Annotated in this window: 52 protein-coding genes (1 of these 52 only partly in view); 25 read left to right on the forward strand and 27 right to left on the reverse strand. The window is 71.7% G+C overall.

Annotated features, from left to right (window positions below; genetic code table 11):
* Nucleotides 1-293: 293 nt before the first annotated feature.
* On the forward strand, nt 294-977 hold the full coding sequence (locus AB0B63_RS17695; RefSeq protein ID WP_208568622.1) for a GPP34 family phosphoprotein: 684 nt from the start codon (nt 294-296) through the stop codon (nt 975-977).
* Between the two features lie 187 nt (nt 978-1,164).
* Here AB0B63_RS17695 and AB0B63_RS17700 read toward each other — a convergent pair whose 3' ends face one another.
* The 4 genes from AB0B63_RS17700 to AB0B63_RS17715 all read right to left on the reverse strand — a co-directional run bounded on the left by AB0B63_RS17700 (nt 1,165) and on the right by AB0B63_RS17715 (nt 6,867).
* Entirely contained in the window at nt 1,165-1,368 is a 204-nt protein-coding gene (locus tag AB0B63_RS17700) for a DUF397 domain-containing protein (RefSeq protein WP_357019683.1), read from the reverse strand.
* A complete protein-coding gene (locus AB0B63_RS17705; RefSeq protein WP_357019686.1) occupies nt 1,361-2,245 on the reverse strand; it encodes a helix-turn-helix transcriptional regulator in 885 nt (294 codons plus the stop codon). Before AB0B63_RS17705 ends, AB0B63_RS17700 begins: the two co-directional genes overlap by 8 nt.
* Before the next feature lie 617 nt (nt 2,246-2,862).
* Complete coding sequence (locus tag AB0B63_RS17710) at nt 2,863-4,581, reverse strand: phospho-sugar mutase (RefSeq protein WP_357019689.1); 1,719 nt, start codon at nt 4,579-4,581, stop codon at nt 2,863-2,865.
* Between the two features lie 114 nt (nt 4,582-4,695).
* On the reverse strand, nt 4,696-6,867 hold the full coding sequence (locus tag AB0B63_RS17715; protein WP_357019964.1) for a protein kinase: 2,172 nt from the start codon (nt 6,865-6,867) through the stop codon (nt 4,696-4,698).
* 230 nt (nt 6,868-7,097) lie between these two features.
* Between AB0B63_RS17715 and AB0B63_RS17720 the strand changes: the two genes are divergently transcribed.
* Both AB0B63_RS17720 and AB0B63_RS17725 read left to right on the forward strand, forming a co-directional pair.
* Complete coding sequence (locus AB0B63_RS17720) at nt 7,098-8,681, forward strand: methylmalonyl-CoA mutase family protein (RefSeq protein ID WP_208568618.1); 1,584 nt, start codon at nt 7,098-7,100, stop codon at nt 8,679-8,681.
* Between the two features lie 695 nt (nt 8,682-9,376).
* Nucleotides 9,377-10,639, forward strand: coding sequence for an amidohydrolase (locus AB0B63_RS17725; protein WP_208568617.1), 1,263 nt, complete (start codon nt 9,377-9,379; stop codon nt 10,637-10,639).
* Here AB0B63_RS17725 and AB0B63_RS17730 read toward each other — a convergent pair.
* Nucleotides 10,596-11,612 (reverse strand): DUF4349 domain-containing protein, encoded by a 1,017-nt coding sequence (locus tag AB0B63_RS17730; RefSeq protein WP_208568616.1) that lies wholly within the window; start codon nt 11,610-11,612, stop codon nt 10,596-10,598. The two genes, AB0B63_RS17725 and AB0B63_RS17730, sit on opposite strands and share 44 nt — an antisense overlap.
* 122 nt (nt 11,613-11,734) lie before the next feature.
* Here AB0B63_RS17730 and AB0B63_RS17735 point away from each other — a divergent pair, with 122 nt between their 5' ends.
* The 4 genes from AB0B63_RS17735 to AB0B63_RS17750 all read left to right on the forward strand — a co-directional run bounded on the left by AB0B63_RS17735 (nt 11,735) and on the right by AB0B63_RS17750 (nt 15,376).
* The gene (locus AB0B63_RS17735; protein WP_208568615.1) at nt 11,735-12,364 is read left to right on the forward strand and encodes an MBL fold metallo-hydrolase; all 630 of its coding nucleotides are present in this window, start codon (nt 11,735-11,737) and stop codon (nt 12,362-12,364) included.
* Between the two features lie 3 nt (nt 12,365-12,367).
* Entirely contained in the window at nt 12,368-13,414 is a 1,047-nt protein-coding gene (locus AB0B63_RS17740) for a hypothetical protein (RefSeq protein WP_357019695.1), read from the forward strand.
* 31 nt (nt 13,415-13,445) lie between these two features.
* On the forward strand, nt 13,446-14,195 hold the full coding sequence (locus AB0B63_RS17745) for a hypothetical protein (RefSeq protein ID WP_357019968.1): 750 nt from the start codon (nt 13,446-13,448) through the stop codon (nt 14,193-14,195).
* A 224-nt stretch (nt 14,196-14,419) separates the two neighbouring features.
* Nucleotides 14,420-15,376, forward strand: a complete 957-nt coding sequence (locus AB0B63_RS17750; protein ID WP_208568613.1) for a GNAT family N-acetyltransferase — start codon at nt 14,420-14,422, stop codon at nt 15,374-15,376.
* Nucleotides 15,377-15,551: 175 nt separating this feature from the next.
* On the opposite strand, the gene AB0B63_RS17755 is transcribed toward AB0B63_RS17750, so the two are convergent.
* Complete coding sequence (locus tag AB0B63_RS17755; protein ID WP_208568612.1) at nt 15,552-16,007, reverse strand: gamma-glutamylcyclotransferase; 456 nt, start codon at nt 16,005-16,007, stop codon at nt 15,552-15,554.
* A gap of 106 nt (nt 16,008-16,113) precedes the next feature.
* Here AB0B63_RS17755 and AB0B63_RS17760 point away from each other — a divergent pair, with 106 nt between their 5' ends.
* Nucleotides 16,114-17,517: an NAD(P)H-quinone dehydrogenase gene (locus AB0B63_RS17760; protein ID WP_219467012.1), complete on the forward strand. Its 1,404-nt coding sequence runs from the start codon at nt 16,114-16,116 to the stop codon at nt 17,515-17,517.
* Between the two features lie 120 nt (nt 17,518-17,637).
* On the opposite strand, the gene AB0B63_RS17765 is transcribed toward AB0B63_RS17760, so the two are convergent.
* The 3 genes from AB0B63_RS17765 to AB0B63_RS17775 form a co-directional block, all read right to left on the reverse strand.
* Nucleotides 17,638-17,970, reverse strand: coding sequence for a helix-turn-helix transcriptional regulator (locus AB0B63_RS17765; protein WP_357019700.1), 333 nt, complete (start codon nt 17,968-17,970; stop codon nt 17,638-17,640).
* Nucleotides 17,967-18,287, reverse strand: coding sequence for a type II toxin-antitoxin system RelE/ParE family toxin (locus AB0B63_RS17770; RefSeq protein WP_357019971.1), 321 nt, complete (start codon nt 18,285-18,287; stop codon nt 17,967-17,969). The genes AB0B63_RS17765 and AB0B63_RS17770 overlap by 4 nt, the downstream gene beginning before the upstream one ends.
* Before the next feature lie 68 nt (nt 18,288-18,355).
* Nucleotides 18,356-18,991: a DedA family protein gene (locus tag AB0B63_RS17775; RefSeq protein ID WP_357019704.1), complete on the reverse strand. Its 636-nt coding sequence runs from the start codon at nt 18,989-18,991 to the stop codon at nt 18,356-18,358.
* An 828-nt stretch (nt 18,992-19,819) separates the two neighbouring features.
* Here AB0B63_RS17775 and AB0B63_RS17780 point away from each other — a divergent pair.
* Both AB0B63_RS17780 and thrS read left to right on the forward strand, forming a co-directional pair.
* A complete protein-coding gene (locus AB0B63_RS17780; protein WP_208568609.1) occupies nt 19,820-20,098 on the forward strand; it encodes an excalibur calcium-binding domain-containing protein in 279 nt (92 codons plus the stop codon).
* Nucleotides 20,099-20,401: 303 nt separating this feature from the next.
* Nucleotides 20,402-21,604, forward strand: coding sequence for a threonine--tRNA ligase (gene thrS, locus AB0B63_RS17785; RefSeq protein ID WP_357019707.1), 1,203 nt, complete (start codon nt 20,402-20,404; stop codon nt 21,602-21,604).
* A gap of 51 nt (nt 21,605-21,655) precedes the next feature.
* Here the strand turns inward: thrS and AB0B63_RS17790 are convergent, their stop codons facing one another.
* Genes AB0B63_RS17790 through AB0B63_RS17805 form a run of 4 tightly spaced genes read right to left on the reverse strand, consistent with a single transcriptional unit; the run spans nt 21,656 to nt 26,415 of the window.
* Complete coding sequence (locus AB0B63_RS17790) at nt 21,656-23,689, reverse strand: ABC transporter ATP-binding protein (protein ID WP_357019711.1); 2,034 nt, start codon at nt 23,687-23,689, stop codon at nt 21,656-21,658.
* Nucleotides 23,686-25,419: an ABC transporter ATP-binding protein gene (locus AB0B63_RS17795; RefSeq protein WP_357019714.1), complete on the reverse strand. Its 1,734-nt coding sequence runs from the start codon at nt 25,417-25,419 to the stop codon at nt 23,686-23,688. Before AB0B63_RS17795 ends, AB0B63_RS17790 begins: the two co-directional genes overlap by 4 nt.
* A complete protein-coding gene (locus tag AB0B63_RS17800; RefSeq protein ID WP_357019974.1) occupies nt 25,413-25,937 on the reverse strand; it encodes a MarR family winged helix-turn-helix transcriptional regulator in 525 nt (174 codons plus the stop codon). The genes AB0B63_RS17795 and AB0B63_RS17800 overlap by 7 nt, the downstream gene beginning before the upstream one ends.
* 31 nt (nt 25,938-25,968) lie before the next feature.
* Nucleotides 25,969-26,415, reverse strand: a complete 447-nt coding sequence (locus AB0B63_RS17805) for a DoxX family membrane protein (protein ID WP_208568605.1) — start codon at nt 26,413-26,415, stop codon at nt 25,969-25,971.
* An 84-nt stretch (nt 26,416-26,499) separates the two neighbouring features.
* Here AB0B63_RS17805 and AB0B63_RS17810 point away from each other — a divergent pair, with 84 nt between their 5' ends.
* Complete coding sequence (locus AB0B63_RS17810) at nt 26,500-27,069, forward strand: TetR/AcrR family transcriptional regulator (protein ID WP_357019718.1); 570 nt, start codon at nt 26,500-26,502, stop codon at nt 27,067-27,069.
* A 332-nt stretch (nt 27,070-27,401) separates the two neighbouring features.
* Here the strand turns inward: AB0B63_RS17810 and AB0B63_RS17815 are convergent, their stop codons facing one another.
* Both AB0B63_RS17815 and AB0B63_RS17820 read right to left on the reverse strand, forming a co-directional pair.
* Entirely contained in the window at nt 27,402-28,841 is a 1,440-nt protein-coding gene (locus AB0B63_RS17815) for a GuaB1 family IMP dehydrogenase-related protein (RefSeq protein ID WP_208568603.1), read from the reverse strand.
* Nucleotides 28,842-28,999: 158 nt separating this feature from the next.
* Nucleotides 29,000-30,751: a biotin carboxylase N-terminal domain-containing protein gene (locus AB0B63_RS17820; RefSeq protein WP_357019722.1), complete on the reverse strand. Its 1,752-nt coding sequence runs from the start codon at nt 30,749-30,751 to the stop codon at nt 29,000-29,002.
* A 132-nt stretch (nt 30,752-30,883) separates the two neighbouring features.
* Here AB0B63_RS17820 and AB0B63_RS17825 point away from each other — a divergent pair, with 132 nt between their 5' ends.
* The 3 genes from AB0B63_RS17825 (at nt 30,884) to AB0B63_RS17835 (ending at nt 33,448) form a co-directional block, all read left to right on the forward strand.
* Complete coding sequence (locus tag AB0B63_RS17825; protein WP_357019725.1) at nt 30,884-31,600, forward strand: PadR family transcriptional regulator; 717 nt, start codon at nt 30,884-30,886, stop codon at nt 31,598-31,600.
* Nucleotides 31,601-31,715: 115 nt separating this feature from the next.
* Complete coding sequence (locus tag AB0B63_RS17830) at nt 31,716-32,675, forward strand: ATP-binding cassette domain-containing protein (protein WP_208568601.1); 960 nt, start codon at nt 31,716-31,718, stop codon at nt 32,673-32,675.
* 17 nt (nt 32,676-32,692) lie between these two features.
* Nucleotides 32,693-33,448 carry an ABC transporter permease gene (locus AB0B63_RS17835; RefSeq protein ID WP_208568600.1) on the forward strand — a complete coding sequence of 252 codons (756 nt, stop codon included), beginning with the start codon at nt 32,693-32,695 and terminating at the stop codon, nt 33,446-33,448.
* A 199-nt stretch (nt 33,449-33,647) separates the two neighbouring features.
* Here AB0B63_RS17835 and AB0B63_RS17840 read toward each other — a convergent pair whose 3' ends face one another.
* From AB0B63_RS17840 to AB0B63_RS17860, 5 genes are all read right to left on the reverse strand, one after another.
* Nucleotides 33,648-34,301, reverse strand: coding sequence for an O-methyltransferase (locus tag AB0B63_RS17840; protein ID WP_357019730.1), 654 nt, complete (start codon nt 34,299-34,301; stop codon nt 33,648-33,650).
* Between the two features lie 9 nt (nt 34,302-34,310).
* Nucleotides 34,311-34,967 carry a Maf family protein gene (locus AB0B63_RS17845; RefSeq protein ID WP_357019733.1) on the reverse strand — a complete coding sequence of 219 codons (657 nt, stop codon included), beginning with the start codon at nt 34,965-34,967 and terminating at the stop codon, nt 34,311-34,313.
* Nucleotides 34,968-34,976: 9 nt separating this feature from the next.
* On the reverse strand, nt 34,977-36,083 hold the full coding sequence (mycP, locus tag AB0B63_RS17850; protein ID WP_357019736.1) for a type VII secretion-associated serine protease mycosin: 1,107 nt from the start codon (nt 36,081-36,083) through the stop codon (nt 34,977-34,979).
* Nucleotides 36,084-37,497: 1,414 nt separating this feature from the next.
* Nucleotides 37,498-37,965: a hypothetical protein gene (locus AB0B63_RS17855; RefSeq protein ID WP_208568596.1), complete on the reverse strand. Its 468-nt coding sequence runs from the start codon at nt 37,963-37,965 to the stop codon at nt 37,498-37,500.
* 196 nt (nt 37,966-38,161) lie between these two features.
* Entirely contained in the window at nt 38,162-38,374 is a 213-nt protein-coding gene (locus AB0B63_RS17860) for an acyl-CoA carboxylase subunit epsilon (RefSeq protein ID WP_357019740.1), read from the reverse strand.
* Between the two features lie 91 nt (nt 38,375-38,465).
* Here AB0B63_RS17860 and AB0B63_RS17865 point away from each other — a divergent pair, with 91 nt between their 5' ends.
* Nucleotides 38,466-40,676: a protein kinase gene (locus AB0B63_RS17865; protein WP_357019744.1), complete on the forward strand. Its 2,211-nt coding sequence runs from the start codon at nt 38,466-38,468 to the stop codon at nt 40,674-40,676.
* Nucleotides 40,677-40,767: 91 nt separating this feature from the next.
* The gene (locus tag AB0B63_RS17870; protein WP_088643959.1) at nt 40,768-41,001 is read left to right on the forward strand and encodes a hypothetical protein; all 234 of its coding nucleotides are present in this window, start codon (nt 40,768-40,770) and stop codon (nt 40,999-41,001) included.
* A 99-nt stretch (nt 41,002-41,100) separates the two neighbouring features.
* Here AB0B63_RS17870 and AB0B63_RS17875 read toward each other — a convergent pair whose 3' ends face one another.
* Nucleotides 41,101-41,853 carry a GH25 family lysozyme gene (locus AB0B63_RS17875; RefSeq protein ID WP_357019747.1) on the reverse strand — a complete coding sequence of 251 codons (753 nt, stop codon included), beginning with the start codon at nt 41,851-41,853 and terminating at the stop codon, nt 41,101-41,103.
* Nucleotides 41,854-42,011: 158 nt separating this feature from the next.
* Complete coding sequence (locus AB0B63_RS17880) at nt 42,012-42,557, reverse strand: Uma2 family endonuclease (RefSeq protein WP_357019750.1); 546 nt, start codon at nt 42,555-42,557, stop codon at nt 42,012-42,014.
* 100 nt (nt 42,558-42,657) lie between these two features.
* Here AB0B63_RS17880 and AB0B63_RS17885 point away from each other — a divergent pair, with 100 nt between their 5' ends.
* The 4 genes from AB0B63_RS17885 to AB0B63_RS17900 all read left to right on the forward strand — a co-directional run bounded on the left by AB0B63_RS17885 (nt 42,658) and on the right by AB0B63_RS17900 (nt 46,008).
* The gene (locus tag AB0B63_RS17885; protein WP_357019753.1) at nt 42,658-43,401 is read left to right on the forward strand and encodes a M50 family metallopeptidase; all 744 of its coding nucleotides are present in this window, start codon (nt 42,658-42,660) and stop codon (nt 43,399-43,401) included.
* A 138-nt stretch (nt 43,402-43,539) separates the two neighbouring features.
* A complete protein-coding gene (locus tag AB0B63_RS17890; RefSeq protein ID WP_357019756.1) occupies nt 43,540-44,532 on the forward strand; it encodes a 2-dehydropantoate 2-reductase N-terminal domain-containing protein in 993 nt (330 codons plus the stop codon).
* A gap of 70 nt (nt 44,533-44,602) precedes the next feature.
* On the forward strand, nt 44,603-45,094 hold the full coding sequence (locus AB0B63_RS17895) for a SigE family RNA polymerase sigma factor (RefSeq protein WP_208568590.1): 492 nt from the start codon (nt 44,603-44,605) through the stop codon (nt 45,092-45,094).
* Nucleotides 45,094-46,008: a hypothetical protein gene (locus tag AB0B63_RS17900; protein WP_357019759.1), complete on the forward strand. Its 915-nt coding sequence runs from the start codon at nt 45,094-45,096 to the stop codon at nt 46,006-46,008. The genes AB0B63_RS17895 and AB0B63_RS17900 overlap by 1 nt, the downstream gene beginning before the upstream one ends.
* 180 nt (nt 46,009-46,188) lie before the next feature.
* Here the strand turns inward: AB0B63_RS17900 and AB0B63_RS17905 are convergent, their stop codons facing one another.
* Nucleotides 46,189-47,769 carry an acyl-CoA carboxylase subunit beta gene (locus AB0B63_RS17905; RefSeq protein WP_219467094.1) on the reverse strand — a complete coding sequence of 527 codons (1,581 nt, stop codon included), beginning with the start codon at nt 47,767-47,769 and terminating at the stop codon, nt 46,189-46,191.
* A gap of 111 nt (nt 47,770-47,880) precedes the next feature.
* On the opposite strand from AB0B63_RS17905, the gene AB0B63_RS17910 reads away from it, so the two are divergent.
* Nucleotides 47,881-48,756 carry a biotin--[acetyl-CoA-carboxylase] ligase gene (locus AB0B63_RS17910; RefSeq protein ID WP_208568587.1) on the forward strand — a complete coding sequence of 292 codons (876 nt, stop codon included), beginning with the start codon at nt 47,881-47,883 and terminating at the stop codon, nt 48,754-48,756.
* Nucleotides 48,757-48,873: 117 nt separating this feature from the next.
* Nucleotides 48,874-49,446: a PH domain-containing protein gene (locus AB0B63_RS17915; protein WP_208568586.1), complete on the forward strand. Its 573-nt coding sequence runs from the start codon at nt 48,874-48,876 to the stop codon at nt 49,444-49,446.
* Nucleotides 49,447-49,518: 72 nt separating this feature from the next.
* Here the strand turns inward: AB0B63_RS17915 and AB0B63_RS17920 are convergent, their stop codons facing one another.
* Both AB0B63_RS17920 and AB0B63_RS17925 read right to left on the reverse strand, forming a co-directional pair.
* The gene (locus AB0B63_RS17920; RefSeq protein WP_208568585.1) at nt 49,519-50,280 is read right to left on the reverse strand and encodes a GtrA family protein; all 762 of its coding nucleotides are present in this window, start codon (nt 50,278-50,280) and stop codon (nt 49,519-49,521) included.
* Between the two features lie 62 nt (nt 50,281-50,342).
* Nucleotides 50,343-50,882 (reverse strand): GtrA family protein, encoded by a 540-nt coding sequence (locus tag AB0B63_RS17925; RefSeq protein ID WP_208568665.1) that lies wholly within the window; start codon nt 50,880-50,882, stop codon nt 50,343-50,345.
* Nucleotides 50,883-51,251: 369 nt separating this feature from the next.
* Here AB0B63_RS17925 and AB0B63_RS17930 point away from each other — a divergent pair, with 369 nt between their 5' ends.
* The 3 genes from AB0B63_RS17930 (at nt 51,252) to AB0B63_RS17940 (ending at nt 54,922) form a co-directional block, all read left to right on the forward strand.
* Nucleotides 51,252-53,093, forward strand: coding sequence for a phosphoenolpyruvate carboxykinase (GTP) (locus AB0B63_RS17930; RefSeq protein ID WP_357019765.1), 1,842 nt, complete (start codon nt 51,252-51,254; stop codon nt 53,091-53,093).
* A gap of 78 nt (nt 53,094-53,171) precedes the next feature.
* Nucleotides 53,172-54,038 (forward strand): hypothetical protein, encoded by an 867-nt coding sequence (locus AB0B63_RS17935; protein WP_357019768.1) that lies wholly within the window; start codon nt 53,172-53,174, stop codon nt 54,036-54,038.
* A gap of 113 nt (nt 54,039-54,151) precedes the next feature.
* On the forward strand, nt 54,152-54,922 hold the full coding sequence (locus tag AB0B63_RS17940) for an isoprenyl transferase (protein ID WP_208568582.1): 771 nt from the start codon (nt 54,152-54,154) through the stop codon (nt 54,920-54,922).
* Between the two features lie 66 nt (nt 54,923-54,988).
* On the opposite strand, the gene otsB is transcribed toward AB0B63_RS17940, so the two are convergent.
* Entirely contained in the window at nt 54,989-55,813 is an 825-nt protein-coding gene (gene otsB, locus AB0B63_RS17945) for a trehalose-phosphatase (RefSeq protein ID WP_208568581.1), read from the reverse strand.
* Between the two features lie 89 nt (nt 55,814-55,902).
* Nucleotides 55,903-55,962, reverse strand: the 3' end of a protein-coding gene (locus AB0B63_RS17950) for a hypothetical protein (RefSeq protein ID WP_208568580.1). The gene runs 294 nt beyond the window's last position; 60 of the gene's 354 nt are visible here — the last part of the coding sequence; its start codon lies beyond the right edge, outside the window; it ends in the stop codon at nt 55,903-55,905.

A 55,962-nucleotide genomic window follows, 5' to 3' on the forward strand; every position in this document is an offset into this window, starting at 1 on the left:
GGCGGCATGCCTCGCCCCGGCTTGCGGCGGCATGCCTCGCCCCGGCTTGCGGCGGCATGCCTCGCCCCGGCTTGCGGCGGCATGCCTCGCCCCGGCTTGCGGCGGCATGCCTCGCCCCGGCTTGCGGCGGCTGCCTCGCTCAGCTTGCGGCCGGCATGCTCCGTTTCCGGCCCGCCCAGCTCCGGTGTCTCCGGGCTGAGCTGGCGGGTGGTCGGGTCGGTCGCGGGGGTTGCCTTCCCACCCAGAGCGAGTCGGTGAGCGCGGGGTGCGTTCAGGCGCTACCGTCTCGGGCCATGACTGGTGTTGCGCTGGCCGAGGAGTTGCTGCTCCTCGCGTATGACGATGAATCCGGCAAGGCGACCATGCCCCGGATCAGCCTCGACCTGGGGATGGCCGCCGCCGTCCTGGTCGAGCTGGCCCTTGCCGGCCGGATCGCGTACGTCGACGGGAACCTGGTGGTGACCGACCCGACGCCGGTCGGCGAACCGATCCTGGACGGGGTGCTGGGCCGGATGGCCGCCGACACCCCGCACAGCCCGTCCTCCTGGGTGCAGCGGCTGCGGCACGGCCTGCGTGACCGCATCCTCGGCGACCTGGTCGACCGGGGCGTGGTGCGTGACGTCGAGGAGACCGAGCTGGACTTCATCGTGGTGCACCGCTACCCGACCACCGACCCGTCCGTGGAGCAGGACAGCCGGCGTCGGCTGGCCGAGGCGCTGGCCGGCGAGCAGTTGCCCGACGAGCGGACGGCGGCGCTGGCCACGCTGGTTGCGGTGCTGCGGATGGAACCGGCGCTCGGCCTGACCGGCAGCGCGGCGCAGGACGCCCGGCGGCGGCTGGAGGAGATCGCGGGCGGGGCCGGTTTCTCCGGCACGATCAGCCTGGAGGAGTCGGTGGTCCGCCCCTCGGTGGCCCTGGTCGTCACCGCCCTCGGCCAGGCCGTCGACCACGCACTCGGCAAGCGCGCCGTGAGCTGACCGCCACCACACGCGACCCCGCTGGTTGCGCGGGAGCCTCGCAGTTTCCTGGTTGTAGTGGCATCCATCCCGCTCGGATGCCACTACAACCAGGAGACTGAGTCGATCATGCTGTGCGGAGTGTGTGCCCAGGGCCGGCAGACGGCCAGGGTGGTGGCGGTCTCGGTGCGCGGGGCGGTGAGTGCCGTCAGTGGGTGAGCCGGTGCGCCTTGAGGTCGGTGACGAAGGCGGACCAGGCGGCGGGTGGGACGGTGAGGGCGGGGCCGGTCGGGTCCTTGCTGTCCCGGATGCCGATGATCCCGGGGAGGTTGTCGGCCACCTCGACGCACTCGCCGCCGTTGGTACCGCTGCGGGTGCTGGTGCGCCAGCGGGCGTCGGTCAGGTCAGGCATGGCACTCTCCCCGGATCGCATCAATCAGCTCGGTCGATTGTCCCGGGTCGAGGGCGAGGGAATCTAGCCCCTTCCAGACCCGCTCGTAGGCGGCGATCTCTGCCGGCTGGTCGAGGTAGAGCGCCCCGGTGAGCCCTTCGACGTAGACGGTCGGCGGCTCGCTCGGGCTGCCCAGCGCCGAGGGCGGGAAGTCGAGCAGCACGAAGGTGCCGGCCTCGGCGGCCAGTGGCGGCCCGGCGGCCAGCGGCAGCACCCGGATCGTGATGTTGTGCCGCTCACCGACGGCCACCAGGTGCCGGAGCTGGTCGGCCATCACCGACCGGCCGGGCACCGGGCGGCGCAGCACCGCCTCGCTGAGGATCACCGTCAGCGAGGGGGCCGGCGGCAGTCGCCGGGCCAGCAACCCCTGCCGCTGGATTCGGAGGCTGACGATCTTCCCTCGCTCCTCCTCGCCCAGCTCGGGCCGGTTGTGCTGGAAGAGCGCGGTGGCATAGCCGGGGGTCTGCAACAGCCCCGGCACCAGCTCGGCGTTGTAGTAGCGAATGCTGCTGGCGACGTTCTCCAGGCCGACGTAGAGCGAGAACCAGGACGGCACCGCGCTGCCGTGCGCGTGCCACCACCCCTCGGCCCGGCTCACCTCGGCCAGCCCCAGCAGCACGCTCGCCTGGTCCGGAGTGGCCCGGTACAGCTCGCAGAGCATCCGGACGTCCGGCGTCTTGGCCGACGTCAGACCCCGCTCGATGCGCCAGAGCTTCTGTCGTGAGCAGTCCAGCTCCCCGGCCGCCGCCTCGATGCTGAGCCTGGCGTCCTCCCGTAATTGGGTGAGTAACCTGCCGAGCTGCCGTCGGGGCACCGTCGAACTGTTTGTTTCACGCACCGTGCAACACCTTTCCGTCCTGAATGAAACAACGGGCCGCCGCCGATGCAACAGCGGGGAGGACGCATTTCGGTGGCGTCGGATAAATGGTGAGAGTGATGTGTTGATGCTAATCACGCGAGCGCTTTGTGAGCAAGGTGTGACACCAGGTGAGATTCGTGGCGACGGGGGGTCCGGGGGTGGATCGATCCCGCGAACGTGGGTGATCGGTCCCGGTCGACCGCCCGCCCCCGAGGCGATCGGTATGACCTGCTGGTGCTGGTGCTGGTGCTGGTGCTGGTGGGTGGCCGGGCCCTGTTGCCGGTCGGGCGTGGCGGCCAGGTGGCTGCCCGAACCGTCCCGCCGACCGCCTCTCCCACCCACCTGTCGAGCCCTTACCGCCAATTCGCCCGCCCGGATGCGGGCTGCGGGCGAGGCGCGCAATTTCCATGTTGTAGTGGCCTCCGAGGGGGACGGATGCCACTACAACATGGAAATTGAGTTGATCATGCAGTGCGGCGCGTGGGCGGGCAATGCGGCGCGGTGCGTGGGCGGCCAATGCGGCGCGGCGCGTGGCGGGCAATGCGGTGCGGTGCGGTGCGTGGCGGGGAATGCGGTGCGGTGCGTGGTGGGCGGGGTCAGATGCCGAGGGCGGTGGCGATCTCGGTGCGCAGCGTGGTGAGCGCCGCCGCCGCCCGGGTGCGGGCCGCCGGCACGTCCCCGTCCGCGACCGGCTCCACCACCTCCAGGTACGCCTTGAGCTTCGGCTCGGTGCCCGAGGGGCGGATCACCACCCGGGCGGCGGCGGTACGCAGGATCACCACGTCGGCGGCGGGCAGCAGGTCCTGCGCCTCGGTGACCGGTGCACCGAGCAGCGTGGTCGGGGTGGCCGCCCGGACCCGGGCCATCGCGTCGGCGATGATCCGCAGGTCGTCCACCCGGACCGACAACTGGTCGGTGTGGTGTACGCCGAACTCGGCGGCCAGCTCGTCCAGCCGGTCGGTCAGGGTGCGCCCTTGCGCCTTCAACCCGGCGGCCAGTTCGGCGACGGTCAGCGCGGCGGTGATGCCGTCCTTGTCGCGTACGTGCTCGGGGGCCACGCAGTAGCCGAGCGCCTCCTCGTAGCCGTACGCCAGCGGTGGCGTCCCACCCCCGGCCCGGACGATCCACTTGAACCCGGTCAACGTCTCGTCGTACGCCCGGCCCCGGGCCGCGCACATCGCCCGGAGCAGGGACGACGACACGATCGTGGTGGCGTACAGGCCGTCGACGCCGCGCCGCATCAGGTGGTCGGCGAGTAGTACCCCCACCTCGTCCCCGCGCAACATCCGCCACCCCGTCCCGGTGCCCGAGGACACCGGCTCGGCACCCGACGGGCCCGCCACGGCACCCGACGGCTCGCGGACCACCACCGCGCAGCGGTCGGCGTCCGGGTCGTTGGCGATCGCCAGGTCGGCTTCGGTGGCCCGGGCGAGGGCCACCAGTCGGTCCACCGCGCCGGGTTCCTCCGGGTTGGGGAAGCTGACGGTGGGGAAGGCCGGATCCGGTTCCGCCTGGTCGGGCACCACCCCCGGGGTCGGGAAACCCGCCCGCGCGAAGGTCGCCGTCAGCACCGCCGCCCCCACCCCGTGCAATGGCGTGTACGCCACCCGCAGGTCACGCGGCCCGCCCGCGTCGATCACCGCCACGGCCCGTTCCACGTACGCGGCGACCAGATCGTCGCCGAGCACCTGGCCGGGCGGCCCCAACGGCACCTGCGCCAGCGGGCCGACCGCCCGGATGGCCGCCTCGATACCGGCGTCGGCGGGCGGCACGATCTGCGCCCCCGCGCCGAGCGCCCCACCGAGCTGGGCACCCAGGTAGACCTTGTAGCCGTTGTCCTGCGGTGGGTTGTGGCTGGCCGTCACCATCACCCCGGCCACCCCGCCGAGCCTGCGCACCGCGTACGCCAGCACGGGGGTGGGCAGCGGCCGGGGCAGCAGCAGCGCCGGCCGGCCCGCGCCGGTGGCGACCTGGGCGGTGCGCTCGGCGAACTCCCGGGAACCGTGCCGGGCGTCGTACCCGATGACCAGCGGACCCTCGCCGCCCTCGGCGGCGAGCCAGCCGACCAGCCCGGCCGCCGCCCGGGTGACCACCGCGAGGTTCATGCCGTTCGGCCCGGCGCGCAGCGGGCCGCGCAGCCCGGCCGTGCCGAAGGTCAGCGGGCCGGCGAACCGGTCGGCCAGCTCCGGCGCGCTGGCCGGCAGCCGGTCGAGCACGGCCCGCAGCTCATCCCGGCTGGCCGGGTCGGGGTCGTCGTCGAGCCAGCGTCGAGCCTGGTCGCGCATCCGGTCGAGGTCAGTGCTTTCCGCCACCATGCCCCTTGATAGCACGGCGGCGGATCACCGGGTCCGGTCGACCCGGATCACCTTGCCGGGCGGTCCGGTCCGGCCCGCCCCACGAGCCGGTTCAGTCGGCTCTCGCGAGCCGGCTCAGCTGGAGCCGGTGAGCTGGAACGACTTGACCATCTCGTCGAAGATCGGCTTGCTCTCGGCGAACTTGGCGTCGTTGGCGGTGAGGTAGAACGAGTAGACCTTCCCCTCGTGCACCACCCCACGCCACACCCCGTGCCGCTTGTCGCCGCCGTCGCCGCAGGTGTACTCGAACTCGGCGGCCGACTTGCCGGCGAGGTTCTTCTCGCCCATCGCCAGCTGCTCGTAGGGCCTGGCGCAGGAACTCGTCCGGTTTTGTAGACCGTTCTCCGCCACCTCGGCCCAACGGGTCGAGGAGCCGCCGAACTTCTCGGTGAGGATGCGGACCTTGCGCCCTTTGTCCTGCGGGTCGACGTAGTCGATGTAGACCCCGCCGGTCGCCTTCTGCCAGCCCTTCGGCACGTTCACCCGGATGCCCCGGGCGCTGTGCTCCTGCATCGGCGGCAGCTCACCGCCACCGGCAGCCGGTGCGCTCGGGCCGGCCTGCGGGGGTGGGGTCGGCTCCGGGTCGCCGCCGCTGAACAGCGCCACCGCTCCGATCAGCAACACCACGGCCAGGCCGCCGGCCGCCGCGAGCTGGAGCTTGCGCGGCCAGCCCTTGACCGTGCCGACGAGTCGACCGCCGGCACCCTTCGCCCGGCCGAGCGCGCCACCGTCGGCCCCGCCCGGCGGCGCGGGTGGCGACGTCCACGACTGGCCGGTGCCGGGGATGGACCACTGTCCGCCGTACACCGCCTGGGTCTGCTCGGAGTTACCGCCACCGCCGTAGATGGCCTGGGTCGGCTCCGCCGCCCCGTAGCCGGACCGGCTGGTCTCGGTGCCCGCGCCGATCCGCTGGGTGGCGTCCGGGTGCCCACCGATGCGCTGGGTGGCGTCGGTGGTGCCGCCACCGATGCGCTGGGTGGCCTCCGGGGCGGCGCTCGGGGTGATCCGCTGGGTGGCCTCCGGCCGGCCGTACGTCCCGGCGGTCGGGCGGGTCGGCAGCGGGTCCACGGTGGGCCCGCCCGATGCCGGCATCGCATCGGTCGGGGTGTGCAGCGGGCCGGCGAACGCGTCGGCGCTGGTGTCGTCGAGGGCGGCGGCCGAGGTCGCCACCGGCTCGGGGCGTTCACCCCGGCGCAGCTTCGCCAGCCGGTCGGTCAGCGACTCACCGGCGGCCAGCATCGCCCGGCCACCGATCTGCCCGCTCGGCTTCGACTCGGCCGGCGGCGCGGTTACGGCCGGCGGCCCCGACGGGCGCTGCACCGGCACCACCGAGTACGGGTCGGTGATCGAGTTGACCGCCGTCGCCGTGCTGGTCAGCGGGCCGGCGAGCAGTTCGCGCAGCATCGCCCGCGCGGTGTGCACGTCGAGCCGGCGGGCCGGGTCCTTCTCCAGCAGGCCCATCAGCACCCGGGTCAGCGGGCCGCTGCGCTGCGGGGTGGCCGGCGGGTCCTCGACGACCGCGTGCATGGTCTCGATCGGGTCGCCCTTGTCGAAGGGGGGCCGCCCCTCGACCGCCGTGTAGAGGGTCACACCGAGGGAGAACAGGTCGCTGGGTGGGCCGAAGTCCTGCCCCATGGCGCGCTCGGGGGAGATGAAGTGCGGCGAGCCGAGCACCATCCCGGGGGTGGTGAGCTGGACGTCGGTGGGCATCCGGGCCACCCCGAAGTCGGTCAGCACACAGCGGCCGTCGGTGCAGATCAGCACGTTCGCCGGCTTGACGTCACGGTGCAGCACCCCGTTGGCGTGCGCCACCTCCAGCGCGCCGAGCAGCGCGATGCCGATCTTGGCGACCGCGCGTCCGGCCACCGGGCCGTCCTCGATCACCATGTCGGCGAGGCTGCGGGCGTCCAGCAGCTCCATCACGATCCACGGCCGGCCACCCTCGGTGACCACGTCGTAGACCTGGACCACGGCCGGGTGCTGGATCGCGGCGGCGGCGCGCGCCTCGCGCAGGGTGCGTTCGTACATCGCGTCCCGGTCGCTGGGGGCCAGCCCGGGCGGCAGGACGACCTCCTTGACCGCCACGTCGCGCCGCAGCAGGGTGTCTGTCGCGCGCCAGACCGTGCCCATGCCGCCGTTGCCCACCGAGGAGCGCAACTCGTACCGGCCGCCGATGATGGTGCCGGGTGCTGCGCGTCCGTTGGGAGGACTCACTGGTCCGCCGCTCCACGTCGGGATCTGAGTCACAGGAAAAGCCACCGGGAAAGTCGAGGGGGCTGGGACACAACGTCTCTATCTTGCTGGTTCCGACGCCCGATGCGAAACCCGACGCGGCGGACCTTTGTCCTATCCGACGCTACCGACCGCCATGCCGAACGGTGTGTACCTGGCCGTTCACCTGCCGTCGACCGATGCCGAACCGAGATGTGCGCCATCCCTCACCCCACCGATGCCGCCGGGCGTCCTACCATCCCTGGATGAGTGAAGCGCGGGCGAGCGAGTCGGGGTTCCCCATCAAGGGCGTCTACACGGCTGCGGACCTCCCCCCGGAGCTGGACTCCCGCCTCGGCGAACCGGGCCAGTACCCGTACGCCCGGGGGGTCTACCCGACGATGTACACCTCCCGGCCGTGGACGATGCGCCAGTACGCCGGCTTCGGCACCGCCACCGAGTCCAACGCGCGCTACCACCAGCTGCTGAAGGCCGGCACGATGGGCCTGTCGGTCGCCTTCGACCTGCCCACCCAGATGGGGTACGACTCCGACGACGCCATCGCCAGCGGCGAGGTGGGCAAGGTCGGGGTGGCGATCGACTCCATCGAGGACATGCGGCTGCTCTTCGCCGGCATCCCGCTGGACAAGGTCTCCACCTCGATGACCATCAACGCGCCCGGCTCGGTGCTGCTGCTGCTCTACCAGCTCGTCGCCGAGGAGAACGGCCTGTCCGGCTCGGCGCTCAACGGGACCATCCAGAACGACATCCTCAAGGAGTACATCGCCCGGGGGACGTACATCTTCCCGCCGAAGCCGTCGCTGCGGCTGGTCGCCGACACCTTCGCGTACTGCCGCAAGGAGGTGCCGAAGTGGAACACCATCTCCATCTCCGGCTACCACATGGCGGAGGCGGGCGCGACGCCCGCGCAGGAGATCGCGTTCACCCTGGCCAACGGGGTCGAGTACGTCCGGGCGGCGCTGGCCGCCGGGCTGGCGGTCGACGACTTCGCCCCCCGGTTGTCGTTCTTCTTCGTGGCCCGCACCACCCTGCTGGAGGAGGTCGCGAAGTTCCGCGCCGCCCGGCGGATCTGGGCCCGGCTGCTGCGTGACGACTTCGGCGCGAAGGACCCGAAGTCGATGATGCTGCGGTTCCACACCCAGACGGCGGGGGTGCAGCTGACCGCCCAGCAGCCCGAGGTGAACCTGGTCCGGGTGGCGGTGCAGGGGCTCGCCGCGGTGCTCGGCGGCACCCAGTCGCTGCACACCAACAGCTTCGACGAGGCGATCGCGCTGCCCACCGAGAAGGCCGCCCGGCTGGCGCTGCGTACCCAGCAGGTGCTGGCGTACGAGACGGACCTGACCGCCACCGTCGACCCGTTCGCCGGGTCGTACGTGGTGGAGGCGATGACCGCCGAGATCGAGGCGGCGGTCAACGACCTGATGGACCGGGTCTTCGACCACGGTTCGGCGGTGGACGCGATCGAGGCCGGGTTCCAGAAGCGGGAGATCGAGCAGTCGGCCTACCGGTTCGCCCAGCAGATCGACGCGGGGGAGCGGGTGGTGGTCGGGTTGAACCGCTTCCAGATCGACACCGAGGAGCCGTACGAGCCGCTGCGGGTGGACCCGACGATCGAGGCGACCCAGTCGGAGCGGCTGGCCCGGCTGCGGGCCGAGCGGGACGCCGGGGCGGTCGAGCGGGCGCTGGCCGAGCTGCGGGCCGCCGCCGAGGGTGACGAGAACGTGCTCTACCCGATGAAGGAGGCGCTGCGGGCCCGGGCCACGGTGGGTGAGGTCTGCGGGCTGCTGCGCCAGGTCTGGGGGACGTACCGCCCGAGCGACCGTTTCTGACCCCGGTCCGACCGCTGCGGTCCCGGCCGGTGTGCCGCCCGCGACCCGGCCGGTGTGCCGCCCGCGACCCGGCGGGCGGGCCGGGCCCCACGTTGATCCGCACGGCGACCTCCGCCGGCAGTCCGCTGCCGGCAGGGGTCGCCGTCGTCGTCCGGTCGGGGCCGCTAGGGGTCGCCAGGCCGACGCGCCCGGGGCTACCGTCGGTGACAGCCTGCGGTGGTGTGCCAGGTCGGCCCGGCAGGCGGCGGGGCGGCTCGGGTGGCCGGGGCGTGCGGCGCGGGGTTCGTGGGTAAACCCGGACGGGTGGACGGGACGGACAGCATGTCCGCGCGGGCCCGGAGACGCCGTGTCACCGTCGGGCACCGGCTGCTCACCCGGCGGCGTCGGCTAATTGTCGGACTGTCGGCCGCCCGGGGCGACCAATGCGACAATTCGGGTACGACGGCCCCGGATCGACGCCGATTTCGCGACCGCCCAATCGGTTACGCGTTGTAGGAGGTGGGGGGCAGATGACGGCGTCCGACCGCGATCTACCTGCTGTCCCGCAGATATTCGACCCCTCCCACCAGGGCTTACGTGACGCTGTGCGCTCCGATCACTACCGTAACGAGGTTGCGCAGCGTCACCGTCGGAGGTCTAGGCTGTCTGCTGTCCTCCCCGATGATCCATCCATTTCTAGTGATCGAGAATTCGACGTGACGAGTGCGTTGACGCTGCCGAACGGCAGCCAGCTGGCGTCGTCCTGGGCGGAGGCGCCGTCCGGGTCCCAGCCCCTGCCCCACGATCTGGATCACCTGCTCGCGCTGCGGGTACCCGGCCTGATCGCCACCCGCCGCCACCTCCACTCCCACCCGGAACTCTCCGGTGAGGAGTTCGAGACGGCGGCGCTGATCGCCCGGGAACTCACCCTCGCCGGGCTGCATCCCCGACTGCTGCCCAAGGGCAACGGGGTGATCTGCGACATCGACGGGCGGCCCGACGGCCCGGTCGTGGCGCTCCGCGCCGACATCGACGCCCTGCCGCTGACCGACGTCAAGGACGTCTCCTACCGGTCCACCGTGGACGGGGTGTGCCACGCCTGCGGCCATGACGTGCACACGGCCGTGCTGCTCGGCGTCGGCATGCTGCTGGCCCAGCTCGCCGACGCCGGCCAGCTCGACGGCCGGGTCCGGATGATCTTCCAGCCGGCCGAGGAGATCCTGCCCTGCGGCTCCCTGGAGGTCATCGAGGCCGGCGGCCTGGACGACGTGGTGCAGATCTTCGCCCTGCACTGTGACCCCAACCAGCCGGTGGGCCGGGTGGGGCTGCGGGTCGGTCCGATCACCGCGGCGGCCGACAACGTCACCGTCAAGCTCACCGGGCCGGGCGGGCACACCGCCCGCCCCCACCTGACCGTCGACCTGGTCGACGCGCTCGGCCGGCTGGTCACCGAGGTCCCGGCCCTGGTCACCCGCCGGGTGCCGGCCAACAGCGGGCTGCTGCTGGTGTTCGGCCACGCCTCGGCCGGCACCCGGTACAACGTCATCCCGTCCGAGGCGTGTGCGGCCGGCACCCTGCGGGTGATGGACCGCGACACCTGGGAACGGGCCCCGGAGATCGTCGCTCAGGTCGTCCGGGACGTCCTCGCGCCCACCGGCGCCACCGTCGACCTGGAATACCTGCGCGGCCGGCCACCCGTCAGCAACGACGCCCGCGCCATCGGCATCCTCACCGCCGCCACCGCCGCCGCGCTCGGCCCGGAGGGGATCGCGGAGACCCCGCAGAGCATGGGCGGCGAGGACTTCTCCTGGTATCTCGAACACGTCCCCGGTGCGCTGGCCCGGCTCGGCGTGGGCCGCGCCGGGGGCCCCACCATGGACCTGCACCGGGCGTCCTTCGACGTCGACGAGCGGGCCATCCCGGTCGGCGTGCGCGTCATGGTGCAGACCGCGTTGCGGGCACTGGCGGCGGCCCGGTAGGAGCCGGCGGGTGACCCCCGCCGCCCGGTCCACCAGGCATCGGTGCGCGTCCCCCGCCGACCGGACCCGTCGGCGGCGGGGGCTGCCGCCGCCGGCCCCGCCGCCGCAGCACCACCACGAGCGCCGTCACGGGCACCCCGATGATCAGCAGCCAGGGCAGCAGCGCCCCGAGCACGGTGAGCAGTACGCCCATCGAGGCGAGGAAGACGGTCCAGCCGCCGCGCAGGCCCACCATGAACCCGGTCCGGTCCGCCGGTTCGTCGTCGGCCGTCGAGGCGTCCCGGCCGACGAAGGTCACCGTGATCGTGGAGAGCGCGGTCAGGTCGGCCAGCCGACGCTTCTTCGCCTCCAGCGAGGCCAGGTCCGCCTCCCGGCGGGTCACCTCGTTCTCCAACGAGACCAGCTCCGCCACCGTGTCGGCCCGGGCCAGCAGCCGGCGGGCGCTGTCCACCCGGGCCCGCTGGGTGACGATCCGGGCGTCCAGGTCGACGGTCTCCTCGGTGACGTCCTGGGTACGGATCTCCCGGCGCTGCTGCCGACCGTAGGTGGCCAACTCGTCGACGAGCGCGGTGAACTTCGCCGCCGGCACCCGCAGTTGCAGCTCCGCCTGGGCGGACGCGTCGACACTGCGACGCTGGTCGCCGCCGACGAACCCGCCGGTGGCGGTGACCGCGTCCACGGCCCGCCGGGCGGCAGCCTCCACGTCGTCGACCTGCACCCGCATCGTTCCGGTGTAGATGATCGCGCGCTGGTCGACCCGCAGGTCGGCCGCGCCCGTACCGGCCTGTCCCTTCGCCGCGTCGCGGTCCGGCGCCGCGCCGCCCGGCGCCCCCTGCGCCGGCGCCTTCTCCTGCGGCGCGGAACCGGCCGAACTGCCGTCGCGGTCGTCCGCCCCGCACCCGGCCAGCAGCAGCGCCGCCAACCCGATCGCCGCCAGGGCCCGCGCCCCACCGGCCGCTGTCCTCAGTGTCATCCCCGCTCCCGTCGTCGTCCGTCCCCCCGGTTCCGGGGCGATAGCTCGGACGCGGCGCACGGCCGCCCCGGTTCCGGCAGACTGCGCTGAGGACATCACGATTCGATAAGCGAGGAGTCACGATGCGACTCACCAAGTTCTCGCACTCCTGTCTGCGCATCGAACGCGACGGGGCGGTGCTGGTCGTCGATCCGGGTGTGTTCAGCGAGGCGGCGGCGCTGGACGGGGCGGACGCGGTGCTGGTCACCCACGAACACCCCGACCACCTCGACACGGCCGCGCTCGCCCGCCGGCTGGACCGGGAACCCGTCCCGGTGTACGGCCCGGCGGCGCTCGGTGCCGTCCTCGGCGACGCCGCGGCGGCCCTGACCCCGGTCACCCCGGGTGACACGTTCACCGCCGCCGGCATCCCGGTGAGCGCCGTCGGTGGCCGGCACGCCGTGATCCACCCCGACATCCCGGTGGTGGACAACATCGGTTACCTGATCGACGGCACGGTCTACCACCCCGGCGATGCGCTGTACGTCCCCGAGGGGGTCGAGGTGGACACGCTCTTCGCCCCGATCCACGCACCCTGGTCGAAGTTCTCCGAGGTGGTCGACTTCATCCGGGCGGTCGCCCCGCGCCGGGCGTACGCCCTGCACGACGCGCTGCTCAACGACAACGGGTACGGCGTGCTCGACCGGCAGTACACCGCGCTGTCCCGCACCGAATACCAGCGGCTGGAGCCGGGCAGCCGGATCGACGCCTGAGCCGTGGCCGTCGACGAGTCCACGCTGGCCCGGCAGCTCTACCGCACCCCGCCCGACCGGTTCGTGGCCGCCCGCGACGCCGCCGTCGCCGAAGCCCGCCGGGTCGGGGACGTCGCCACCGCCCGGCGGATCGCCGGATGGAAGCGGCCCACGGTGGCGGCCTGGCTGGTGAACCTGCTCGCCCTGGACCGGCCCGAGCTGGTCGCCGACCTCGGGCCGTTGGCCGAGGCGCTGCGCACCGCCCAACGCGATCTCGAGGGGGCCCGGCTGCGGGAGTTGTCCGCCCAGCGGCGGGAACTGGTCGCCGCGCTGGTCACCGAGGTACGCCGGATCGTCGCCGACATTCCCGACGCACCGCCGGCCACCCGACTACCACTGGCCGAGGTCGAGGCCACCCTGCACGCCGCGCTCGCCGACACCGGGGTGGCCGGGCAGGTCCGGTCCGGACGGCTGCTGCGGGCGGTGCACCACTCCGGGTTCGGCGAGGTGCCCCGCCCCCAGCTGCGGCTGGTCACCGGCGGCGTCGCCGAGGAGGCGACCGGTGGCAGGGCGGCGGCTGGTGGTGGCGCGCGGGCGGCCGGGGGTGGGACGACGGCCGGTGGTGCCGGGGCGGCGGCCGGTGGTGCCGGGGCGGCGGCTGGCCGCGTACCGGCGCGGGAGGCGGACCAGGGCGGTGCGCGACGGGCCCGTGACGAGCGGGTGGCGGCGCGGGCCGCCCAGGCCGAACGGGCCAGGCGTCGCCGCGCGTTGGACCGGGAGTTGGCGGCGGCGCGGGCCGCCCAGCGGCAGGCGGAGCAGGACCTGGACGGTGCGGCGACGGCCGAGCGGGCGGGTGTCGACGCGCTCGACCGGATCGAGGGGGAACTGGCCGAACTGGAACGCCGCCGGGCCGCCGCCGAACAGGAGCTGAGCCGGGCCAAACTGGCCCGTCGGGCGGCTGAGCGGGCACTCACCGCTGCCCGCCGCCGCACCGGGGAGGTCGAGGGGGTGATCGAGGCGGCGGACGCCGAGGAGGCGGACCCCACGGCGGACGCTGAGGGGGCAGACTGAACACGATGAATGCGTGCATCGGGCGGTCGGGATGACGCCGGAACAGGTCGCCGCCGGCAGCAAACCCGCCGTGCTGGAGCTGGGGGAGCTGTTCAGCCGCTGCCCGGGGACCCTGCGGCGGGCCAGGACGATGGGCATTCCCGGCTGGGCGTTCTATGTCACCGGGCGAGCCGGCGCGTTGGGTGACATCCGCGCCGAGACGGTGGCGGCGGCGCTGGGGTTCCTCGCCCCGGAGGCCGTCGCCGACGGGTGGGACACCGCCGTGCGGGTGGTCCGACCGTTGGAGGTGGCCACCGCGAACCTGACCGAGTGCTGCCGGTGGGGTGCCCAGCACCTCGACGACCTGCCCGACACACCCCGGCTGACGGCCCTGCTGGAACGGGTGGTGGCCGCCGCCGACGCGACCGGCATGCCGCTCTTCGCGGCCTGGCGGGCCATGCCGCTGCCCGAGCACACCGAGGGGGCCCGCGCTGCCGTGGCACTGCTGCTGCTGCGGGAACACTTCGTCGGGGCCTACCTGCTGGCGGTGCGGGCAGCCGGGATGACACCGCTGGAGGCCGTACTGGCCGGGCCGGAGGGGGAGGCCGGGGCGGCGGCGTGCGGGTGGTCCCCGCCGTACCCGCCGGTCGGGCCGTTGGTGCGGCGTCGGCTCTGGGCCGAGGCGGTGACCGATCGGTTGTCCTCGGCCGGGTTCCGGGCGCTCCCCCCGGCCGAGGGCCGGGAGCTGATCGAGTTGCTCACCGACGTGCGGGCCCGGCTCCGCGCCGAAGCGGACGGCTGACCGACTCCCGGCCGGCCCGGCCCGGTGCGCCCGGCCCCGGCCCGGTGCGGCCGGTCCCAGTCGGCCCGGCCCGGGTGCGGTGCGGCCGGTCCCAGTCGGCCCGGCCCGTGCGGTGCGGTGCGGTGCGGTGTGGTGTGGCCGGTGCGGGCGGCAGTTCGGTGCGGCCGGTCGGCGACCCGAAAAATCAGCGGCGGGGCGGCGGGCTGGCTGCCAGGATCTGCGGCGTGACGCTCCCCGCCGGCTGGACCGCCCGCCGCCCCACCCTGGACGACGTGCCCGCGCTGCTCGCCGTGGTGCACGCCGCCGACACGTTCGCCATCGGCCACCCCGACTTCGACGCCGACGACGTCCGGGCCGCGCTGACCGCGCCGTTCTTCGACCCGCAGCACGACTCCTGGGTCCTGACCGATCCTGATCAGCAGGTGGTCGGCTGGACACTTGTCGACAACCCGACCGGGGTGGGCCGCGAATACCTGGACGTCTTCGTCGATCCGGAGCGCGCGACGGAGCAGCGGGCCGTACTGCTCGACCGGATGCTGCGCCGGATCGCCGAACGTGCCACCGAGCGGGGCCGGCCCGCGCTGACCGTCCGCGCCGCCGCCTGCCCGCCGGAGACCCGCTGGGCCGGTGAGCTGACCGCCGCCGGTTTCACCCGGGCCAAGCGGTACCTGCGGATGAGCCGGTCACTGGCCGACCTGCCCGCCGAACCGCCACCCCCACCCGGGGTGACCGTCCGGCCGCTGCGCCCCGACGACGAGGCCGACCTACGGCTGTTCCACCGGATCCACGACACGGCGTTCCGGGACACCCCGGACTACGAGCCGATCGGCTTCGAGGGCTGGCGGGACCGGCTCACCGACGGCGGGCGGGTCTGGGACGAGTGGTTCCTCGCCGAGGTCGACGGCGAGCCGGCGGGCGCGCTCAACTCGTCCGACCAGGCGCTGGAACAGGACATGGGCTGGGTGCGCACGCTGTCGGTGCTGCCCGCGTACCGGCGGCGCGGGGTGGGGGCGGCGCTGCTGCGGCGGGCGTTCGCCGTCTACGCGGCCAAGGGCCGGGGTCACGCCGGGCTGGGGTTCGACCTGGCCAACCCCACGACGCCGGTCACCCTCTACCGCGCGGTGGGGCTACGCGAGACCCGCTGGATCGATCTGTACGAGCGGAGCGTGCCCGCCACCTGACCGGCCCGGCACGCGCCGGCCGCCCTGGTGTGTGCCGGCTGTCCCGGTCGGCCCGGCACGCGCCGGCCGCCCTGGTGCGTGCCGGTCGGCCCGGTGTGTGCCGGAGCTGACGCCCGACGGGGTCGCCGTCGGGCGTCAGCGACGCCGGTAGCACACTGGACGGGTGCGACACGCGTTACGCCGAGGCGGTGCCGGTGGGGCGGGACCGCAGCTCGGAGACGTAGTCGTCGGGTGCGCCCGCCTTCTCGGCGGCGTTGGCGATCTCCGACAGGTACCAGGCGGTCGGCAGGCCGCCCTCGTAGCCGTCGAAGACGTACACCCAGGCGGTCACGTCACCGTCCAGCGTCAAGACCCGCACGGTGAGCTTGCGGTACGTGCCGGCGGTGACGCCCTCCAACTCGTCGAGCTGGGCGGCGTCGTACGGGTCGATGTCGTAGAGCGCCACGAAGACCCGGTCGCCCGGGGACTCGACCACGGTGCTGACGGACCCCTCCCAGCCGATCACGTCCTCGCCCGCGAAGGTCAGCCGCCACCCCTCCAGCCAGCCGACGCCCACCATCGGCGAATGCGGACAGTAGGCACGCATCCGGGCAGGGTCCAGGTTTGAGCCGTAGGCCGCGTAGTGACGCACGGCGATGACGATAGCCCGGCAGACGGGTGGGGGAGAATACGACGGTGCGTGTCGCACGGGTTCGGGAGAAGAAAGTCACTGTGAACACCGAGAGAGGGCGAGGGCTGTGAGCCACATCGTGATCATCGGCGGGGGGCCGGCCGGCTACGAGGCGGCCCTGGTCGCCGCCCAGCTGGACGCCGACGTCACCGTGGTGGAGGCCGACGGCGCCGGAGGTGCCTGCGTACTCTCCGACTGTGTCCCGTCGAAGACCTTCATCGCCAGCTCGGAGGTGGTGACCGGCTACCGGGACACCGAGGCGTTCGGCATCCACTCCGACGGCCTGGAGGCGGTCACGGTCGACGCCCGGGCCGTGCACGAGCGGGTGAAGCGGCTCGCCCTGGCCCAGTCCGCCGACATCCACGCCAAGCTGATCAAGGCCGGGGTGACCTTCGTCGCGGGCACCGCCCGACTCGGCGAGGACACCCTGGGTCACACCCACCGGGTCGTCGTCACCCCGACCGACGGTGGCGAGGAATACTCGATCGCCGCGTCCACCGTGCTGGTCGCGACCGGTGCCACCCCGCGTCAGCTGCCCACCGCGTTGCCCGACGGGGAGCGCATCCTCACCTGGCGGCAGGTGTACGACCTGCCCGAGTTGCCCAGCCACCTGATCGTGGTGGGGTCCGGCGTCACCGGTGCCGAGTTCGCCAGCGCCTACCAGGCGATGGGGGTCGAGGTGACGTTGGTCTCCAGCCGGGACCGGGTGATGCCGCACGAGGACGCCGACGCGGCGATGGCCATCGAGCAGGTCTTCCGCAGCCGGGGCATGAGCATCCTCAACAACTCCCGGGCGGACGCGGTCCGGCGTACCGACGACGGGGTGGAGGTGGTCCTCTCCGACGGGCGGGTGGTGACGGGCTCGCACGCCCTGATCGCCGTCGGCTCGATCCCGAACACCGCCGGCCTCGGCCTGGCCGAGTACGGCGTCGAGCTGGCCAAGGGCGGTTACGTCACGGTCGACCGGGTGTCGCGTACCAACGTCCCCGGTATCTACGCCGCCGGCGACTGCACCGGCGTGCTGCCGCTGGCCAGCGTGGCCGCCATGCAGGGCCGGATCGCGATGTGGCACGCCCTCGGCGAGGCGGTCCGGCCGCTGCGGCTGCGGACCGTCGCCGCGAACGTCTTCACCGACCCGGAGCTGGCCACCGTGGGTGTCTCGCAGGATGAGGCGGACGCCGGCCGGACCCTGGCCCGTCAGGTGATGCTGCCGTTGACCGGCAACGCCCGGGCGAAGATGGACGACCTGGCCGACGGCTTCGTCAAGCTGTTCTGCCGTCCGTCGACCGGTCAGGTGATCGGCGGCGTGGTGGTCGCCCCCAAGGCCAGCGAGCTGATCCTGCCGATCACCATGGCGATCGAGAACAACCTCACCGTCAACGAGCTGGCGCAGACCATCACCATCTATCCGAGCCTGTCCGGTTCGATCACCGAGGCCGCCCGCCAACTCATGCTGCACGAACTCGAATGACCCGATGACCTCGGCGGGCGTCGGTCGAGCAGCTGACCGACGCCCGACCGTGCGACGTCAGCCGCAGTGGAGGCTGACGTGCGGTGCCGGTCGACCGACAAGCCGACCGGCGGTGGCATCTCAGGCCACGTTGAGTTGGATGTTCCCGATGCGGACGACCACGTCCACCTGACCGCCAAGTCCGGTGACGTACGCGCGAAGGGTCTCCAGGCTGGTGTGTTCGCCGGTCTCGATCTGGCTGATCCTGGCCTGGGACAGGCCGGATGCCTCGGCGAGTTGCTGCTGGGTCATGCCGAGCTGCCGGCGGATCTCGGCCAGTTGCGCGCCGCTCACCGAGGCGAGCATCTTTTCGCGGAACCGGCTGCGCCGGGCGATCCGCTCGGGGTTCTCCCAGGAGGGGTCCAGCTCGCGGGCCTTGGCTTTGACCTCACGCCAGTCGGATCCGTTGCTCATCGTTGCGCTTCCTTCAGTGCGATCAGATGCTCCCCGAACCTGGCGTCGGCGAGCGGGACGGCCCTCTGGTACCAACTCTGCCACTGTCCCGACTTGTCACCAGCGACCAGAAAGACCGCCTCGCGTTGCGGATCGAAGGCGAAGATCAGCCTGATCTCCGTGGTGCCGCTCGACCCCGGGCGCAGTTCCTTCATGTGGTGGAACGAACTGCCCTTGAGGCGGTCCACCAACGGACGTCCCAGTGCCGGGCCATGCTCGGCAAGAAGATCGATGGCTTCGCTGACCAGATCTGCGCTTGGGGGGTCGGCGCGACACAGCTTGAGAAACCACGCCTCCACCTCAGGATGCAGTTTGATGTCCCACACCCCGTCAATATAAGCAAACCTTATGCCGGTGGGGATGTGGACGCGCTCAGGTCGGTGCGGGTGTCCCGGCTGGCGGCGCGGGCGCTGAGCAGGGTCATCGTCCAGCCGGCCGCCCCGAACCCGACCGCCGCCGCGGCCGCGATCAGCCCCAACCGCCAGGCCGATCCGGTGAGCGCGGTGCCGCCGAGGTGGCCGACCATGGCCCCGTAACTGGCCCAGCCGACGGCGGCCAGCGCCTCGTAGCAGAGGAACAGCCGGTAGGGGTAGCGGCTGCGGCCGGCGGAGAAGCAGGCCGCCATCCGGCCGCCGGGCACGAACCGGCAGAGCAGGATGGTCAGCGGTCCGGGGCGGCGCAGCCCCCGGGTGACCCGACCGGCGACCCGGCGGGCCCGACCGGGTGCGATGTGCCGGGCCGGTCGCCGGTGCGGGGCGCTGCGGCCGAGCAGGTAGCAGGCGAGGTCGCCGACGAAGACGCCGAGCGCCCCGACGCCGATGGTCAACGGCAGGCTCAGCCCACCCACCACGGTGAGCGCACCGCCGGTGATCATGACGGCCTGGGTGGGGATGACCGGCACGAAGGCGTCCGCGACGAGCAGGCCCATCAGCAGCAGGTACGCCAGCAGGGGTGATGCGACGTCAGTGAGTAGCTCGGGCACGACTGCCACCTCGCCGGTCAGGGTCGATTCCAGGCACCGAGCCTCCCGGTGGCTTCACCCGCACCGGCACCCGGACCGGCAGGTGGTGACCACGGACACCACCGGGGCCTGCTGGGGAGACCGCGCGACTGCGCGCCGTGTGCCGCCGGTAGCAGCGTGATGGGCCGCCTGCCGTCTGCCGCTCGCGGTCCGCCGTTCGCCGCTCGCCGCCCGGAGGGGGTCGGCGGATCGTCGGTCGTCGGCGTACCGTTGGGTACGCGGCCCCCCACCCGTCGGGTCCCCCGTTCCTGACGAGCGGGCCGCCGTGGGTCGCCGGCAGGTCCCGTGCCGGCGACCCTCCTAATCTCCACCCCGGTGAACCCGGACAGCCGCGTGCTGACCAGCGGGAACGCCTCACCGGTGAGCGTCGGATCCGGTCCGGTCCCCCGCTCTGCGCCGGCCACGGATGATGATCGTTGATCATGACGGCTGTCGATTCTGACGATGGCAACTGAGCCAACCGTATCGCCGTCACCGGCCCGGACCCGGTGATTGACCCCAGCCGCGCGGCGACGACCCGGCGGGTCGGACCGGTGCCGCCGGCCCGACCCCGGCTGCGCCGGTCACCCGCACCCCGGTCGAGCCGGGCACCCTCCCCCTTCCCGGCGGTCGGCCGCGCGGGTCGTACGACGTCTCACGGCCGTCACAGCGGCGTCGCGCCGCTACCGGCCGACCGGTGATCATCGTTCGGACACACCGGCTGTCGGCCCGGGGACACGACGCCCCACCCGCCGGTGTCGCCCGGATAGCGTTCCGGGCTCAACCGACATTCCTTTCGGAGGCTCGTAGATGGTTTCCATCCTGGTGCGGGGCGCGCTCGCCGTGACCCTGGCGCTCGGCAGCACCCTCGTCGTCGTGACCGGCCCGGCCGAGGCGGCGGCGACGAAGTACAAGAACTGCACCGAACTGAACAAGAAGTACAAGCACGGGGTGGGCAAGAAGGGCGCGAAGGACAAGGTCCGGGGCAGCACCAAGCCGGTCACGAACTTCACCGTGTCGGATTCGGTCTACGCGAAGAACACCCACCTGGACCGGGACAAGGACAAGGTCGCCTGCGAGAAGCGCTGACCGCGCCGCAGCGGACCGCAGCGCCGGACCGCAGCGCCGGACCGCGCCGCGCGGCGCGCCGTGCCGGACCGCGCGGGGCCGGGGGACCGCGCCGGAGGCCGGTCGGCCGTAAAGCGTTCGCCCCGGACGTCGCCGGGGTCGTACGGTGACGGTATGCGCAGTGCTGTGGTGACCACGACGCCGGGAGATCCCGGCGTGCCGCACTGACGTTCACCGTCGACGAGGCCCCGGGCGATCCGCCCGGGGCCTCGTGGCGTCGCGGGCACGGTCGCCTCCGGGTCGTACCCGATCAAGGAGCGCGACATGATCGACCACCGTAGGCTCGGCCGGGAGCTGGACCTGTTCGTCTCCGATCCGCTCGCGGGGGCCGGGCTGCCGGCCGGCGCGGCGGCCCGGCACGCCGTCGAGGAGTACGTCCGCGAGCTGGAACGCCGGGCCGGCTACCAGCACGTCTACTCGCCACCGCTGGGCCGGCGCGAGTTGTTCGCGCTGTCCGGGCACCTCGGCCACTTCGCCGACGAGATGTTCCCACCGATGCGGATGGGTGACGACGAGTTGCTGCTCCGGCCGGCGCTCTGCCCGCACCACGCGCTGGTCTACCGGGCCCGGGGCCGCTCCTACCGGGAGTTGCCGCTGCGCGTCGGCGAGCTGGGTGGGATGTACCGGGCGGAACGGTCCGGGGTGCTCGGCGGGCTGGCCCGGGTGCGGGCGATCTCGCTCAACGACGCGCACAACTTCTGCACCCTGGAGCAGGTCGGCGACGAGGTGCGGGAGATCCTGCGGCTGATCCGCCAGGCGCACGCGGCGCTCGGCGTCCGCCCGGCCGGGTTCCGGTTGTCGCTGCGCGGGCCGGGCGCGAAGTACGTCGGGGACGACGCGTCCTGGGCACGCGCCGAAGAGCTGCTCCGGGCCGCCCTCGACGGGGTGGACCACGTGGAGGTGCCCGGTGAGGCCGCCTTCTACGGCCCGAAGATCGACATCCAGATCGTCGACGCGGCCGGCCGGGAGTCGACCATCTCCACCGTGCAGATCGACTTCGACAAGCCGGAGAAGTTCGACCTGTCGTACACCGATGCGGCGGGTGCCCGGCGACGACCGGTGCTGGTGCACCGCAGCCTGGTCGGGAGCATGGAGCGGCTGTTCGCCTATCTGATCGAGGCGCACGAGGGCGCCTTCCCGCCCTGGTACGCCCCGGTGCAGCTGTTGCTCCTGCCGGTCGACGCCGGGCAGGCCGACGCGGTGGACCGGGTGGCCCGCCGGGCGGTCGACGCCGGGCTGCGGGTCGAGGTGGACGCGGGCGGTTCGCTGGGTGCCCGGGTCCGTGACGCGGCCCGCCGCCGGGTGCCGTACGTCGGGGTGGTCGGGGCCCGCGAGGCCGCCGCCGACGCGGTGGCCCTGCGGCTGCGCGACGGTCGCAGCCTCGACCCGATGCCGGCGGCGGACGCGGTGCGGCTGATCGGCGCGGTGGTGGCGGCCCGCTCGGCGCAGTTCCTCCCGGCCGGCTGACGGTGCGGGGGCCGGGGGATCGTCCCCCCGGCCCCCGCACCGGTCTGTCACTCAGCCCCGGGCCGGTGCCGGTGCCGCCGCTGCCGGCGCAACCTCGTCGTCGACCACCGCCGCGGCGAACTGCGCCTGGTAGAGCCGGTGGTACGCCCCCCGCGCGGCGAGCAGTTGCTGGTGGGTGCCCTGCTCGACGATCCGCCCGTCCTCCATCATCAGGATCAGGTGGGCATCGCGGATCGTGGACAGCCGGTGCGCGATGACGAAGCTGGTCCGGTCGGAGCGCAGCGCCGCCATCGCCCGTTGCAGCAGCACCTCGGTACGGGTGTCCACCGAGCTGGTCGCCTCGTCCAGGATCAGCAGCGACGGCTCCGCCAGGAACGCCCGCGCGATGGTGATGAGCTGCTTCTCCCCGGCACTGACGTTGCTGCCCTCCTCGTCGATGACGGTGTCGTACCCGTCGGGGAGGCTACGGACGAACCGGTCCACGAAGGTGGCCCGCGCGGCGGCGAGGATCTCCTCCTCGGTGGCGTCCGGCCGGCCGTAGGCGATGTTGTCCCGGATGGTGCCGCCGAACAGCCAGGTGTCCTGGAGCACCATGCCGATCCGGCCGCGCAGGTCGTCGCGGCGCAGCGTGGTGATGTCCACCCCGTCGAGGGTGATCCGCCCGGCGTCCAGTTCGTAGAAGCGCATCACCAGGTTGACCAGGGTGGTCTTGCCGGCGCCGGTGGGGCCGACGATGGCGACGGTGTGGCCGGGCTCGGCGACCAGCGACAGGTCGTCGATCAGCGGCTTGTCCGGGTCGTACCGGAAGGAGATGTTCTCGAACTCGACCCGGCCGTGCGGTTCGACGACCCGGGCCGGCGTGGCCGGGTCGGGGCTCTGCTCGTCGGCGTCGAGGACGGCGAACACCCGTTCGGCGGAGGCCACCCCGGACTGGAGCAGGTTCGCCATCGAGGCGAGCTGGGTGAGCGGCTGGGTGAACTGCCGCGAGTACTGGATGAACGCCTGCACGTCACCGAGGCTCATCGACCCCGACGCCACCCGCAGCCCGCCGACCACGGCGATCGCCACGTAGCTGAGGTTCCCGACGAACATCATCGCCGGCATGATGATCCCGGAGATGAACTGGGCGCCGAAGCTGGCCCGGAACAACTCCTCGTTCTTGGCGTGGAAGGTGGCCTCCACCTCCGGGGAGCGACCGAAGACCTTGACCAGTTCGTGGCCGGTGAACGCCTCCTCGATCTGACCGTTCAGCTCGCCGGTGTGGGTCCACTGGGCGATGAACTTCTGCTGCGACCGCTTGGCGATCTGCTGCGTCACGATCACCGACAGCGGCACCGCGACCAGCGCGACCAGCGCCAGCAGCGGCGAGATCCAGAACATCATCGCCAGTACGCCGACCACGGTCAGCAGCGAGGTGAGCAGTTGGCTCAGCGTCTGCGACAGGGTCTGCGAGATGTTGTCGATGTCGTTGGTGACCCGGCTGAGCAGCTCGCCGCGCGGCTGCCGGTCGAAGTAGGGCAGCGGCAGCCGGTTGAGTTTCTCCTCCACCTCGGCACGCAACCGCAGCACGGTGGCCTGCACCACCCCGTTGAGCAGCCAGCCCTGCCACCACATCAGCAGGCTGGCGGCGACATAGAGGCCGAGGGCGAACAGCAGCGTCCGGCCGAGGGCGTCGAAGTCGATGCCGGCCCCGGGGACCACGTCCATCCGGGCGACCATGTCGGCGAGGTTGTCGTTGCCGGAGGCCCGCATCCCGGACACCGCCTGGTCGACGGTGGTGCCCGCAGGCAACTGCCGGCCGATCACCCCGGCGAAGATGATGTCGGTGGCGTGGCCGAGGATCTTCGGCCCGATCACGCTGAACCCGACGCTGGTCACCGCCAGGGCGATGATGCCGGTCAGCGGCACGCGGTGCGGTCGCAGCCGGCCGAGCAGCCGGCGGGCCGACGGCCCGAAGTTCATCGACTTCTCCGCCGGCATGCCGGCGCTCATCCACGGCGGCCCGCCGGTGCGCCGGCCGGCCGCCGGCAGCCGCTTCGGCGTGGTCTCCTCCGGGGCCTTCTTCTGCTCGGGTACGGCGGTCATGCCGGCACCCCCGTCGTCTGCTGGGACGCCACGATCTCGGCGTACGTCGGACAGTCGTCGAGCAGTTCGTCGTGTCGGCCCATCCCGACCACGCCTCCGTCCTCCAGCACGATGATCTGGTCGGCGTCGATGATCGTGGAGACCCGCTGGGCGACGATCACCACTGCGGCGTCGGCGGTGACCGGGCGCAGCGCGGCCCGCAACCGGGCGTCGGTGCCCAGGTCGAGCGCCGAGAACGAGTCGTCGAACAGGTAGATCTCCGGCTTACGGACCAGCGCCCGCGCGATGGCGAGGCGTTGCCGCTGCCCACCGGAGACGTTCGTCCCGCCCTGCGTGATCGGGGCGTCCAGCCCGCCGGTCATCTGGGCCACGAAGTCCCGGGCCTGGGCGATCTCCAACGCCGTCCACAGCTCCTCGTCGGTGGCGTCCGGGTTGCCGTAGCGCAGGTTGCTGGCCACGGTGCCGGTGAACAGGTAGGGCTTCTGCGGCACCAGGCCGATCCGCCGCCACAGCTCCTCGGGGGCCAGTTCGCGGACGTCGACCCCGTCGACCAGCACCGTGCCGGCGGTCGGGTCGACCAGCCGGGGGATCAGGGTCAGCAGGGTGGTCTTGCCGGCGCCGGTCGAGCCGATCACGGCGGTGGTCCGCCCCGGGGTGGCCCGGAACGAGATGTCGTGCAGCACCGGCGCGCTGGCCCCCGGGTACTGGAAGGCCACGCCGCGCAGCTCCAGCTCACCGTGGCCGTCGACCCGGGTGACCGGCTCGGCCGGTGGCACCACAGTGGACTCGGTGTCCAGCACCTCGGTGACGCGTTCGGCGCAGACCGCCGCGCGCGGCACCATCATCAGCATGAAGGTGGCCATCATGACGGCCATCAGGATCTGCATCAGGTACGCCAGGAAGGCGGTCAGCGCGCCGATCTGGATCTGCCCGGAGTCGACCCGCTGGGCACCGAACCACAGCACGGCGACGCTGGAGACGTTGAGCACCAGCATCACCACCGGGAAGATCAGCGCCATCAGTCGACCGACCCGCAGGGCGGTGGCGGTCAGGTCGGCGTTGGCCACCCCGAACCGCTGCGTCTCGTACGGCTCGCGGACGAACGCCCGGACCACCCGGATGCCGGTGATCTGCTCGCGGAGCACCCGGTTGACCGTGTCGATGCGGGTCTGCATGAGCCGGAACCCGGGCACCATCTGGCGGATGACCAGGCCCAGTGCGATGGCGAGCACCGGCACGCTGACCAGCATCAGCCAGGACAGGCCGATGTCCTCCCGCAGCGCCATCACCACCCCGCCGACGCTCATGATCGGCGCGGCGACCAGCATGGTGCAGCTCATCAGCACGAGCATCTGCACCTGTTGCACGTCGTTGGTGTTGCGGGTGATCAGCGAGGGTGCGCCGAAGCGGGCCACCTCGCGGGCGGAGAACCGGTTGACCTGCCTGAAGATCGCCGAGCGGACGTCCCGGCCGAAGGCCATCGCGGTCCGTGCGCCGAAGTAGACCGCCGTCACCGCGCAGGCGATCTGGAGCAGGCTGACCAGCAGCATCCAACCGCCGGTACGGATGATGTAGTCGGTGTCGCCCCGGGCCACCCCCAGGTCGATGATGTCGGCGTTGAGGCTCGGCAGGTAGAGCGAGGCCATCGTGCCGACGAACTGGAGCAGCACCACCGCGCCCAGCGGCCGGTGGTAGGGCCGCAGGTAGCGGCGCAGCAGACTGATCAGCACGGATGGCTCCCGGGCCTCGGGTCGTCGGTCGTGTCCTGGTGCTGTGTTGTCAACCTCTTGTCCTCCCCGTCGGACATGGTCGTGATGACCTCGATCAGAAAATCCCGGATCACCGCGCGCCGGGCCGGGTCGGCGTCGACGGAGGTGAGCGGGGTGTCGGTGCGCATCCGGTCGACCAGGGAGCGGATGTGTTCCCGCCCCTTGTCGGTCAGCGCCAGTCGGACGGTCCGCCGGTCGGCGTCGTCGCGGCGGCGCTCGACGAAACCGTCCCGTTCGAGGGTGTCGACGATCCCGGTGAGGGTGGCGGGCCGGACGAAACAGCGGTCGGCAACGTCCCGGTGGGTGGCGTCGTCGAGGTGGTTCAGGGTGAACAGCACCCTCATCCCGGCCGGGGTCAGGCCGTGGTGTTCGGCCAGATAGCGACCCCAGTGCTGGTCGACGAGGTGGCCGGCGACCGACAGCAGCCGCCCGAGCGGCACGGTGCGGAGCACGTCGGGATAGGCAGCCAGTGGTTCCATCTGCACGCTGAGTATGTTAGCCCCCGGACCGTCAGGGGCCAAACGAAATGGCCAGGGCTGCTCCGACGTACAGGATCTGGAGCGCCGTACGCGGACCGAGCGGGGTGACAGGTCGACCGGCCAGAGTCAGGTGGCGTCGGGCCGCCGAGACGTTCGCGGGGAACATCGCCACCATCATCAGGGCCAGGCCGGCGGCGACCGGGCGGGCGGTGACCGGGACCAGTAGGCCCACCGCGCCCGCCAGCTCCAGCACTCCGGTCGCGGTGACCAGGGCGCCGGGGAAGGGCAGGCGGGGCGGGACCATGGCGATCAGACCCTCCCGGCGGGGCGAGGTGAAGTGGGCGAAACCGGTCAGCACGAAAAGTAGTGCCAGGCCGACGCGGAGCGCGGGGTGCCAGCCGTCGAGCGCGTCCACGCCCGCCAGGCCGACCAGGCGTGCGACGGCGGTGCCGACGAGCAGAGCGATGAACGGAACCATGCGAACCTCCTGAGGCGCAAATCTTTATATTGCCAAGATGCCGTCCCGATCGCTTTCTTGTCAACGTAAAGATACGATCGTGTCATGACCGTCACCCGCGCCTACCACCACGGAGATCTGCCTCGCGCCCTGCTCACGGCGGCGGTGGCGGCGATCGAAGAATCCGGCCCGGCGGCGCTCAGCCTGCGCGACCTCGCCCGCCGCGCGGGCGTCTCGCACGCCGCCCCGACCCACCACTTCGGCGACAAGGCCGGGTTGCTCACCGCCCTCGCCGTCGAGGGGTTCGACCTGCTGGCCGCCGCGCTGACCGCAGCCGGTGACGACCTGCTCGACGTCGGGGTGGCCTACGTGGACTTCGCCGTCAGTCACCGGGCGCACTTCGAGGTGATGTTCCGACCCGACCTCTACCGGGCCGACACCCCCGAGGTGCGGGCCGCCCGGGAGCGCGCGGGTGCGGCGCTGCACCTCGGCGTGGCGGCCCTGCCACCGCACCGGGCCGAGCCGGGCGAGTCACGGACGGACGCGTTGGCCGCCTGGTCGATCGTGCACGGCTTCGCCACGCTCTGGCTCTCCGGCGCGCTACCCCCCGACATCGACGCCGACCCCCGCGCCGCCGCCCGCACCGTAATCCGCCACCTAATCCCCCCACCCTGACCCACCCCACCCACCCCCGCCCCCTCATCCCCGCCCCCTCGCCCCGCCCGCCCTAGGGCGAGTTGATCAAGAGGTTTACGTCACCCACCGCCAGATTCCCGACGCAAACTTCTTGATCACCGCCTCACTAACCCCTCTGCTCGGGTGATCAAGAGGTTTACGTCACCGGCAACGGAATTCCTGACGCGAATCTCTTGATCACCGCCTCAGGCGCTCAGACGGTGGGGTGATCAAGAGGTTTGCGTCAGTTGGGGCGGGTGGGGTGACGTAAACTTCTTGATCAACTCGCCCGGGGGCGGGGCGGGGGCGGGGGCGAGGGGAGGGGGTGGGGGTTACCAGCTGGTGGGGAGGGGCATGCCTTCGGTGTAGCCGGCGTGGCTCTGGATGCCGACCAGGGCGCGTTCGTGGAACTCGTCGAGGGTGCGGGCGCCGGCGTAGGTGCAGGCGCTGCGTACCCCGGAGATGATCTCGTCGATCAGGTCCTCGACGCCGGGGCGGGCCGGGTCCAGGTACATCCGGGCGGTGGAGATGCCCTCCTCGAAGATCGCCTTACGGGCGCGGTCGAAGGCGCTGTCCTCGGCGGTCCGGGCGCTGACCGCGCGCGACGAGGCCATCCCGAAGCTCTCCTTGTAGCGTCGCCCGTCCGGCTCGGTGTAGAGGTCACCCGGCGACTCGTAGGTGCCGGCGAACCAGGAGCCCACCATCACGTTGGACGCACCGGCGGCCAGCGCCAGCGCCACGTCCCGGGGGTGGCGTACCCCGCCGTCGGCCCAGACGTGCCGGCCGAGGGCGCGGGCCGCCGCCGCGCAGTCCAGCACGGCGGAGAACTGGGGTCGGCCGACCCCGGTCATCATCCGGGTGGTGCACATCGCGCCCGGTCCCACCCCGACCTTGATGATGTCCGCGCCCGCCTCGACCAGGTCGCGTACCCCCTCGGCGGTGACCACGTTGCCGGCGGCCACCGGGACCGGGGGGTCCAGTTTGCGGACCGCCCGTAACGCGGAGATCATCCGTTCCTGGTGCCCGTGCGCGGTGTCCACCACTAGGGTGTCGACGCCTGCCGCGAGCAGCGCCTCGGCCTTTCCGGTGACGTCACCGTTGATGCCGACGGCCGCCGCGATGCGCAGCCGACCCCGGTCGTCGACGGCCGGCCGGTAGAGGGTGGCCCGCAGCGCACCCTGCCGGGTGAGCACCCCGACCAGGCGGCCGTCGTCGTCGACCACCGGGGCCAGTCGCCGCCGTCCCGCGTTGAGCCGTTCGAATCCGGTACGCGGGTCCGCGTCGGCCGGCACCGTGTGCAGCTCGGTCGACATCACGTGTTGGAGTTGGGCGAACCGGTCCACCTCGTGGGTGTCCGCCTCGGTGACCACCCCCACCGGCCGACCGGCCTCGTCGACGACCACCACCGCGCCGTGGGACTTCTTGGGCAGCAGGTGGATGGCGTCGCCGACGGTGTCGGTCGGGCCGAGCGTGATCGGGGTGTCGTGCACCAGGTGCCGTTGCTTGACCCAGTCGACCACGGTGGCGACCACCTCGATCGGGATGTCCTGCGGGATGACCGCGATCGCACCGCGCCGGGCCACCGTCTCGGCCATCCGCCGGCCGGCCACCGCCGTCATGTTCGCCACCACCAGCGGGATGGTGGTGCCGGTGCCGTCACCGGTGGACAGGTCGACGTCGAGCCGCGAACCGACCTCGGACCGGGCCGGGGCCATGAAGACGTCGTTGTAGGTCAGGTCGTGCGCGGGCACCGCGCCATGAAGGAACCTCACCCCGCCATCATTCCCGCTTCCGGCCCGTCCCGCCGCCGTCGGTGGCCCAGACCACCCCACCGCTGCGGGGGCCGTCCGGCGGCGGGGGCCGGGCATCTGCCGGCCCCACCAGGGGGTACGGCCGGAAGGCGGAACAGGCGGCGGGGCCGTGGAGCGGGTCAGGCGATGGTGCAGATCGCCGCACCGGCGGTGAGCACCGCACCCACCTCGGCGGCGAGCCCCGCGACCGTGCCCGCCTTGTGCGCGTGCAACGGCTGCTCCATCTTCATCGCCTCCAGGACGACGACCAGGTCCCCCTCGGCGACGGTGTCCCCGTCCGCGACGGCGATCTTGACGATGGTGCCCTGCATGGGGGAGGTGAGCGCGTCGCCGCTGACCGCCGTACCCGTGCCGGTGCCGCCACCCCGGCGGGCCGGCCGGCGGGCGGCGGGGGCTGCGGTGGTCGTACCCCCGGTGAGGCCGGCGGGGAGGGTGACCTCCAGCCGCTTGCCGCCCACCTCGACCACGACGGTCTCGCGTGCCGCCGCCGTGTCGGCGGGGCCGGCGGTGGCGGTGAACGCCGGGATCGGGTTGTCGAACTCGGTCTCGATCCACCGGGTGTGCACGGTGAACGGCTCGGTGGTGAACGCCGGGTCCCGGACGACGAGGCGGTGGAACGGCAGCGCGGTGGCCATCCCCTCGACGACCATCTCGTCGAGCACCCGGCGGGCCCGTTCGATCGCCTCGGCGCGGGTCTCGCCGGTGACGATCACCTTGGCCAGCAGCGAGTCGAAGTTGCCGCCGATCACGTCACCGGCGCTGACCCCGGTGTCGACCCGGACGCCAGGGCCGGTGGGCAGCCGCAGCGCGGTGATGGTGCCGGGGGCGGGCAGGAAGTTGCGGCCCGGGTCCTCGCCGTTGATCCGGAACTCGATGGCGTGCCCGCGCGGGGTCGGGTCCGCGGTGAACCGCAGTTTCTCGCCGTCGGCGATCCGGAACTGCTCGCGGACCAGGTCGACGCCGGCGGTCTCCTCGGTGACCGGGTGCTCCACCTGGAGCCGGGTGTTGACCTCCAGGAAGGAGACGGTGCCGTCGCCGCCGACCAGGTATTCGACCGTGCCGGCGCCGTGATAGCCGGCCTCCCGGCAGATCGCCTTGGCGCTGTCGTGGATCTGGTTGCGCTGCGCGTCGGTGAGGAACGGCGCGGGGGCCTCCTCGACCAGCTTCTGGTGCCGGCGTTGCAGGGAGCAGTCCCGGGTGCCGACCACGACGACGTTGCCGTGCCGGTCGGCCAGCACCTGCGCCTCGACGTGCCGGGGCTGGTCGAGGTAGCGCTCGACGAAGCACTCGCCGCGCCCGAACGCGGCGACCGCCTCCCGGGTGGCCGACTCGAACAGGTGCGGGATCTCCTCCAGGGTGCGGGCCACCTTGAGGCCCCGCCCGCCCCCGCCGAAGGCGGCCTTGATGGCGACCGGCAGGCCGTGCTCGACGGCGAAGGCGGTCACCTCGTCGGCGTCGGCGACCGGGTCGGCGGTGCCGGGGACCAGGGGCGCGCCGGCCCGCTGGGCGATGTGCCGGGCGGTGACCTTGTCACCGAGGTCGCGGATCGCCTGCGGGGTCGGACCGATCCAGGTCAGGCCCGCGTCCAGCACGGCCTGGGCGAAGTCGGCGTTCTCGGAGAGGAAGCCGTAACCCGGGTGTACGGCGTCCGCGCCGGCCCGCCGGGCCACCTCGATCAGCTTGTCGATGCGCAGGTAGCTGTCGGCGGCGGTGTCGCCACCGAGGGCGTACGCCTCGTCGGCGAGGGTGGTGTGCAGGGCGTCCCGGTCGGAGTCCGCGTAGACGGCGACGCTGCCCAGACCCGCGTCGCGGCAGGCCCGGATGACGCGGACGGCGATCTCTCCACGGTTGGCGATGAGTACCTTGCGCACCTTGGTGCTCCTCCCGGGGTCGTTGCCTCGGGAGTGTATCGGCAGCCCGGAGGCCCCCTAACGATCATTCAGTGTGGGATGCCGCACTGTGGGCGCGGTCGACTAGTCAAACTTGGTTATTACGCTTGTACGGTGTCTGCGACTCGGTTGATGATCCTGGGGCTGGTCCGGTGGATGCAGCCCGTGCACGGCTACGACGTACGCCGCGAGCTGTTGAGCTGGGGTGCCGACAAGTGGGCGAACGTGCAGCCCGGCTCGATCTACCACGCGTTGCGCAAGCTGACCGAGGAGGACCTGTTGCGGGCGGTCGCGACCGAGCAGGTCGGTGCCCGTCCGGCGCGCACCACCTACGAGGTGACGCCCAAGGGGGACGAGGAGTTCGAGACGTTGCTGCGGGCGCAGTGGTGGCAGTTGCACGAGGTGCCGGACCCGTTCGCGTCGGCCTTCTCGTTCCTGCCGGCGATGCCCCGCGAGGAGGCGGCGGCGGCGCTGCGCAACCGGGCGAATCTGCTGCGTGCCGGTGTCGAGTCGATGCGTGCCTCGTTGGACTCCGACTGGGTGCGCAACAGCAGGCCGGTGCACGTGACCTGGATGTTCGAGCTGTGGTTGGCCCGGGCCGAGGCGGAGATGGCGTGGTGCGGGCGGATCGCCGAGCGGATCGACTCGGGGGTGTCGTACCTGCCTGCTGGGCTGACGGGGGCGGGCGTCTGGCCCGGCTGGACCGACGGCGCTCCGCAGCGCGGCACGGCCGAGGGTGCTCCGCCGCCAGGCGCGGCCGACGGCGCTCTGCCGCCCGGCGCGGCCGACGGTGCTCCGCCGCCCGCCGAGAAAAGTAATAATCAACGTTGACCATAGAAGCTATATCGCGTTAGCCTGCTTCCGGCCCGTTGCGGGAGTGCGCCGCATGGCGTCACGGGGGCAGACGACGGCCGGCACCACCCGGCCCGGACGACCAGGAGCAGAGATGATCGAGACCAGAGGGCTGCGGAAGTCGTTCCGCTCCCGGCAGGGTCGGGAGACGAAAACGGTCGACGCCGTCCGGGGGGTGAACCTCCAGGTCCCGGCGGGAGAGATCTTCGGTTTCCTCGGCCCCAACGGCGCCGGCAAGACCACCACCCTGCGGATGCTCGCCACGCTCATCGAGCCGGACGGCGGCGAGGCCACCATCGCCGGTGCCGACCTGCGCAAGGACCCGGCCGAGGTGCGCCGCCGGATCGGCTACGTCGCCCAGGGCGGCAGCACCTGGGACGAGAGCACCGCCCGCGAGGAACTCGTCCTGCACGCCCGGATGTACGGCATCGGCAAGGCCGACGCGCACCGCCGCGCGGTCCGCGCCCTGGAGGCCTTCCAGCTCACCGAGTACGCGGACCGCAAGTGCAAGACCTACTCGGGCGGCCAGCGGCGACGGGTGGAGATCGCCCTCGGCATCATCCACGAGCCGAAGATCGTCTTTCTCGACGAGCCGACCACCGGCCTCGACCCGCAGAGCCGCGCGCACATGTGGGACGAGATCCGCCGGCTGCGTACCGAGGGGATGACCGTCTTCATCACCACGCACTACCTCGACGAGGCCGACGCGCTCTGCGACCGGATCGCGATCATGGATCACGGCGAGGTGGTCGCCGAGGGCACCCCGGCCGAGCTGAAGCGGGAGATCTCCGGCGACGTCGTGCTCGTCGGCCTCGACGTGGCGAGCACCCCGCAGGCCGCCGAACTCCTCGACAGCGAGGAATACCTCAACAAGCTGGAGACCGTCGACGAGGGCGGGCTGCGCCTCTACGTCGACGAGGGCACCACCGCCATCCCGCAGGTCCTGCGCCGGCTCGACCACGCCGGGCTGGTCATGAGCTCCATCGAGCTGCACCGCCCCAGCCTCGACGACGTCTTCCTCACCAAGACCGGCCGCTCGCTGCGCGAGTCCTGAGACACCGGAGACCACGGATGAAATTCGCCCGCGACACCTGGCTGATCTTCCAACGCCAACTTCAACTGCTGCTGCGCAACCCGGTCTGGGTCTTCGTCGGCGTCTTCCAGCCGGTGATGTACCTGCTGCTCTTCGCCCCGCTGCTCAAGCCGGCGCTGAACGCGCCCACCCAGGCCGCCGCGTACAAGATCTTCGTACCGGGCCTGCTGGTGCTGCTGGCCATCTTCGGCGGACTGTTCCAGGGCTTCGGCCTGATCGCCGAACTGCGCGCCGGAGTCATCGAGCGGTCCCGGGTCACCCCGATCAGCCGGCTCGCCCTGCTGCTCGGCCGCTCCCTGCGCGACGTCGTCTCGCTGATCGTGCAGGCGATCATCATCACCCTGCTGGCGCTCCTGTTCGACCTGCGGGTCTTCATCGGGGACCTGCTGCTGGCGTACCTCATGCTGGCCCTGATCGCGCTGATGACCTCGGCCGTCTCGTACGGCGTCGCACTCAAGGTCAAGAGCGAGGACGCGCTCGCCCCGTTGATGAACACCGTGGCCCAGCCGGTGCTGCTGCTCTCCGGCATCCTGCTGCCGCTCACCTTCGCCCCCGGCTGGCTCCAGGGGGTCGCCGAGTGGAACCCGTTCTCCTGGGCGGTCGACGGCACCCGGGCGTTGTTCGCCGGTGACCTCGCCAACGACAAGGTGTGGCAGGGGCTGGGCATCATCGCGGTGCTCGCCGCCGCCGGGGTCTTCTGGGCGGCCCGACAGTTCGCCCGCAGCGTCCGCTGACGATCCCCACCCCGGGCGAGGCCCGGTCACGCGCTCGTCGCGTCAGACCGTCACCCCACCTCCCCACGGCACCCCGGCTTCCCGGCCGGATGCTGTGGGGAGGTGATCGACTGTGTGCCGCCGAGCGGTATCGGTGCGCGGTGGACACCGCAACATCGGCCCAGGGGGAGCCGAACTCGCCATTCCCCCGGCCGGCCGGTCAGTGCACCCGGGCGAGGGTGACGCCGTCGGCCAGGGGGAGCAGCACCGCATCGACGCGTACGTCGGCGAGCACCTCGTCGTTGAAAGCGGCGATCGCCCGGTCGGCGGCGTCACGGGGGGCGAGCACCCGGCCGCCGCGCAGGGTGTTGTCGACCGCGATGACCGCACCGGGCCGCATCCTCGGCACCAACTCCGCCCAGTACACCGGGTAGCCGGTCTTGTCGGCGTCGATGAAGGCGAAGTCCAGGTAACGCTCGTGCGGCAACTCCCGCAGCGTCTCCGCGGCCGGGCCGATGCGCAACTCGATCCGGTCGGCCACCCCGGCGCGCTGCCAGTAGGACCGGGCGATACCGGTGAACTCCTCCGAAATGTCGAAGCAGGTGAGCCGACCGTCCTCGGGCAGCCCACGGGCGATCGCCAGCGACGACAGCCCGGTGAACGTGCCCACCTCGACGGCCTGCCGGGCACCCAGCAGCCGGGTCAGGAAGGTGAGGAACGCCGCCTGCTCCGGCGCCACCTGCATCTCGGCGTGCGCCGGCAGCACCGCGCGGGTCTCCTCGGCCAGATCGCGGATGATCTCGTCCGGCGGAGACCCGTGGGCGATGAGGTAGGCGTGCAGTTCCGGCGTCAGCGGCAGCGACTTCGTGGTCATGACCGGACGTTAGCCCAGCGGCTCGATCTCCTGGGCGCCCGGCGCGACCTTCGACCACAGGTCGGTGATGCTCAGCTCCAGATCGCGCAACAACCCACGGAGCAGCGGCAACGACAACCCGACCACCGTTCCCGGATCACCCTCGATCCCGTTCAGGAACGCCCCGCCCAACCCGTCGATGGTGAACGCCCCCGCCACCGCCAACGGCTCACCCGTGGCCACGTACGCGGCGATCTCCGCATCGGTGACGTCCGCGAAGTGCACGACCGTCGAGGCCACCGCCTCCGCGCGGGACTCACGCATCACGTCGAGCAGACAGTGCCCGGTGTGCAACACCCCGCTGCGCCCACGCATCCGCTCCCACCGTCGGGTGGCGTCGGCCGCATCCGCCGGCTTGCCGAGAATCTCACCGTCGAACGCGAGCACCGAGTCGCACCCCAACACCAGAGTCCGCTCGTCGGCAGTGGTACGTAGCCGGTCGGACACCGCCTGCGCCTTCAGCCGGGCCAACTCCAGGCAGAGATTCTCGGCCCGATCCGCGACCACCTGGGACTCGTCGACCCCACTCACCAGTACGTCCGGCTCGATCCCGGCGGCCTGAAGCAACTTGCGGCGGGCGGGGCTCTGCGAGGCGAGTACGAGGCGCAGCGGCAAAGAATTGGACACGGGCCGACGCTACCGGCTGATCCGTGGTGGCGGGTCGTCGGCACCTCGGCGACGACGCCACACCAGGAACCCGCACCCGGCAGCCACGATCACCCCCAACGTCGCCCACCCCCGTGCGGCGGCACCGCCATCGTCGTTCCCACCGGACGATGACGTGGCTGCGCTCGTCGTCCCTGCCTGCGGGGGAGCGGCGGTGACGCTCTCGAAGCCGAGGGGTGGGACATCGGCGGTGAGCGCGGCCACCAGGTCGATGACTCCATAGCCGTACTCGTCGTCCCGGCCGGGAGGACCTTTGTCGACAGCGGTGGCCGTCAGCCGGTGTACGACCTCGGCGGCGGGAAGGTAGGGGTACTTCGAGCGGACCAGCGCCGCCGCCCCGGCAACAATGGCCGTCGCATCGGACGTACCGGTTCCCTTGCGGTACTTGCCGTTGATGCTGGTGCTGTAGATGTCGACAGCCGGCGCAACAACATCAACCTCAGGACCACTCACAGAGATGGAGGCATGCTTACCATTTTTGCTTGTCCCGCCCACTGCTATGACACCCGGATAGGCGGCCGGGTATCCAACGTCTCGTTGGTTGGGTTGGTTGCCTGCTCCAGCTACAACAACAATGTTGGCTTCAGTTGCTTCTTTGACGGCCAGCTGTAGTCGAAGATCAGGCTCCCCTGTCATTGAGATGCTGATTACGCCCACTTTTTTTGATACCGCGTAGTGGATCCCTGCAGCGAGGTCGTCGCTATTGCCCTGCTTGTTGGATACCTTGATTCGCACCGGCACTATCTTGGCCATTGGTGCAATTCCGAGCGCGCCCCCTTGAGCTTCCCCGTGGGCTGCGATTAGGCCAGCCATCCCTGTTCCGTGGCTATCTTGGTCCTGATGGCCGTCGCCGCCTCCTTTGTATGTGAGGTCAATTCCAGAAAGAAGATTTCTGTATAGGTCGGGATGCTCTTCCACCCCTGTGTCTGGCACTGCTACTACGACGCCTGCACCGCGGCTGATCTGGTGCGCCTCGTCAACCTTTAAGTATCGCAGATGCCACTGGTCTTCCCTGACAGATGCAGGGGGATTTGCTGACTGGATCCCAGAAGGAACTCCTGGAATGAGGGTCGTCAAAAAAGTAAGGGAAATGGTTGCTCTCTGTGCGGCTCTTCTAATCAACGATCGAATCCGATGGCTGGCCCTGGATCAATAGGGCCTTGCTCGTCAGGGGGGTGAACTACTGGAGGCACGCCTTCCGCTGCCTCCCAGGGGTTGTCTGGATTCCACTGACGCAGCTTGCTATTGGATGAACTGCCGTGATCCAGCAGTCCGAACGGCCCGCCTGGCGGGCTGGTAGTGCCACCTAGGGGCGAGATTCCGGGAACATTGTTGGACTGAGTAAATCGGGCGCTGCGGGGCCTTGTTCCTGCCGCGCCTGTTGGTGTAGTTCCAGCGCCGCCGCCGCCGATTACACCGCCGATAGGGTTAATGCGGCGTGATGAGGTTGTGCCATTAGGTTGCCCCAAGCCAATTCCCGGCGGTCCTCCAATTAGGCCGTTAGGTGGTACTTGGCGAGCGGGGAGGGTTGGTGAAGGGCTGTGGTTGTTTCCAAATCCTGTTCGGACAGGATTGTCGCGTGGAGGTTGAGGCGGCCCGGGTTGATCGCCTCGGCTGCTCGTGCCGGTTATTGGCGAGAGGGGAGGAAAGTTGGTGCTACTTCCGGGCGCGACTTGCGGTGCTGGGCCGAGCGATCCCTGAATCGCGGGAGGTGGAGCAATTCCAGTGCCGGCGCTACCGAGGATCGGTCCCACGGTGTTAGTTGTTTGATTTGGTAGCAATCGTGCTTGGTTACTCGACCCCGGCCTCGTTATGGACTCTTTCTGTGGGATAGGAATTGGCAAAATCGGTGGAATTGCAGGCCCTTCGTGGGGTAATGCGTATGTGTCGGGGCTGCTCTGATCTACCCCCGGTGTTGGCCTCGGTCTGGGAGGGGGTTTTTGGAGCATTGCTTGGGCTTGTTGGAGTTCACCACTGAGCCCGAACATGATCCCGCGTGCCTGTACGTTCAGCCGCTCCAGGTCGCCATCGCTCACCGGTGGGTCCACCACCCGGCTGCCCATCGCCGCCTTGGGGTCGGCCAGCGTCGCTTCGTACCCCCGCTTCTGCTGGAGCTTCGTCGCGTACTCGTCGTGTAGGCGCCTCAGTTGCGGTCTGGTGCTGTCGATGGCGCGGGCGGCGGCGGCGAGGGCGTCGTGGTTGGCGGCGGCTGTGTCGTGGGTGTGCTGCACCCTGCTGATCAGCTCGTCCAGTTCACCGAGGTACGCCTTGGCGGCGTCGTTGGTGGCGGGTGGCCATGCCTCGGCGAGGCCGCTGCGGTACTGCTGGAGTCTCCGCAGGTGAGCCTGGGCGAGGTCGCAGACCTTGCGCCATCCCGCGACGTGCTTCCAGTGCCCCTGGGTCTCCTGGTCCTGGAGGCAGGCCCACATGCTGAGCACGTCCATCAGTTGCCAGTCGGTGAGGCCGGAGGTGCGGCCGCTGCCCCGTTCGATCACGGCAGCACCACCGGGCCCGGATTTTCGGGGCTGTTGGGCGCGGGAGCGGTCCACGAGGAACGGCCGGTGAGAGTGGACGCGGTGACCTGTGCGCCGTGCAGGGCGCGTTCGACGTCGGTCACCCGGGCGTGGGCGAAGGCGTCGGCACCCTGGTAGTCGGTGGCGATCCGGTTGGCGGCGGTCGCCAGCCGGCCGGTGGCGCCGGCCAGGCCGTGCACCAGGTCGGAGGTGGCCTGCTGGGTCTCCCAGTGCGCCTGGAGGAAGTGCACCAGTTCGATGAACGCGTCGCACGGGTTGGGTACGGCGGCGGTCATGTCGTCGGCGATGTAGCGCAGGTGTGGCGTGTAGTTCCGTTCGACCTCGGTCTGGAGTTGGTCGGCGAACTCCCGCATCTGGCGGATGTCGGCCTCGATGCCGCCGTAGTTGCCCAGCCAAGAAGCTGGGCGGCCCTCCTCAGGGATCACTGGTCCTCCCGAACGTCACGACACCGTCTCCCAGAGTGAGGCTAGTGGCTGTTCGGCGATCCCGGCAGCCCCGGCACCGGCCCCGGCCGCCCTCCGCCAGGCAACAGCCCCGGCACTGGCCCCGGCCGCCCACGGCCAGTCAACAGCCCCGGACGGCCGCCGTCGGCCGGCAAGCCTGGCGCGGTGGCGTCGGCTGTCAGCGGGGCAGGCCGGAGGTGCGCCAGGCGGCACGACCGGGCAGCGGGACCGCGCCGACCGGACGGGCGCTACGGGCCCACGTGGACCCTGCGGCGGGCCTGGGTGTGCCGGCCGGCCGGGAACGGAGGGTGATCGCGCCCACCAGCGCGGCCAGTTCCTCGGCGGTGGGAACCCCCCGGACTACCCGGAACAGCGGCTCTTCGGCAGACATGCCGCCAGAGTACGCGTCCGCAAGTTGACCCACGTCGCACAGTGGCGTGCCGGCGGTGTGCGCGTTGGTGCGGCCGGGTACCGTCTCACCGATGTCTGACGTGCCTTCCCAACTCGTCGCTGACCGGTACCGGCTGCTCGCGCCGCTCGGTCAGGGTGGCATGGGCCGGGTCTGGAGGGCACGTGACGAGGTGCTGCACCGGGACGTCGCCATCAAGGAGTTGGTCCCGCCGCCCAGTCTGACCGACGACGAGCGCCGCGAGATGCGGGAGCGGTCGCTGCGTGAGGCGCGGGCGATCGCCCGGCTCAACCACGTCAACGTGGTGCGCATCTTCGACGTGCTGCGTACCGACGGTGACCCGTGGATCGTCATGGAGTACGTGGCGTCGAGGTCGTTGCAGGACACCCTCGCCGAGGACGGGCCGGTGCCCCCGGCCCGCGCGGTGGAGATCGGCCTGGGCGTGCTGGGCGCGCTGAAGTCCGCCCACAAGGCCGGGGTGATGCACCGGGACGTCAAGCCGGGCAACGTGCTGCTCGGCACCGACGGCCGGGTGGTGCTGACCGATTTCGGACTGGCCACCATTCCCGGCGACCCGAACGTCACCCGGACGGGAATGGTGCTGGGCTCGCCCGCGTACATCGCGCCGGAGCGGGCCCGGGACGGCACCGCCGGGCCGGAGGCGGACCTCTGGTCGTTGGGGGCGACGCTCTACGCGGCCGTGGAGGGCAAGTCGCCGTACGCCCGGCCGTCGGCGATCGGCACCCTGGCCGCGCTGGCCACGGAGCCGCTGCCGCCGGCCAGGAACGCCGGCCCGTTGAAGCCGGTGCTGACCGGCCTGCTCCGCAAGGACCCGAGCGAGCGGATCACCGCCGAGGTCGCGGAGCGCATGCTGCGCCGGGCCGCCGGCAAGCGCGCCAGGGGCATCTCACTACTCGACGGGGTACGCCGGCCGGGGCCGAACGGCCCACGTGAGCCGCGTACGCCGGTGGTGCCGGCACCCCGCCCCGCGCAGGGCGGGGGCGCGAAGACCTCGTCGTCCCTGGCCGCCGCGGCGGCGAAGGCGGCGTCGGACAGCGCCGCCGCGCGGGCCACGGCGGGTGGTGCCACCGCGACGGGCGGCGCTGCGGAGGCGACTGTCGTCACCGGGGCGTCGACCACGGGCGCGGACGCCACCACGAAGATGTCGGCCGGAGTGGACGCCGGGCCCACCACGAAGGTCACCCCACCGGGTGGCGTCGACGACGCGCCGACCAGCCTGGTGGAGCCGGCCGGCACTACACCCACCGGTGGGGCCGCCGCGTCGGTGGCTGCGGACGCCGCACCGACCGGTGAGGCCGTCCCGTCGAGCGACGCGGACGCCGCACCGACCGGTGAGGCCGTCTCGTCGAGCGACGCGGACGCCGCACCGACCACCCGGGTCCCCGGGTCGACGCCTGCGGAAACCGCGCCGAAGGCCGGTGTGCCGACCGATGCCGGGCCGTCCGGCGCGGTCGCCCCGTCGGCCCGCGCCGGCCTCGACCCGGCCCCGCCGGCCAACCCCACCGCCGTGCTGGACACGCCGGTCAGCCCGTCCGCCGGGTCCGCCGGAGTCGCCTCCGTCCCGGTGTACGACGAGACGCCGCCGGACCACAAGCGACGTAACCTGCTGATCGGCGCGCTGGTCGCGGTGCTGCTGGTGGGATTGGCGCTGGCCGTCCCGTTGCTGACCAGCTCCGACGAGCCGGGGGACGGCACCCCGCAGGCCGACCCGACGAGCGTCGCCGCGTCCTCCGCCGCCCCGTCGTCGGCTCCGGCGGCTCCGCCCCCGACCAGCGCCGCGCCCAGCCCGACGCCGTCGGCCACCCCTTCCACCGACCCGAACGCGCTGCCTGAGGGCTGGGAGATGTACCAGGGGCCGACGTTCAAGGTCCCGGTGCCGAAGGGCTGGCGGCGCAGCGTCCGTTCCGACGCGGTGGTCATCACCGAGCCGAACGGGGTGCGGGAACTGCTCATCCAGTGGACGCCCAGTCCGAAGAAGGACGCGGTCGCCGACTGGAAGGGCCAGGAACCGTCCCGGAAGAACATCGTCAACAACTACCAGTACCTCGACATCAAGGCGTGCGGCGGTTACCGCACCTGCGCCGACTGGGACTGGTTGGAGAGCCGGGACAACACCCGCATCCACGTCCGCAACCGGGGCTTCGTCACCGCCACCAACCGGGGCTACGCGATCCGCTGGGAGGTGGCGGCGAAGGACTGGAACGCCAACCTGGACAACTTCGCCCTGATCACCAGCCGGTTCGTGCCGGACCGGAGGAACTGACCCGGGGGATTCCCGCCAGGGGTGAAGTCGTTTCGCATGACTTTCCGTCATCCGGGGTATCTGACCCGGGACGACGGAAGGAGGTAGCGAGATGAGTTACCGACGCAGGGATGCCCGGCCGAGACTGGCACTGTGGATGCTCGTCGCCCTCGGCGATGTCGTCCTGCTGCTGTTGAGCGCGGGCGTGGCCGCGCTGGTCGTGTCGATCGCCGTCGTGACGGTCGCCGCCGCCGGGGTCGCCGCCTGGCGGCTGAGCCGACGGACCGCGATGCCCACCGCCACGGATGCCGTGACCATGCCGTTGACCAGCCGGAAGAGCGCCTGACCCGACGGGCTCCACGAATCGCGACGGCGGCAGCCGGACCAGCCATCGACCCTACGGTGATGACCGGTCCCGCTGCCGCCGAGCCGGCTGTGGGGGCGGTCAGGTGTTGTTCGCGAGCGCGACCAGCCGGGACCGGGTGCCGTTCCAGTAGTTGCGGTCGACGTTGCCGCTGATCCCGGAGACGCTGCCGGTGCTGGTGTACTGCCAGAAGCTCCAGACCGAGGCGCCGGCCGGCAGGGTGCCGGGCGCGCTCGCCCAGCGGGCCACCCAGAGCGGGTGGTTGGCCCACGGGCCCGTCCAACTGCCGGTGCACTGGTTCCACCAGCTCGTGGTGGTGTAGATGACCGCGTACCGGCCGGTGCGGGAGCGGTAGGTGTTGAGGAAGTCCTGGATCCAGTTGCGCATCCCGGTGGTGGACAGCCCGTAGCAGGTGCCGCCGCTGTACGGGTTGGCCTCGACGTCGAGCGCGGCCGGCAGGGTGCGGCTGTCCGCCGACCAGGCCCCGCCGTTGCTGGCGAGGTAGTTGGCCTGGGTGGCGCCGGAGGAGATGTTCGGCCGGGCGAAGTGGTACGCGCCCCGGATCACCCCGGCGTTGTAGGCGTTGACGTAGTTGGTGTTGAAGTCCGGGTCCTTGTAGCTCGTACCCTCGGTGGCCTTGATGAAGGCGAACTCGATTCCGGCGTTGCGCGCGCTGCTCCAGTTGATGGAGCCCTGGTAGTGGGAGACGTCGACGCCGGCGGTGGTGGCGGCGGTCGCGGGTGCGGCCGTGACGACGAGGGCCGCGGCCGCGGTGGCGGCGACGGTGAGACCGGCGGCGAACAGCCGGCGCAACGACAATCTGGTACGGGTCATGGATTCCTCCAGGGACGCCAATCGATTGACGCCAATCTTTGGAGATTCCTGCCCTTGATCGCAAGAGGTCCTAAGGAAACTTTCATCGACAACGGTCGAGTGGATGTCTGGTGATCCGAACCGGTCAGGGCAGGCCAGAGGCGGTATCAGGCAACGGCTCAGCGCAGCGCGGCCGGGTCGAGTTGCCAGCGGAACGGCTCGGCCAGGGTCAGCGTCTCGCCGGCCTTCGCCACCTGGTCCTCCACATAGTGCCTGCCGTCGAGCCGGTGCAGCCGCAGCGAGTGGGCGTCACCGTCCTGCTCGACCAGCAAATACCACGGGATGCCGGCGAGCGCGTAGAGCTGCATCTTGACCAGGCGGTCGGCGGCGGCGTCGCCCGGGGAGACGATCTCGCAGACCAGCGCCACCTCACCGGCCTCGACCACCATGCCCTCGTCGTCGGTGTCGGCGACCACCACGTCGGGAATGACGATCCGGTCCACCCCGAGCCGGAGGTTCACCGCTTCGAACACCAGCAGCCGGCCCGCCGCAGCCTCGGCGCTGTTGGCCAGCAGGCGGGACACCCGCTGGTGCCGCTTGCTCGGAGCAGGGCTCACGATCAGGCTCCCGTCGAGCAGTTCGATCCGGCTCGGGGTGTCGCCCATGGCGAGGTAGTCGGCCTCGGTCCAGAGACCGACGTGGTGTTCCAGGGGAGCCGCGCTCACCGGCCCTCACCCCCCGTTCCGCTCGCCGCCCGGTCAGTCTCACACGATACGAGGCGACGAGCGTCGAGCAACACGAACCGGCCGGGTAGGCTCCCCGGCCATGGTGTCGATCGACGGGCTGGGCGACCTCTGGGACCGGCTGTTCAGCGCCCAACCCGACCCGCCGCCCCTGCTGGTGGTGCTCACCGCCCTGGCCGCGCTGGCGGTCGTCGCGGTCCGGTCGTCCTGGCGGGTCGCCCGCAACGCGGTGACCATCGCCCACGAGGGGGGTCACGCCCTGGCGGCGCTGCTCACCGGGCGGCGGCTGCACGGCATCCGGCTGCACTCGGACACCTCCGGCCTCACCCTCACCGCCGGCCGTCCCACCGGCCCCGGCATGATCCTCACCCTGCTCGCCGGGTACGTCGCGCCGTCGCTGGTCGGCCTGGGCGGTGCCTGGCTGCTCGGCGGCAACCGGATCACCCTGCTGCTCTGGGTCGCGGTCGCGCTGCTGCTCGCCATGCTGCTGCTGGTCCGCAACGTCTTCGGGATGCTCTCCCTGCTGATCACCGGCGGGGTGGTGCTGCTGGTCTCCTGGTACGCCACCCCGCAGGTGCAGGCCGTGTTCGCCTGGACCTCGGTCTGGTTCCTGCTGATCGGCGGCGTCCGGCCGGTCTTCGAGCTGCAACGGCTGCGCAGCCGGGGCCGGATGCCCGAGTCCGACGCCGACCAGTTGGCCCACCTGACGCCCTTCCCGGCGTTGCTCTGGGTGTTCGTCTTCGGGCTGGTCAACCTGTTCGCCCTCGCCGTCGGCGCGGTCCTGCTCGCCGGGCCGCTGCTCACCAGGGCCGGCATTCCGCTCTGAGGCCGCCCACCCGGGCCGCTGCACCGCGACCGCACCTCCAGCGGCATCCCGCGTCGAGCCGTCGGGGGCCGTGCGGTACCCGCACCTGCGGACGACGCCGGTTCGCCGACCTGGCCGGATGCGGGCAGAATCGGTCCGATGCGATACGTGATCATCGGAGCGGGCGCGGTCGGCGGCACCATCGGCGTACTGCTGGGAGAGGCCGGGCGCGACGTCACACTGGTGGCTCGGGGCGCGCACCTGGACGCGATCCGCCGCCGGGGGCTCACGCTGCGTACCCCCGACCGGTCGGTGACCTGGCGTGGGCCGGCCACCGGCGGGCCGGGCCCGGAGCCGCTGCCGGCCGACACCGCCCTGGTACTGACCGTCAAGTCGCAGCACACCTGGGCCGCCCTGGACGCCTGGGCGGACACCCCGGTCGTCGGCGGTGGCACGGCCGGGCAACGGTTGCCCCTGTTCACCGCGCAGAACGGGGTGGCGAACGAGCCGACCGCGCTGCGCCTGTTCGCCCACGTCCACCCGGTCTGCGTGTGGTTGCCGGCGACCCATCTCGACCCGGGACGGGTGATCGCCAGTGGTCACCCGTACCCGGGGATGTTGCACCTGGGCCGCTATCCGGCCGGTGCCGACGAGACCGACGTGGCGGTGTCGGCGGACCTGACCGCCGCCGGTTTCGTCGCCCCGGTGCGGCCCGACGTGATGCGGTGGAAGTACGGCAAGCTGTTGAACAACCTCGGCAACGGGGTGCAGGCCCTGCTCGGTGGCGACCTTCCCGGCTGGCTGCTCGACCGGGTCCGGGCCGAGGGCGTCGCCGTGCTCGCCGCCGCCGGGATCGCGCACTCCAGCGAGGACGAGGAACGGGCCGAGCGGGGTGACCGGGTCGGCACCCGGCCGGTCGACGGGCAACCCCGCAGCGGCAGCTCGACCTGGCAGAGCCTGACCCGGGCGGCGGGTTCCACCGAGGCCGACCACCTCAACGGTGAGATCGTGCAGCTCGGCCGTCGGTACGGGGTGCCCACGCCGGCCAACACCGCCGTGCAGATCGCGGTCCGCCGGCTGGCGCGGGAACGACTGCCCGCCGGCACCTTCCCGCTGGCCGAACTGACCGACCTGGTGCAGCGACCAGAATGATCGGCTGACCACGCAACCCACCGGTGTGCGGCGCGCGTGTCACCTGCGACCGCCACGGGGAGGTACCAGGGTGCCGGACGTCGACGGGTTCGACGAGTTCTACCGGGGCAGCCGACACCGGCTGCTCGGCTTCGTCTGCGCGCTCACCGGCAACCTGGCCGAGGCGCAGGACGCCGTGCAGGAGGCGTACGTGCGCGCCTGGCAACGCTGGTCGACGGTGAGCGGGTACGACGACCCGGAAGCCTGGGTACGGGTGGTGGCCTCCCGGATCGCGGTCAGCCGTTGGCGCAGCCTGCGCAGTCGGGCCCGCGCCTACCTGCGGCACGGGGCGACCGAGAGCGTGCCCGGCCCCGGCACCGACACCCTGGAAGTGGTCGCCGCCCTGCGGCAACTGCCCGAGGAACAGCGCATCGCGCTCGCCCTGTACTACCTGGTCGGCATGCCCGTCGCCGAGGTGGCCCGGCAGACCGCAGCCCCGGTGGGCACGGTCAAGGCCCGGCTCTCCCGGGGGCGTGCCGCGCTCGCCGGGCTGCTCACCGTTGCTGACCTGGAGGAGGTCTGATGGCTGAGGATCCGACCTTCGTCGACCGGCTGCACCGGGACCTGCGTGCGGTCCACTGGCCCGAGCCGGCGGAGATCCGGGCCCGCGCCCGTCGCCGGGCCCGTCGGACGGCGGGGCTGTCGGCGGTGACGGTGCTCGTGGTGCTGGCCGGCTCCGCCGCGCTGGTGACCGGGCGGTCCGCCGGGCTGCCGTCCCCCACCGCCCCGGTGGCGGCCTCGGACTCCGCACCGGTCGTCTACCCGGCCCGGACGGAGATCCCCCTCGCCGCCCTGCTGACTCCCGCCGACCTGCCCGTGCGGACCGGGGCCCGGCTGGGCGGGACGGGGCTGGCCGAGACCGTCCAGGTCGACCCGCTGCTCGAATCGTGCGGGCGGGAACGTGCGGTCGCCGCCCAACTGCCGGTGTCCCGCGCCTCCCGTTCACAGACCCTGCTGCGTCCCGGAACCCGCACCGACCTCCCGGTCGCCCAGGTGCTGAGCCAGGACGTCTACCGGATCGAACCACCCCGGGGCCGGTGGCTGTTCGGGGAGATCTACCGGCTGCTCGACGCCTGCGCGACGTGGACCCTCGGCGCGTCCCTGCTGACCGCCGATCAGCAGCCGGCCCGCACCGGGCAGGAGCACCGCTGGGAGCCGGCGGCGAAAGACTTCGCCGGTGACCAGTCGGTGCTGCTGCGGCACGTGACGTCGCAGCCCCGGGCGCAGGCCGACGGCGAGCCGGCCGGCCGGCCGACAGCCGTCGAGGCGACCCTGGTGGTCCGGGTCGGTGACCTGGTGACCGTGGTCGCGCCCGCCCCGGAAACGGTCGCCGACCGGGCCGACGGCACCGGTCCGGAGCTGACCCAGGCCGCCCTCGTCGCGTTGGGCGGGAGAGCCGCGAAACGCCTCTGCCCGGCCACCGACGCGCCCTGCTGACCGGCCCGGGTTCCCCCGGGCCCTGCTGACCGGCCTGCGGGCTCCCGGCCCTGCTGACCGGCCTACTGGCTGCCGGCCCTGACCGGCCCGCTTGCCCCCGGCGGGGTCCTGCTCTGCTGCCCGGTGCGCGCCAGGGCGGCTGCCCGCGGTCCACCGTCGGCACGCCCGGGGCCGGGTCGGCTACAGCGGGATGTTGCCGTGCTTCTTCGGCGGCAACGTCTCCCGCTTGGTCCGCAGCACCCGCAGCGCCCGGACGATCTGGGTCCGGGTCTCGTGCGGCGGGATCACCGCGTCGACGTACCCGCGCTCGGCGGCGACGTACGGGTTGGCCAGGGTGTCCTCGTACTCGGCGATCCGCTCGGCCCGGACGGCGGCGGGATCCTCGGCGGCGGCCAGCTCCTGCCGGTAGAGGATGTTCACCGCGCCCTGCGCACCCATCACCGCGATCTGCGCCGTCGGCCAGGCGAAGTTCAGGTCCGCCCCGAGATGCTTGGAGCCCATCACGTCGTACGCCCCGCCGTACGCCTTGCGGGTGATCACGGTGACCTTCGGCACGGTGGCCTCGGCGTACGCGTAGAGCAGCTTCGCGCCCCGGCGGATGATGCCGTCCCACTCCTGGCCGGTGCCGGGCAGGAACCCGGGAACGTCCACGAAGGTCAGCACCGGGATGTTGAACGCGTCGCAGGTACGCACGAACCGGGCCGCCTTCTCCGAAGCGGCGATGTCCAGGGTGCCGGCGAAGTGCATCGGCTGGTTGGCGACCACCCCCACCGGGCGGCCCTCCACCCGGCCGTAGCCGACCACGATGTTCTGCGCGTAGAGCGGCTGCACCTCCAGGAACTCGCCGTCGTCGAGGACGTGCTCGACGACCCGGTGCATGTCGTACGGCTGGTTGGCCGAGTCGGGGACCAGGGTGTCCAGTTCCCGGTCGGCGTCGGTGACGTCGAGGTCGGCCGGCGCGTCGAGGACCACCGGTTCGTCCAGGTTGTTCGACGGCAGGTAGGACAGCAGCGCCTTGACGTAGTCGATCGCGTCGTCCTCGTCGGTGGCCAGGTAGTGCGCGTTGCCGCTGCGCGTGTTGTGGGTACGCGCGCCACCCAGCTCCTCCATCGCCACGTCCTCGCCGGTGACCGTCTTGATGACGTCCGGGCCGGTGATGAACATGTGCGAGGTCTGGTCGACCATCACGGTGAAGTCGGTGACCGCCGGGGAGTAGACGGCACCACCCGCGCACGGACCCATGATCAGCGAAACCTGGGGGATGACCCCGCTGGCCCGTACGTTGCGGAAGAAGATCTCGCCGTAGAGGCCGAGCGAGACGACACCCTCCTGGATGCGCGCGCCACCGGAGTCGTTGATCCCGACCACCGGGCAGCCGATCTTCATGGCCAGGTCCATCACCTTGACGATCTTTTCGCCGAAGACCTCGCCGAGGGAGCCGCCGAAGACGGTGAAGTCCTGGGCGAAGACGCAGACCTGCCGGCCGTCCACGGTGCCGTAACCGGTGACCACCCCGTCGCCGTACGGGCGGGTGCGGTCCAGGCCGAAATTGGTGGACCGGTGCCGGGCGAACTCGTCCAGCTCGACGAAGGAGCCCTCGTCGAGCAGCAGCTCGATCCGCTCCCGGGCGGTCTTCTTGCCCCGCGCGTGCTGCTTCTCCACCCCGCGTGCGCCCGCGTGGACCGCCTCGTCGACCCGGCGCTCCAGGTCCGCCAGCTTGCCCGCGGTGCTGTGGATGTTGGTCCCGGTCTCGGTAGTCACCCTGGGAATATAACGATGGTTCAGGCCGACGCGGCTGTGCAGTACGCCTCAGTAGCTTCCGGCGGAGGCTGGCCGGGCGTCGGCGTCGGCCCCGGCCCGTAGGCTGGCGGGATGCCGGGTTCGCCGTACACCGATCTGGATCGACCGCCGCTGTCGGCGGCGCGGCTGTCCCGGGCGTTGACCCCGCCGGTGGGCCCCTGGCGGCGGCTGGACCTGCGGTCGGAGACCGGCTCGACCAACGCCGACGCGGCCGACGCCGCGCGGGCCGGCGAGCCGGAGGGCCTGGTCGTGGTCGCCGAGCGGCAGACCGCCGGCCGGGGCCGACGCGGTCGGGTCTGGCAGTCACCGCCGCGGGCGGGCCTCGCGACCAGCGTCCTGCTGCGGCCCGGAGAGGCCGTCACCGAGCGCGACTGGCCGCCCGCGCCCCCGACCGGGTACGGCTGGCTGCCGCTGCTCGCCGGTGTCGCGCTGGTCGAGGCGGTGTCCCGGCTGGCCGAGCTGGACGCCGGGTTGAAGTGGCCCAACGACCTGCTGGTCGGCGAGGCCAAGTGCGCCGGCATCCTGGCCGAGGCGGTGCCGGCGGCCGGGTCGGCCGAGCCACCCGCGATCGTGCTCGGCATCGGCCTGAACGTGACGCTGCGCGCCGACGAACTGCCGGAGAACCCGACCGGCCTGCCGGCCACCTCGCTGCAACTGGCCGGGGCCACCGCGACCGATCGTGATCCGCTGCTACGGGCCCTGCTGCGCGGCCTCGCCGACTGGTACGACAGGTGGCGGGCGGCCGGCGGTGACGCCGACGCGTGCGGCCTGCGGGAGGCGTACCTGGCCTCCTGCGCCACGGTGGGCCGGCAGGTGCGGGTGCTGCTGCCCGACGGTTCCGCGTTGACCGGGCTCGCCACCGGGGTGGATCCCGACGGTCACCTGCTGGTCGACACCGCTGCCGGTCAGCGGCGGCTGGCCGCCGGGGACGTGCTGCACCTGCGCTGACTCCGGTCGTCTGCGGTCGGTTCGTGCGTGGGGTGCACGGCGGGCCACCCGGCTGATCCGGCGGGTCGTGTCGACCGGTTACGGTCAGCGCGTCCGGTTGTCGGCTAGGAGGTTCCCGTGGCGTTCCCCGAAGACGTGCTCACCGAGGACGAGCACGTCGTCCTGCACCTGCACCCGCACTGGAAGGCGCTGCTGCGGCCGGTCCTGGTGCTGGTCATCGGTGTCGCGGCGGTGGTGGCGGGCTGGCTCCTGCTGCCCGACGGCGACGGTGGCGCGTTGGTGCTCGCCGTGGTCGCCGGTCTGTTCCTGATCGCGGTGCTCTGGCTGGGGTTGTGGCCGTTCCTGGTCTGGCGCAGCACGCACTACCTGTTCACCAACGAGCGGGTGCTGCTCCAGGAGGGGGTCTTCTCCCGGCACCGGCGGGACCTGCCGCTGGCCCGGATCAACGACCACTCGATGACCCAGCGGTTCACCGAACGGCTGCTGGGGTGCGGCACGCTCACCATCGAGTCGGCCGGCGAACGGGGGCAGTCGGTGCTCGTCGACGTGCCCCGGGTCGACCGGGTGCAGACCACCCTCTACGAGCTGGTGGAGGCGCAGCACGACAAGCACACGCTGGGCGACGGGGAGATGCGCGACATCCTGGCCGACATGCGGGAGGGCAAGCCGCTGCGCGACACCACCGGCTGACCCGGGCGGGGGTGCGCGACGGCCCCGGGACGTTCCCGGGGCCGTACCGGTCGGATCGTGCGACCGGGTCGGTCAGGCGCGTGGCGCGCGGTTGGTGCCGGCGTGCAGCTCGGTGGGCAGTTTCGCGTTCAGGTCACCGCCGGCCGCCGTCCGGCCGACGCCGCTGCTTCCGCCCCGGGCCTGTGTGAACACCGTTTCGGTGGCCGGCGCGGGGGTGCGCGGCGGTTCGGTGGCGGGTCGGAGCGTGGGGCCGGTGGTCGGGCCGGGTCGTGGTTCCGGCTGGGCCTGGGCCTCCTCCAGCTCGCTGACCGATTCGGCCAACTCGGCCACCGGGTCCAGTTCGGCCATGGTGTCCCACTCGTCCCGCTTGATGGCGTGCCAGCTCTCCTCGGCGTGCCGGGGGACCGGCTGGAAGACGAAGGTCCGGTAGGACCAGAACCGGAACAGGGTGGCGAGCAGTACGCCGCCGGTCTTCGCCACGTTGAGCGCGAGCAGGCTGTTGAACCCGAGGCCGTACTTGGCGGCGGCGAGCACGCCCAGTTCGATGATCAGGCCGGCGCCGTTGAACAGAAAGAAAAGGGCGTATTCGCGCTTAAGTGCTGATTTGGGACGATCCCGGTACGTCCAGTGACGATTCATCAGATACGACGTGATGGTCGCCACGATGGTGGCGATGACCGTCGCCTTCAGTTGACCGTCGACAAAGACCGTGAGTGCCAGGGCATTGAACACCGCGTAATTGATGACGGTGTTGACGCCCCCGACGATGCCGAATTTGAGCGCCTCGCGGATGAACTTCTGCCAGCGCTCGGGCAGCAGACGGACAAGACGCATGCGCAACACCTTAGGGCAGTGGACGATGCCGGAGGCTCCGGCTGGACGGGGAGGGCGACCGCTCACGACCCGGGCGACGGGTCGTCGGTGGTCGCCTCCGGAAGCGGGGGAGTTCCCGCTTCGACGAAGACGAACCGTCGGTACGACCAGAACCGGAACAGCGTGCCGAGCGCGGTGCCGACCACGTAGCTGGCGATGTTGTCGGCCAACGGGGTGCGGAAGACGTCGGGCCAGATGCTGCCCAGGCCGTAGCGGCTGCCCGCCAGGCAGGCCACCGCGATGCCCAGGCCGACCGCGTTGAAGAAGAAGAACAGCGCGTACTCGCGGGCCGGGTTGGAGCGCACCCGGTGCCGCCAGGTCCAGAACCGGTTGCCGACGAACGCGACAGTCGCCGCGATCACCGTGGAGATGACCCGGGCGGTCACCGGCTCCATCCCGCGGGCCAGCGTGAGGAAGTTGAACAGCGCGAAGTCGACCAGGAAGGCCACCCCGCCCACGGTGGCGAACTTGCTCAACTCGCGGATGAGGTGACCGAACCGGTCCAGCAGCGAACGGACCAGACCCGGGCGGGTCTGTGGGGTCCCCGGTTGGTCCCCGGTCATCGTCGCGGCCACCTCGCGAGCGTACCGGTTGCCGGCTGATCGGACGGGGCACCACCGGCGACCTGTCGCGCGCCGCGCGCCGATCCGCCCGGACGCCCGGTTTCCCCGTCGCCCGCCGTTCGTTCTCGCGGTCACCGGCAGTTCGCCTGAGGATTTGCGTGAAACTGCGCGTGAAAGCGGGTATCAGCTCGTGTTACCGCAGCCGGGCGGCACCTTGTGCAGTTGTTCACAACCAGTCCCACTGACTCGCGGGTCCGCCCGGTTTACGCTGAGGCCAATCCCAGGTTTCCACGAAGGCGACGCGGCCCGCGTCCGCCGAGACTCGTGCATCCCATAAATCGGTCAGCGTCGACCACAAGGAGATGAGTCATGGTTGCTCCGGCTACTGTGCGGGGGATCGATCAGGCCCCCACGACCCACCCCAAGCTGCTCGCCTGGGTCCGGGAGATCGCGGAACTGACGACCCCGGACCGGGTGGTCTGGGTGGACGGAACCGACGAGGAGTGGCGGCGTCTCACCGACGAACTCGTCGACAGCGGGACCCTGATCCGGCTCAACCCGGAAAAGAAGCCGAACTCCTTCTACGCCCGCACCGACCCCACGGACGTCGCCCGGGTCGAGGAGCGCACCTTCATCTGCTCGGTGGACGAAGCGGACGCCGGCCCCACCAACAACTGGATGGCGCCGGCCGAGATGAAGCGGACGATGACCGAGTTGTACCGGGGTGCGATGCGCGGCCGGACGATGTACGTCATCCCGTTCTGCATGGGCCCGGTCGAGGCCGAGAACCCGATGTTCGGCGTCGAGATCACCGACAGCCCGTACGTGGTCGCCTCGATGCGGATCATGACCCGGATGGGTGCCGCCGTGCTGGAGGCGATGGGCGACGACGCCGAATTCGTGCACGCGCTGCACTCCATCGGCGCCCCGCTCGCCCCCGGCCAGTCCGACGTGGCCTGGCCGTGCAACGAGACGAAGTACATCTCGCACTTCCCGGAGAGCCGGGAGATCTGGTCCTTCGGCTCCGGTTACGGCGGCAACTCGCTGCTGGGCAAGAAGTGCTACTCGCTGCGGATCGCCAGCGTGATGGGGCGGGACGAGGGCTGGCTCGCCGAGCACATGCTGATCCTCAAGATCACCTCGCCGGAGGGGAAGGTCTACCACGTGGCGGGCGCGTTCCCGTCCGCCTGCGGCAAGACCAACCTGGCCATGCTGGAGCCGACCATCCCCGGTTGGAAGGTCGAGACCATCGGCGACGACATCGCCTGGATGCGGTTCGGCCCCGACGGTCGCCTCTACGCGGTCAACCCGGAGTACGGCCTGTTCGGCGTCGCCCCGGGCACCGACTGGAAGACCAACGCCAACGCGATGCGCACGCTGGACCGGGGCAACTCCGTGTTCACCAACGTCGCCCTCACCGACGACGGTGACATCTGGTGGGAGGGCATGGGTGAGCCGCCGGCCCACCTGACCGACTGGAAGGGCAACGACTGGACGCCGGAGAGCGAGCAGCTCTCCTCCCACGCGAACAGCCGCTTCTGCACCCCGATCACCCAGTGCCCGATCCTGGCCGACGACTACTTCGACCCCAACGGGGTACCGATCGACGCGATCCTGTTCGGCGGGCGTCGCCGGGACACCATCCCGCTGGTCACCGAGGCCCGCGACTGGGTGCACGGGGTCTACCTGGGGGCGACGCTCTCCTCGGAGACCACCGCCGCCGCGTCCGGCGCGGTCGGCGTGGTGCGCCGCGACCCGATGGCGATGCTGCCGTTCATCGGCTACCACGCCGGTGACTACTTCAACCACTGGATCGAGATGGGCAAGGGCGTCGACGGGGACGCCGCCAAGCTGCCCAAGATCTACTACGTGAACTGGTTCCGCAAGGACGCCGAGGGCAACTTCCTCTGGCCCGGCTTCGGCGAGAACTCGCGCGTGCTGAAGTGGGTCGTCGAGCGGCTCGAGGGCACCGCCGCCGCGGTGGAGACCCCGATCGGCATGGTGCCGACCGCCGACGCGCTGGACGTCGACGGGCTCGACATGACCCCCGAGGACGTCCGGATCGCCCTGAAGGTCGACCCCGAGGAGTGGCGTAACGAGTTGCCGCTGGTCACCGAGTGGTTCGAGAAGTTCGGTGACAAGCTGCCCGCCGTCCTGTGGTCGGAGCTGGACGCGCTGCGCGCCCGGCTCGACGCTGAGCAGCCACGGTAACCGGACACCGGGCAGCCTCCGTCGCGGCGCGGCGGTGACAGGTGTGCGGGGGGCCCGTTGCGGGCAACATCACCAACCATGAGGACGGCCGCCGTGACCCCGCAGGTCCGGCGGCCGTCCGCCGTCCGGGTGTTGACCGTCCTGCTGGCGTCGACCGCCGCCGCCACCGTCGCGGTCGAGCTGCTCAACTGGTGGTACGCCCCGGAGCAGGAGTTCGGCCTCGCGGTACGCACCGGCTGGGCGATGCTGCGCTCATTGGGTTTCCTGGTGCTGATCGGGCAGGTGAACCGGGGACGGGCCGGGGCGAAGCCGTTCGGGCTGATCCTCGCCGTGACCACCGTCTTCGCGGTCGGCCGGCTGGTGGTGCCCCGGCAGGGCGTGCCGCCGCTGCCCGGCCTGCTCGGCTTCGCCGTGCTCACCGCGCTCTGCGTCGCCGTGGTCGTGCTGCTCTACCGCTGCGACGCGGTCACCGGGCATCTGGTGCGCCACCGCCGGGGCCTGGTGGTCGAGGGCGGGACGATCGCCTGGCGGGAGGTCGCCCCGAAACGCCCCCAGGTCACCGGTTGGCTGCTCACCGCCCGGGTGGCCGCCTTCACCTACAGCCCGCTGATGCTGGTGCCCGCCCTGGTGGCTGGCGGCGCGGTGCTGGACGGCCGGCTCGCCGCCGTACCGGTGGTGCTGCTCTGGTTCGGTGGCGGCATCGTGGTCAGCTATCTGGTGCTGTTCTGTACGGCGTTCCTGATGCGTGGCCGACCCTGGGCCCGCCGCCTGCTGGTGACGGTCACCCTGGGCGTCCTCGCGGTCAACATCCCCCTGTGCTGGTGGCTCCTCGGCCTGGACGGCCTGATCCGCGACGGCGCCCCCCTCCTGGCAGCCGCCACCCTCACCCTCTACTCCCTCCACCGAGCCACCCCAGCCCCCACCCCCGAGGGCCCGCCCCGGTGATCAAGAGGTTTCGGTCAGCGGCCGGCGGTGGGATGGCGTATTTCTCTTGATCACGCCCGTAGTGCGCCCACCGAGGCACTGATATTCGGTGCGGGTCGCTACGCTGCAGGGTGATGACTCTGCGGAACCTTATCTACTCCGTCTACGAGCGCCGGTTGACGGCCAGGCTCGCAGGTCGGCCGGTGCCCCGGCACGTGGGCGTGATGTGCGACGGCAATCGTCGGTGGGCGCGGGAGATGGGCCTCGTCGATCCGAACGACGGGCACCGGATGGGTGCCGAGCGGATCAAGGAGTTGCTGCGCTGGTGTGACGCGGCCGGGGTGGGTCACGTCACCCTCTGGTTGCTCTCCACCGACAACCTGTCCCGGCCGGCGGAGGAACTCGACCCGCTGCTCCAGATCATCGAGGATCTGACCACCGAGCTGGCCGAGGAGGGCAACCCCTGGCGGCTGCGGATGGTCGGTGCGCTCGACGTGCTGCCGACCCAGCACGCCCAGGCGCTCAAGGCCGCCGAGGAACGCACCCGGGAGCGCAGCGGCGGCGCCCAGGTCAACATCGCCGTCGGGTACGGCGGCCGGCGCGAGATCGCCGACGCGGTCCGTTCGCTGCTGGTGGAGCACGCCGCCAAGGGCGGCACCATCGAGGAACTGGCCAACTCGTTGGACGTGGACCACATCTCGGAGCACCTCTACACCCGGGGCCTGCCCGACCCGGATCTGATCATCCGGACCAGCGGCGAGCAGCGCCTGTCGGGCTTCATGCTCTGGCAGTCGGCGCACTCGGAGTTCTACTTCTGCGAGCTGAACTGGCCGGACTTCCGGCGGGTCGACTTCCTCCGCGCCCTGCGCTCCTACGGCACCCGGCAACGCCGCTACGGCACCTGACCCACCGACGCGACCGGGCGGGCCGTCCACGGCACCCCGCAGAACACCCGCGCGGCTGCGCTCAGCTCAGGTCAGGTGGTGTACGGCCCGGGTGAGGAAGTCGCCCAGCGCGGCGGGCGAGTCGATGGTGAGGTCGGCGGCCTCGGCGACCTCACGGCCGGTCTCCGGATTGGCCACCGCCACGCAGACGCCGAGGAAACCGGGGTCGGCGGCGGACCGGGCGCGCAGCGCCGCGAACGCCTTGATGTCGGAGACGTCGTCGCCGAAGTACCAGGCACCACCGGCGTCCCGGACCACCTCGCCGATGACCAGCCCCTTGTCCCGGTCGACGGGCGGCTTGAGCTCCAGCACCATCCGGCCCGCCTGCACCCGCAGCCCGAGCCGTTCGGCCTGGGCCCGGCCCCACTGCTCGACCGTCGGGCCGAGCTGCTGGGCGGTACGCCAGTGCAGCGCGACGCTCAGCCGCTTGAACTCCACCAGCGCCCCGGCGGGCAGTTCGGCGCGGGCCAGGTCGGCCAGTTCGGCCATGGTGGGCACCCAGGGCAGCGCGGCGGGTTCGGTGACCGTCTCGCCGCCGGAGTGGCTGTGCTCCAGGCCGTAGAGGCCGTAGAGGTCGATCCCGCTGAGGCCACCGAGGTGGTCGCGGAGGAAGTCGACGGGGCGGGCGGAGACGATCGCCACCCGCTGCACCACCGGGGCCAGCGCCTCCAACGCGGCGAGCACCTTGGGGGCGGGGCGTACCGCGGTGGGGTCGTCGTCGACCGGCGCGAGGGTGCCGTCGAAGTCGAAGAAGAGGACGGTGTCGGCGGCCCGCTCGGCGGTGGTACGCCAGGCGTGCTCAGCATCCAGCGGAATCGGTGGCTGCTGGTTACCCAGATTCAACGACGGCACGCGCGACAGCGTACCCCGGGGGTGGTGGCTGATTCGTGGCTTCGGAGTGGCTTCTTGACACCGGCGGGATGGGCTGATCGTGGTGCGCCTCAGCGCTCGGCGGCTCCCCGGCCGCGTCGTCCCAACGGCACCACTGTGGCCTGCCGGCC

The sequence above is a fragment of the Micromonospora sp. NPDC049081 genome (assembly GCF_040648835.1).
GTDB classification, from domain to species: Bacteria; Actinomycetota; Actinomycetes; order Mycobacteriales; family Micromonosporaceae; genus Micromonospora; species Micromonospora antibiotica.

Excerpts from the sequence above, each read along its gene's own strand:
- AB0B63_RS17695 (WP_208568622.1), top strand. The coding sequence starts at position 294 with ATGACTGGTGTTGCGCTGGCCGAGGAGTTGCTGCTCCTCGCGTATGAC.
- AB0B63_RS17700 (WP_357019683.1), bottom strand. The coding sequence starts at position 1,368 with ATGCCTGACCTGACCGACGCCCGCTGGCGCACCAGCACCCGCAGCGGT.
- AB0B63_RS17710 (WP_357019689.1), bottom strand. The coding sequence starts at position 4,581 with ATGGTGGCGGAAAGCACTGACCTCGACCGGATGCGCGACCAGGCTCGA.
- AB0B63_RS17720 (WP_208568618.1), top strand. The coding sequence starts at position 7,098 with ATGAGTGAAGCGCGGGCGAGCGAGTCGGGGTTCCCCATCAAGGGCGTC.
- AB0B63_RS17730 (WP_208568616.1), bottom strand. The coding sequence starts at position 11,612 with ATGACACTGAGGACAGCGGCCGGTGGGGCGCGGGCCCTGGCGGCGATC.
- AB0B63_RS17735 (WP_208568615.1), top strand. The coding sequence starts at position 11,735 with ATGCGACTCACCAAGTTCTCGCACTCCTGTCTGCGCATCGAACGCGAC.
- AB0B63_RS17745 (WP_357019968.1), top strand. The coding sequence starts at position 13,446 with ATGACGCCGGAACAGGTCGCCGCCGGCAGCAAACCCGCCGTGCTGGAG.
- AB0B63_RS17765 (WP_357019700.1), bottom strand. The coding sequence starts at position 17,970 with ATGAGCAACGGATCCGACTGGCGTGAGGTCAAAGCCAAGGCCCGCGAG.
- AB0B63_RS17780 (WP_208568609.1), top strand. The coding sequence starts at position 19,820 with ATGGTTTCCATCCTGGTGCGGGGCGCGCTCGCCGTGACCCTGGCGCTC.
- thrS (WP_357019707.1), top strand. The coding sequence starts at position 20,402 with ATGATCGACCACCGTAGGCTCGGCCGGGAGCTGGACCTGTTCGTCTCC.
- AB0B63_RS17790 (WP_357019711.1), bottom strand. The coding sequence starts at position 23,689 with ATGACCGCCGTACCCGAGCAGAAGAAGGCCCCGGAGGAGACCACGCCG.
- AB0B63_RS17800 (WP_357019974.1), bottom strand. The coding sequence starts at position 25,937 with ATGGAACCACTGGCTGCCTATCCCGACGTGCTCCGCACCGTGCCGCTC.
- AB0B63_RS17805 (WP_208568605.1), bottom strand. The coding sequence starts at position 26,415 with ATGGTTCCGTTCATCGCTCTGCTCGTCGGCACCGCCGTCGCACGCCTG.
- AB0B63_RS17810 (WP_357019718.1), top strand. The coding sequence starts at position 26,500 with ATGACCGTCACCCGCGCCTACCACCACGGAGATCTGCCTCGCGCCCTG.
- AB0B63_RS17830 (WP_208568601.1), top strand. The coding sequence starts at position 31,716 with ATGATCGAGACCAGAGGGCTGCGGAAGTCGTTCCGCTCCCGGCAGGGT.
- AB0B63_RS17835 (WP_208568600.1), top strand. The coding sequence starts at position 32,693 with ATGAAATTCGCCCGCGACACCTGGCTGATCTTCCAACGCCAACTTCAA.
- AB0B63_RS17840 (WP_357019730.1), bottom strand. The coding sequence starts at position 34,301 with ATGACCACGAAGTCGCTGCCGCTGACGCCGGAACTGCACGCCTACCTC.
- AB0B63_RS17860 (WP_357019740.1), bottom strand. The coding sequence starts at position 38,374 with ATGTCTGCCGAAGAGCCGCTGTTCCGGGTAGTCCGGGGGGTTCCCACC.
- AB0B63_RS17865 (WP_357019744.1), top strand. The coding sequence starts at position 38,466 with ATGTCTGACGTGCCTTCCCAACTCGTCGCTGACCGGTACCGGCTGCTC.
- AB0B63_RS17870 (WP_088643959.1), top strand. The coding sequence starts at position 40,768 with ATGAGTTACCGACGCAGGGATGCCCGGCCGAGACTGGCACTGTGGATG.
- AB0B63_RS17875 (WP_357019747.1), bottom strand. The coding sequence starts at position 41,853 with ATGACCCGTACCAGATTGTCGTTGCGCCGGCTGTTCGCCGCCGGTCTC.
- AB0B63_RS17885 (WP_357019753.1), top strand. The coding sequence starts at position 42,658 with ATGGTGTCGATCGACGGGCTGGGCGACCTCTGGGACCGGCTGTTCAGC.
- AB0B63_RS17890 (WP_357019756.1), top strand. The coding sequence starts at position 43,540 with ATGCGATACGTGATCATCGGAGCGGGCGCGGTCGGCGGCACCATCGGC.
- AB0B63_RS17900 (WP_357019759.1), top strand. The coding sequence starts at position 45,094 with ATGGCTGAGGATCCGACCTTCGTCGACCGGCTGCACCGGGACCTGCGT.
- AB0B63_RS17910 (WP_208568587.1), top strand. The coding sequence starts at position 47,881 with ATGCCGGGTTCGCCGTACACCGATCTGGATCGACCGCCGCTGTCGGCG.
- AB0B63_RS17920 (WP_208568585.1), bottom strand. The coding sequence starts at position 50,280 with ATGCGTCTTGTCCGTCTGCTGCCCGAGCGCTGGCAGAAGTTCATCCGC.
- AB0B63_RS17925 (WP_208568665.1), bottom strand. The coding sequence starts at position 50,882 with ATGACCGGGGACCAACCGGGGACCCCACAGACCCGCCCGGGTCTGGTC.
- AB0B63_RS17930 (WP_357019765.1), top strand. The coding sequence starts at position 51,252 with ATGGTTGCTCCGGCTACTGTGCGGGGGATCGATCAGGCCCCCACGACC.
- AB0B63_RS17935 (WP_357019768.1), top strand. The coding sequence starts at position 53,172 with ATGAGGACGGCCGCCGTGACCCCGCAGGTCCGGCGGCCGTCCGCCGTC.
- AB0B63_RS17940 (WP_208568582.1), top strand. The coding sequence starts at position 54,152 with ATGACTCTGCGGAACCTTATCTACTCCGTCTACGAGCGCCGGTTGACG.